This window comes from Stenotrophomonas sp. K-6, assembly GCF_056861555.1.
Genome location: NZ_JBSPUC010000004.1, coordinates 292,027 through 348,953, shown reverse-complemented (window position 1 = coordinate 348,953; position 56,927 = coordinate 292,027). Strand labels below are relative to the sequence as shown.

Here is a 56,927-nt window from a genome sequence, read left to right as displayed (position 1 = left end):
TCGGCCAGCAGGCCATCGTCACCGAGGTAGACCCCTTCCACGTGGCGGCTGGCCGGCAGCATCGAGATGACGATCTCTGCGTCGGTCAGTGTATCCAGCGCCGAGCTGGCGGCGGTGGCGCCGGCATCGACGGCGGCCTGCACAGCGGCGGGCACCAGATCGAACACGCGCACGGCGTGACCGGCCTTGGCCAGGTTGGCGGCCATCGGGCCACCCATGTTGCCCAACCCGATGAATGCAATACGGCTCATGCGTGGCTCCTTTCAGGGACGGTGGCACCGAGGTCGGCCAGCGGATGCGCGGCATCGGACCACGGCGAAACGAAGAAGGTGCGGGCCCACTCGGCCGTGGCGTCCGCCAGGGTGCGCGGCTGCCACTGGGGGTTGCGGTCCTTGTCGATCAGCAACGCGCGGATGCCTTCGGCGAAATCGCCATGGGCGGCCGCGTGCAGGGCTGCGATGTACTCGATGCGGTAGACCTCGGCCAGCGAGGCACCCTCGGCCAGGTACTGCAGCTCGAACGCGAGCCGCGCCGAGCCGGGTGCACCGGCAGCAAGCGTGGCCTGCGCGTTCTTCAACCAGGCGTCCTCGGTCTCCAGGGCAAGGATCGCCTCGACGATGGCGCCGACGTCGTCACCGGCGCACAGCGCATCCACGGTGGCGGCATTGCGCAGCAGCGGGCCGGTGGCCGCATCGCTGGCGTGCTGCTGCAGCAGCGCAGTCAACTGTTCGTGGTTGCGCTTGGCCTCGCGGCTCCAGTGCACGTCCGCCAGCGCGTTGAACACGGTCTCGCGCTGTGCCTCGGCGATGTGGATATCGGCCAGGCCAGCGTAGATCGCATCGCCGGCGTTGAGCGGCGCACCGGTCAGGGCCAGGAACAGGCCGCCGTGGCCGGGCACGCGCGGCAGCAGCCAGCTGCCGCCCACGTCCGGGAACAGGCCGACGGTGATCTCAGGGAACGCCAGCTTGGAGCGCTCGCTGACCACGCGGTGGCTGGCGCCGGACATCAGGCCGATGCCACCGCCCATGACGATGCCATGGCCCCAGCACAGGATCGGCTTGGGGTAGGTGTGGATCGCGTAGTCGACGCGGTACTCGACGTCGAAGAATTCAGCGGCGTAGGCGTTGTCACGGATGTCGGTCTTTCCGCTCTCGCGGTAGTCGACCATGCTGCGGTACAGGCTGTGCAGGTCGCCGCCGGCGCAGAAGGCTTTCTCGCCCGCGCCCTGCAGCACGACCAGCGCGATGCCGTCATCAACGGCCCAGGCCTCCAGCCGCTCGCGCAGCAGATGCGCCATCGGCAGCGAGAACCCGTTGAGGGTGCGCGCGGCGTTGAGCGTCGCGATGCCGATGCGCGTGCCGTTGCCGGCGGCGCGCTCTTCGAACAGCACCGGCGCCTCGTCATGGGCGGCGGCGGTGCTCATGCGTTTTTCCATTGCGCGGCGCGCTTTTCCAGGAAGGCGTTCACGCCTTCGGCCTGGTCAGCACTGTCAAACAGATCGACGAAGGCTTCGCGCTCAGCCACCAGCGCCGAGGCGTGGGTACCGGTGCGGGTGGCCTGCACCAGCGTCTTGCACGCGGCGATGCTGGTCGGGCTCTGCTTGCCGGCCTTGTGCGCCCATGCCACGGCCAGCGCCTTGGCTTCGCCCTTGGCGACCTTCTCTTCGACCAGGCCGATACGCAGTGCGGTGTCCGCATCGATGCGCTCGCCGAGCAGGATCATGCGCTTGGCCCAGCCTTCGCCAACCAGACGCGGCAGGTTCTGAGTGCCGCCGGCGCACGGCAGCAGGCCGACGGTGGCCTCCGGCAGCGCCACCTGGGCGTGTTCTTCAATGATGCGCAGGTCGCAGGCCAGCGCGCATTCCAGACCGCCGCCCATCGCGTAGCCGTTGATCGCCGCGATCGACACGCCGCGGAATCCGGACAGGGCTTCGAAGGCTTCGCCGAAGCGGCGTGCGGCTTCGCGGGCGGCAGCCTTGTCGCCGGAGGCGAACTGCTTCAGGTCGGCACCGGCGGAGAAGAACTTCTCGCCGTCACCGGTGATCACCAGCGCGTAGATATCGCGGTCCGCATTGAGCGCGCCGACCAGATCGCGCAGCGCGGACAGGCTGTGTACGGTCCAGGTGTGCGCCGGCGGGTTGTTGAGGGTGATGACCGCAACGTGGCCATCGGCCTCGACCTTCAGACCGACATGATCATGCTGGCGCCACTCCATCATCGCAGTTCCTCTTCAGTGTTGAGCAGGTGGCGGGCCACGATCACACGCATGATCTCGTTGGTGCCCTCCAGGATCTGGTGCACGCGCGAATCGCGCAGCAGCCGTTCGATCGGGTATTCACGGATATAGCCGTAGCCGCCGTGGATCTGCAGCGCGTCGTTGCAGATGTTGAAACCGGCATCGGTGGCGAAGCGCTTGGCCATCGCGCACCACACGTTGGCATCGCTGGCACCGGCATCAAGCTTGCGCGCGGCGGTGTGCACCATCTGCCGGGCGGCGACCAGCTGGGTGACCATGTCGGCCAGCTTGAACTGCAGCGCCTGGAACTCCGACAGCGCCTTGCCGAACTGGCGGCGCTCGCCCATGTAGCGGCGGGCGGCATCCAGAGCGCCTTGGGCCGCGCCGAGTGAGCACGCGGCGATGTTGATGCGGCCGCCGTCCAGGCCCTTCATGGCCAGCTTGAAACCGCTGCCTTCCTCGCCGAGCAGATGGCTGACCGGCACGTGCACGTTCTCAAACGTGATGCCGCGGGTGGGCTGACTGTTCCAGCCCATCTTCTCTTCCTTGCGGCCGTAGCTGATGCCCGGCAGGTCGGCCGGCACCGCGATCGCACTGATGCCACCTGCGCCTGGACCGCCCGTACGCGCCATCACCACCAGCAGTTCAGTGGCCCCGGCGCCGGAGATGAAGGCCTTGGAACCGTTGAGTACGTAATGGTCGCCGTCACGCACCGCGCTGGTTTTCAGCGAGGCCGCGTCCGAGCCGGCACCCGGCTCGGTCAGGCAGTACGAGGCCAGCTTGGTGCCGGACGAGAGGTCTGCACCCCACGCGGCACGCAGGCTCTGTTGGCCCCACTTGGCCACCATCCACGACGCCATGTTGTGGATGCTGACATAGGCCGCCGTGGACGGGTCCACATTGGCGAGCTCCTCGATGACGACGGCGGCGTCCAGACGGCTCAAGCCGCTGCCACCGACCTCGGGGTCCATGTACAACCCACAGAACCCGAGTTCCCCTGCCTTGGCGATCGCCTCGCGCGGAAAGATGCCCTCCGCATCCCATCGCGCGGCGTGCGGCGCCAGTTCGGCCTGGGCGAAGTCACGCGCTGCCTCTCTATAGGCCTGCTGCGCTTCGTCGAGTTCCGTCGTCATCGAGTGGCTCATGGTCGAACTCCGTTGTTGCTGTTGCTTACTTCAGGCTGATGGTGGTGTTGACGCCATGACCCAGCGTCTCGTCATCGAACCAGCGCGAGGTGATCGTCTTGGTCTGGGTGTAGAACATCACCACCTGCTTGCCGTACGGGCCCAGGTCGCCGAGCTTGGAGGCACGCGAGCCGGTGAACGAGAACAGCGGCACCGGCACCGGGATCGGCACGTTGATGCCGACCTGGCCGACGTCGATGTCTTCCTGGAACTTGCGGGCGGCCGCACCGGACTGGGTGAACAGCGCGGTGCCGTTGCCGTTCGGGTTGGCGTTGATCAGTTCGATGGCATCCTCCAGCGTGTCCGCTTCCAGGATCACCAGCACCGGCCCGAAGATTTCCTCGTCGTACACGCGCATGCCCGGCGTCACGCCGGCGAAGATGGTCGGGCCAACGAAGTTGCCCTTCTCGAAACCATCGACCTGCGGGTTGCGGCCGTCGAGCACCAGCTTGGCGCCCTGCTCCACGCCCGAGGCGATCAGGCCTTCGACACGCTCACGCGCGGCGCAGGAGATGACCGGGCCGACATCGGTACCGGCGACGCTGCCACCGCTGACCTTCAGCGTCTTGGCCTTGGCCACCAGGTCCGGCACCCACTCGCGTGCTTCGCCGACCAGCACCAGGGTGGAGGCGGCCATGCAGCGCTGACCGGCCGCACCGAAGGCGGCACCGACCATCGCGTTGAGGCTCTGTTCCTTGTTGGCGTCCGGCAGCACCACGGCGTGATTCTTGGCGCCCATCATGCACTGCACGCGCTTGCCGGCCAGCGAAGCGCGGTTGTACACGTGGGTGCCGACGCGGGTGGAACCGACGAAGGACACCGCCTTGATATCCGGGTGATCGCAGATCGCGTTGACCACGTCTTCGCCGCCGTGCACTACGTTGAGCACGCCTTTGGGGATACCCGCCTCCAGCGCCAGTTCGACCAGGCGCATGGTGACCATCGGGTCCTGCTCGGAAGGCTTGAGGATGAAGGTGTTGCCGGTTGCGATGGCCATCGGGAACATCCACAGCGGAATCATCGCCGGGAAGTTGAACGGGGTGATGCCCGCGCAGACGCCCAGCGGCTGCAGCAGGGTGTAGGTGTCCACGCCGTTGGCCACGTTGTTGGCCAGCTCACCGAGCTGCAGGTTGCCGATCGCGGCGGCGTGCTCGACCACTTCCAGGCCACGGAACACATCGCCCTCGGCATCCGGCACGGTCTTGCCCTGCTCGGCGCTGAGGATGTGGGCCAGCTCGCTCATGTTCTCGCGGATCAGCTGCTGGTACTTCAGGAAGATGCGCGCACGGGTGCCGATCGGGGTCTTGCGCCAGGTCTTGAACGCTTCCTTGGCCGAGGCGACGGCGGCGTCGACTTCGCTGGGGGTGGCGAACGGGACCTGGGCCAGGACGTCCTGGGTGGCCGGGTTGACCACGTTCTGCCAATGCGAGCTGGTCGATTCGATGAACTGGCCATCGATCAACATGCGGATACGGGGCGCTGCAACAGTCATGGACAATCCCGGCGGGTCGAAAGTTGTTGGCATTATTCACAGTGCCACCCTCGATTTCCGGCCTGTATACGCTTAATCTGGCCAATGCCCGCTACGATTCTTGTGAATTCTGTGAATAGCCAGCCCGTCCAACGCCAGATCGGCCTGCGCCTGCTCAAGCTGCGCGAGCAGCGCGGCTACAGCCAGCTGGCGCTGGCCAAGGCCTTGGGGCTGTCGGCCAGCTACCTGAACCAGATCGAGCGCAACAAGCGGCCGCTGACTCCGGCGGTGCAGGGCAAGCTGCGTGAGGTGCTGGGTGACGTCAGCGAGCTGTTCGAGGTCGATGACCCCGGCGCGCTGCAGGAATCGCTGGGCGAGACCCTGCGGGACCTGGGCCTGGCGGATGTGAGCAGCACCGAGCTGCGCGCGATGGCCGGCAACCTGCCGCAGATCAGCCGCGCCCTGCTCGACCTGCACCGCCGCCACCTGATGCTGCGCGAGCATGCCGCCGCGCTGGAGTTCCAGCTGGGCGATGTGCATGCCGGGCAGGCACTGCCCGCGGGCGACCAGGTGCGCGATTTCTTCAACCGCATGCACAACCACATCCCCGAGCTGGATGACCTGGCCGAGCAGCTGTTCGGCGAATGGGGGCTGGTGGCCGGGCATGTGGCGCCGCGCCTGCGCCAGCTGCTGGCCGACCGCCATGGCGTGCTGGTGGAAGTGGGGCCGCTGCAGCCCGGGCGCGAGAAGCGCGTCTACGACGGCGGCAGCCGCACCTTGTGGCTGCCCGACTACCTGGAGCCGGGCCAGCAGGCCTTCCAGATGGCGGCCGAGCTGGCCCTGCTCGGCTATGCGGCGCAGATCGATGCGGTGATCGCCCGTGCGGGCTTCGGCGAAGCGGAGCAGATCGCGCAGGCGCGGATAGGCATGTCCAACTACTTCGCCGGGGCGCTGGTGATGCCGTATGCGCAGTTCCTGCGCGCCGCCGAGCACAGTGCCTACGACATCGATGCCCTGGCCCATCGCTTCGGCGTGGGCTTCGAAGCGGTCTGCCATCGCTTGAGCACGCTGGCGCGGCGCAGTGCGCCGGGCCTGCCGTTCTTCTTCATCCGCGTGGACCGTGCGGGCAATGTCTCCAAGCGGCATTCGGCCACCGATTTCCACTTCTCGCAGGTGGGTGGCTCGTGCCCATTGTGGATCGTGTACGAAGCCTTCAACCAACCCGGGCGTGTATTGACCCAGACCGCGCGCATGCCGGACGGGCGTCGTCACTTCTGGTTGGCGCGGCAGGTGAGCAGTGGGCCGATCGGGCATGGCCAGCCACGCAAGACCTTCGCGGTGGCGCTGGGCTGCGATCTGCAGCATGCCGAGCGGTTGATCTACACGCGCGGGCTGGATATCCAGAGCCCGGGCAACTCGGTCTCGATCGGCCCGGGCTGCCGCGTATGCCCGCGCGAGGATTGCATGCAGCGCGCGTTCCCGCAGCTGCCGGGGCGCGGCTGATGCGGTCCGGTGGTGGTTGGATCGTGCCGGCCGATGGCCGGCTCTACCGGGTGGCGGAAACCCTCAATAGATCGGTGTGACCTTCATCTGCGGCAGCGGCCGCGGCGCGCCGTCGGTGAGGTCCGGCCCGAGGTCTTCCCAGGTCTGGCCCTGCTCGACCATGTGCCGCCACAGCTGCTGCGATTCGCGGCGTTTGTCTTCCGAACTCAGGCGGTACGACGGCGGAGGCGGTGTGCCGGTGGCGACGCTCTGATAGGCCCCTTCGTACGCTGTGACGCGCTGCGCAGGGTCATCGGTGCGCGCCACATCCAGCGTGTAGCGCTGGTAGGCCGAGGCCAGATTGCGCCAGCGGATCCAGTAGTGGTTGGCGAAAGAGAAATCGCAGAAGCGCTCCCCGGCGATGCTGCCCTTGTCGGCAATGCGGCTGAGCACAGCCTGTGGCATGTCCAGGTTCATGCCGCCTTCGTCGCCCTCCAGCGCGACATGCACGATGCGGTCGCGGTACCCCGGCGCACGCGCCTGGAGCACATCGCGCCAGTTCTGCATGGTCGATACGATCGAAAACAGGAAACCGGACATCTCCGCCGCGGCCATCGGCTGCGCGATGGACTGGTAGGTGCGCTGCCAGCCATGGCGGTTCTCGGTGGGCAGGAACACGGCCTGCTCCGCGCGCGCATGCGCGTCGCCCTCCGCCACCACGCTCACGGCGTCAGCAGGCTGCGCGTAGACGAGATTGATGCCGAACGTGGGCCAGCGCGGCAACGCGGCGTCGAACAGATGGATCGGGAAGTTGCTGCTGATCCCGCCATCGGAGAACCAGCACACACGGAAGGCGGTGATCACCGGGCCGCAGCTCTGGCCACCACTGGTGAGCCCTTCCATGCTGTCAGCCACGTTGGTGTTATCGCGCGGTGGCTCGGCATCCGCCACGGGCTCGCAGCGGCGCTCGCGACGGGCCGGCTCGTGCAGCGGCACCGCGCTGATCAGCAGCGGGAAGCTCAGGCTCATCCGGGTGGCGACGAGCACCGGCAGGTCCTCGCCATCGACCAGGCGGTAGTAGTCGCGCCCGTCCACCTGCTCCGGCGCGCCGGCCCGTGCAACCAGCCACTCGACCACGCTGGCGGGAAACAGCTGCGTGAACTCCTCGCGAAGGAACCAGAAATGCGCCGCGTTGAACGGCAGCGTGCGCGGCTCACTGTGCGACACGCAGGTGGTGATCATCTGCAGCGTGATGGCGTGCGCACCGCTGGGCTCGCCAGGATAGCGTTGAGCCGTGTGCAGATCGCCGAAGGTCAATGGCTGGTCATGCGGCTTGCCGGCCAAGGCCTGCAGTTGCGTGTGCAGCCAATCGGTCAACGCCGGCGCGGAGGCATTCGGCTGGGTGCTGCCGTTGCACAGGCCGAGCAGGTTGCGGCGGGCGACGCGGGCAACGCGCAGCGCCGAGGCCAGGACACCGGCGCCGTAGGCGCACAGCAGCGAGGGCAGCAACGTCGCCCAGATGCCGTCGGTGCCACCGGCCAGGTAGCCGATGCCCAGCAGGCCGGCCAGCGACAGCAGCACCTCCAGTGGCGCGATCGCAAATACCGCGGCGAGCAGACACGCGACCTTGCGCGGCAGGCCAGCCTTGCCGGTCAACATCACCAGCAGGCGGTACGCGGTACGCGCGCCATACGCCGGCTGGAACAGGCTGTGGATGAAGCCTTGCCGTGACAGTTGCGCCGACACGTCGGCCAGCCCCGGAAAGCCCACCGTCGCCGCTACCGGCTCCCCGGCCTGGCGGCGCCGATCGCCCAGCGCTGCCGCGGCGGCCACGGCAGCGGCAATGGCCCCGGCCGAGGTACCGCCGATACTCTTGAAGCGGTACTCACGGGCCAGCGACAGCACCGCGTTGGGATACACGATGCCGCTGGTGATGCCGCCCTTCATGACCAGATCGCAGTACTTGTCCGCCACGTTGCCGTCCTCTGTCCGCCCGTGCGTGGCCGATCCACGCACCCTCTCCAGCGGTGCCCGCCACAAGGCAGGCACCGGGGAGATCGATGGGAACAGTATCGCCTGCGCGCTTCTCAGGGCCTGAGAAGCGCGGCACGGAACGGCTTATTCAGCGTTGCCGGACTGCGGCACGCGTCGTACCTGGGAGAGGTCGTAGCCGAGCGCGGCGATGCGGGTCATGGCCGCTTGATAGTCCGCATCGGAGATCGTGGGCGTGCGCGCCATCAGCCACATGTAATCACGCTTGCTGCGGCCGACGATGGTCTGCTTGTAGTCCGGATCCAGATCCACGATCACGTACTCGGCCTGGATCGGCCAGATGAACTGCATGCCCCAGATGGCGCCGCCGGTGCCCTCCTTGACGGTACCGATCGGGTGCATGGTCTTGATCGGTGCCTGGAAGCTGCCCTTGCGATAGCGGAAGGTGGTCTGGATGCGGCCGTCCGGACGCAGTGCGTAGGACTCCACGGCATCGAACGCTTCACGTTCGGGCCGGCTGGGGATGTGGGCGATCACATACCAATCGCCCATGAAGCGCGGCACGTCCACGTGCGCCACGGGCGGGATCGGACGGGTGTTGCCGCTGCAGCCGCCGAGCATCATGCCGACAACCAGCAGGGGAACGAGAGCACGGATGGACATGACGGCTTCCTCCAGGAACGTGGGGTGATCACGGACGGTTGAACAGGTAGTGGGCCACCTGCCACTGCTGGCCCTGCTGGTAGCCGAACAACTCGGCGCAGGCCATCCAGAACATGCGCCAGCGCTGGTGCCACAACGCGGCCGAGGCGTCGCCATAGGTCTGCCGCAGCACCGCCATCACGGCCTCTTTCTCGCGGTCCTGGTTGGCCAGCCAGTGGTTGGCGGTGCGCTCGTAGTGCGTGCCATCGAGCAGCCAGCGCTGCTGCAGCTGCAGGTGCTGCTGGAAGAACAGCAGGGTATCTGCCGCCGGCATCAGGCCACCGGTGAAGAAGTGGCGACCCATCCAGTTGTCGTCTCCCTCGGTCTCGAACGGGTACATCAGCGTACGGTGCACGAAGATGTGCACGAACAGCTTGCCTTCCGGTCGCAGCCACGCGTGGATGCGCTGCAGCAGCTGCGGGTAGTTGCGCATGTGTTCGAACATCTCGATCGAGACGCAGCGGTCGAAGGTCTCGGCATCGAGCGTCAGATGATTCACATCACGGGTCAGCACGGTGACGTTGATCAGGCCACGTGCACGACACTGCCCCAGGATGTACTCGCGCTGGCTGTTGGAGTTGGAGACGGCGGTGATCTGCGCGTTCGGATAGCGCTCGGCCATCCACAGCGTCAGCGAACCCCAGCCACAGCCCAGCTCAAGAATATGCTGCCCATCGGCCAGCTGTGCGCGCTCGCCATACAGCGCGAGCATCGCCTCTTCGGCCTCGTCCAGGGTTTCAGTGCCGGTGGCGTAGTAGCAGCTGCTGTACTTCAGGCGCTTGCCGAGGCAGCGGTGGAAGAACTCGGCGGGCACTTCATAGTGCTGGCGATTGGCCGCATCCACGTGCAACGCCACCGCGCTGCTGGCCAGCCCGGCAATCCGCGCGGCAAAGCGCTGCGACTGGACCTGCTGGCCGCCGGCAAGCTCTTCGCGCAGGCGCTGCTCGCACTGGCGGCGGATGCCCAGCCGCAACAGCGCATCGGGCAGCACCCCGCGTTCGGCCAGGCCGGTCAGGCCCGGTGCGTAGTCCGGCAGCGGAAGACGGTCACTGGCGACATTCATGGTGAAGATTCCTTACGGGCAGACGACGAACGGGAGGGGAACCACGGAAACAGCATCGGCGTGGTGCGTTGGTATTCGCGGTAATCCTCACCGCGCGAGCGCAGCGCCTGCGCCTCGGTGAAGGGAATGCCGCTGACCCAGCGCAGGAACACGTACATCACCAGCGGGCCGGACCAGGCCAGCCACCACAGCGGCGACTGCACGGCCAGCAGCACGTAGGTGAACCAGTGCAGCCATTCGAAGAAATAGTTGGGATGCCGCGAGTAACGCCACAACCCATCGCGGCAGGTCTTGCCCTTGTTGGCCGGATCGGCACGGAAGCGCGCCAGCTGACGATCGGCCAGCGATTCGCCGCCCACGCTCAGCAACCACATCGCCACCGCGGCGATCAGCCAGCCCCAGCCCTGGGGTGCCGGGTTCACCGACACCGCCACGAACGGCAGTGCGAACAGCACGATCAGCAGGGCCTGGAACTGGAAGAAGCCGAAGATCTTTCCCTGGTGGCCGTTCCAGTGCTTGCGCAGATGCTGGTAGCGACCATCCTCGGGCTCGCTGCGCACGCGGTGCCACAGGTGCAGGGCCAGACGCGAGCCCCACAGGCCGCCCAGCACCGCCAGCGCGATCCTCGGCATCGCCGCGCCATCGCCGAGCAGTGCCAGCAACAGGGCAGACGCGCCCACACCTTTGGCCCACAGCACATCGACCACCCCGATGTTCTGGTGCCGGCGCTGCCACCACCAGCCCCAGGTCATCATCACGGCGGCGTACAGCCACACCACCCACAGCATCTTCATCGTGTGTCTCCTGGAGCAAGTGTGGCAAGGGGTACCGCGCGGGTCTGCCAATGACGGGCACACGCCGCAAGGACCGGCAGTGCGATCGCCCAGCCGAGGCCGAGCAGCAGCACGCCGTGCCACTGCGGTGCGGCGAACACCACCGACGACCAGCCGCGCGCGGCGGACAGATACGCCAGCGGCGCCAAGAGCAGGCCGACCAGAGCAGCAATGCGCAGATGCCGCTGCAACGTCGCGAACGACACCGTGAGCGTCATCGCGAAGGCGGCCCACAGCGCGAGGATCCAGACGGGGGCGATCCACGCGGCATCATTGCCAGCCGCGTACCGCACCCACCCAGAGGCGCCGGCCAGCCCGTCTACGACCAACCCGCAGGCGATCGCTACCAGCATCAATCTGATCTCCACTGACGGCTGCGCGGACCAGACCAGCTGACTCCCCACGTAAACCGCCGCTGCCACCAGCGCGGGCCAACGCAGCCCGTGACCGGCGCCGATCACGGCGCACAGCCAGACAAGCTGGTTGCCGATCACATTGGCCCAGAAACGCAGCACTTCAGCCCTCCCCGGCAATCAGCGCGGGCCGGAACCCCGGGCGCGCCATCAACAGGTGCGAAACGCCGATGGAGCGCTCCAGGAAGCCACCCTCGCAGTACGCCAGATAGAACTCCCACATGCGGATGAAGCCCGCATCGAAGCCCTGTGCACGCACCGCCGGCAGCTGGGCCAGGAAGCGCTGGCGCCACGCACGCAGCGTCAGTGCATAGGATGGGCCGAAATCATGCTGGCCGATCAGCTGCAGATCGCTGCTACGGGTCTTGGCGGCGACGATCGCATTGATCGAGGGAATGAAGCTGCCGGGGAACACGAAGCGTTTGATGTAGTCGACGCTGCGCCGCGCCTGCTCGTAACGCTGGTCTTCGATGGTGATGGCCTGCAGCAGCGCCAGGCCATCGTCCTTGAGCAGGCGGGTCAGCGTGGCGAAGTAGGTGTCCAGGTACTGCGCGCCGATCGCCTCGATCATCTCGATGGAGACCAGCTTGTCGAACTGGCCCTCCAGATCGCGGTAATCCTTGAGCAGCAGGGTCACCTTGTCCTGCAGCCCGGCCGCCTCGACCCGCTGCCTGGCCAGCGTGAACTGCTCCACCGAGATGGTGGTGGTGGTGACGTGGCAGCCGATATGGCGGGCCGCGTACAGCGCGAAGCCACCCCAGCCGGTACCGATCTCGACCACGCGATCAGACGCGGTGAGCTGCAGCTGCTCGCAGATGCGGGCCAGCTTGCGCTCGGACGCCGCTTCCAGCGTGTCGTCCGGGCTGGCATACAGCGCCGAGGAGTACATCAGGTCTGGCGACAGGAACAGCGAGAAGAACGGATTGCCGAGGTCATAGTGCGCGGCGATGTTGCGGCGGCTGCCTTCGCGGGTGTTGCGACGCAGCCGGTTCCAGCCTTTCAGCAGCCAGCCGCCGATGCGCGCCGGGCCGCCCTCCATGCCATCAAGCAGATCCCGGTTGCGCACCAGCAACTGCACCAGCGCGACCAGGTCATCGCAGCGCCAGTCACCGCGGATGTAGGCCTCGCCTGCACCCACGCTGCCCTGTGCGGCCACCGCGCGGTAGAAACCGGGGTCGTCCACCCAGACCGTCACCTGGGGTGTGGCGTCCGGATCGCCGATCACCACATCGCCCACGGCATCGCGCAGCCGCAGATGCCCACCGCGCAGCGGTGCCAGCTGCGCCAGCAGGCGCCCGCGCAGGAACCCTTCAAGGGCGGACGGTTGCGGCACGGCCACCGCGCGTGTCATGTCGTTCATGGGGATTTTCCAGCAAGAGAAGGATGGTCGTGGACGGGGTTGCGCTTGAGCCACAGGCGCAGCGCCTGCCAGTGGATCGCGGCCACCACCTTGAGGGTCATCAGCGGGTAACGCAGCAACACGCCGGCCAGGCCACGACCGGTGAGCGGATGGCGCTGCATCACCAGGTCGGCATCGAACTGGCACACGCCCTCGCGCCACACCTGCATGTGCACGTGCAGGTCATCGCCCGGCGCGGTGAAGCGCCAGCGGTACTCGCAGTCCATCTGCATGAAGGGAGAGACGTGGAACTGCTTGTCGAAGGACCAGCACAGCGCGCGGCCCTGGGCATCGGCCTGCGCCACCGGCAGTACGTAGGCGTGGCGCTCCTTCCAGGGCGTGTTGGTGATCTCCGCCACGATACTGTCCAACGTAGTGCCGTCGGCGGCGTAGCAGTAGTAGAAGCTCACCGGATTGAACACATGCCCGGCGTAGCGCGGGTGCGTGAGCAGGCGGATCGGACCGGCAGGCGCGCGGCCCAAGGCATCGGTGATGCGTGCACGCACGGCATCGGCCAGCGGCTGATCGGGCGCGCCGAGATAGTCGCTGCGGCGGAACTCGACCACATTGCGGCGACCCACCGACCACAGCCAGCGCCGCTCGAACAGGCGCGGCAGCTCGTCCAGATCCAGCAGCAGCTGCGCGATCGGGTAGCCAAACGCATGCGCGTGCGGCGCGTGCCGCCGATGGCGCATCCAGCCACGGTAGATCGCACTGGCGGTCATGCCGGCAGTGCCTCGGCCAGCGGCCAGTAAGACTCTGCATCCAGCGCCTGCAACGCATCGACCACGCGGCGGGCACTGCGGATGCCGTCTTCGTGGAAGCCCCACCCCCAATACGCGCCGGCGAACCAGGTGCGGCGATGACCCTGGATTTCGGCCCAACGCTGCTGGGCGCGCACCATCGCGTGATCGTGCACCGGGTGGGCGTACTGCAGGCGACGCAGCACGGTGGCCGGATCGATCGCCTCGCTGCGGTTGAGCGTGACCACCAAGGGCGTGGGCGTATCGATGCCCTGCAGCAGGTTCATGCAGTAGCTGACCGTGCACGCCGCCATTGGATCGCGCGGCACATGCGCGTTCCAGGCGGCCCAGGCCTTGCGGTCACGCGGCAGCAGGCTGGCGTCGGTATGCAGCACCACCTCGTTGGGCTGGTAACGGATCGCGCCCAGCACCGCGCGCTCGGTGAGATCGGCATCGGACAGCAGGGCCAGCGCCTGGTCGCTGTGGCAGGCCAGCACCAGCTGGTCGAAGCCTTCCAGCCCGGCAGCGCTGTGTACGCGCACGCCATGCTCGTGGCGCTCCACGCCGAACACCGGGCATTCCAGCCGCTCGCGGACCTGCCAGCGGCGGCGCAGCGCCTCGACATACCGCGCCGACCCGCCTTGCACCACCCGCCAGGGCGCGCGCCCGGTCATCTGCAGCATCTGGTGGTTGGCCATGAACTGCACGAGGTAGCGCGCCGGGAAGGCGGCCAGACTGGCCGTCGGCGACGACCACAGCGCCGAGGCCATCGGCAGCAGATGCTCGTCGATGAAGGTGCGGCCGTAACGGCCGCGTGCCAGGAACTCGCCCAGCGACGGGCCTTCATCGTCGCTTTCCAGCAGCGCCGGTGCCTCGCGGTAGAACCGGCGCAGGTCGCGCAGCATGCCCCAGAAGCGTGGCGAGACCAGATTGCGGCGCTGGCAGAACAGGGTGTCCAGCGAGGTCGCGTTGTACTCCAGCCCGCTGCGCTCGCTGTGCACCGAAAAGCTCATCGTGGTCGGCTGCGACGCCACCCCCAGCTCGTCGAACAGACCGGTCAGCAATGGGTAGTGGGCGGGGTTGAACACGATGAAGCCGGTGTCCACCGCCTGCGTGCGCCCATCGACCTCCACCTCATGCGTATGGGTGTGACCCCCGAGGTAGTCATTGGCCTCGAACAGCGTCACTTCGTGCTGCTGGCTCAGCCACCACGCACTGGAGAGGCCGGCGATACCCGATCCGATGACGGCGATCCGCATGTCAGTGCTCCGCCTTGGCCAGCACCCAGGCCGGCACGGGTTTGAGATCACGCACCAAGCCGAGCGCGGCCATCGCGCGCAGGCCATACCAGGTGACATCCACTTCCCACCAGTAGAACCCCTGGCGGGCAGTACCCGGGAAGAAGTGGTGGTTGTTGTGCCAGCCCTCGCCGAAGGTCAGCAGGGCGAGCCACAGGTTGTTGCGGCTGTCGTCACCGGTGTTGAAACGCTGGCGGCCGAAACGATGTGCCAGCGAATTGATCGTCACCGTGGCGTGGAACAGCACCACAGTAGAAATGAAGAAGCCCCACACCAGCATCTGTCCACCGGTGGTGCCCCACGACGGTGCGATACGCTCCAGCAGCGCACCCAGCCCGAACAATGCAGCGGCCAGCGCTACCGGCACCAAGGTGTCGAAGCGGTCCAGCCAGCGCAGTTCCGGGTACTTGGCCAGATCGGGAATGCGCGACCAGTCGGTGCGGAAGCCTTCCACCGTGAGGAACCAGCCCATGTGGCTCCACCAGAAACCATGCACCGAGGGCGAGTGCGGATCGGCGGCGGTATCGGTATGACGATGGTGATTGCGATGATGCGCAGCCCACCACAACGGGCCGCGCTGCACACTGGAGGCACCGATCAACGCGAAGATGAACTGCACGGCGCGCGACGTCTGGAAGGTGCGGTGGGAGAAGTAGCGGTGGTAGAAGGCGGTGATCGCGAACATGCGCACCGCGTACAGCGCGACCGCCACGCCTACCGCAACCCAGGACACGCCCACCCAGATCACCGCCAGGCAGGCCAGGTGCATCGCGGCGAACGGGATCGCCCGCACCCAGTCCACGCGCTGCGGCTGACCCGCCGGCGCCGCCGCATCCGTGCTGGTGTCGAACCAGCGCAGCAACGTCGCCCAGCGACGTGGCTGTACGGTGCGTCCTGCGTCCGGGGTGGGGCTGTCCGACATGTCTCGCTTCTCCTGAGGCGTTAACAGGAGATACGGCAGGGCGTGACGTTTGGATGCACGGATCCGGAAAAAAACCGCGCACGCGTGCGATTACAGGTTCGCGATGTCGCCCTTGGCGATGATCGGGCCGGTCGGAATGCCTTGCGGCGCACCGCTCGACGGTTCCAGTGTGATCGCCAGCACCGAGCCGTTCACAAGCGCATCACGCAGCGTGTCGGGTACGGCCACGGTATGCGCGCGGTCGATGGAGACCAGGCCCAGCGAACGCGGTGCGCCGCCGGCCGGAATCAACCACAGCTCGGGGGCACGGCCTTCCGCATCGGCGGCGGCAGGTACCGGAACCATCAGCACCTTGCCCTGGGCCTTGTCGACGGAGGCCAGCCACCCTGGCGTGCCGTCGTCGTGCAACAGCGGTGTGACCGGCTTGGTCGCCTGTTCCGGCTCGGCCGGCGTCGTCGGCGCGGTCGGCGTGACCGCCACCGGCGTCGGCGCAGGTGCGTTGGGCTCCAGATCGCGGCGACTGAACACCGCCACCAGGGCCAGCGCGGCGGCCAGCGCCGTCATGCCCTGCCAGAAACCGGTGCGCTGCCAGACCCGGGGCGAGGCGGTCATTGCTGCGGGCCAGCCCAGTGACGTGCGGATGCGGGGCCACAGATGCGCAGGCACCGCTTCACTACCGAACGATTCGAGCAGCGGCGCAAGGCGGTTCTCCCACTGCGTCACCAATCGCGCAAAACCGGGATCGCCGGCGATGCGGCGTTCAACCTCGGCACGCGTGCCTGCATCGAGCACGCCCAGTACGTACTCGCCGGCCAGGATGTCGGCGCTCGGCGGCTCCCCGTCGTCGTGCAGATCATGGAGGTCGCGAACGTTCATCGTTCCAGGCACACCCGCAGTTGGCCCAGCCCACGACGGATCCAGCTCTTCACCGAGCCCAGCGGCGAACCGATGCGGCGCGAGAGTTCTTCATAGCTGGCGCCATCCAGGAAGGCCAGCCGGATCAAGGATCGACGACGCGGTTCCAGCCTCTCCAGACAGTCCTGCAGGCGCGCGTGCTCGGAGGCCTGCTCGGCGGCGTGCGCAGGCTGCGGGGCGAAATCAGGAATCTCCTCCGCCACGGAGAGATCATCCAGCGCGCGCGGCGGCGCGGCCCGCAGGCGGTCGATCGAGCGGTTGCGGGCCATCATCGACAGCCAGGTCATGGCCGCCGCCTTGGCGCGGTCGAATTGTGCCGCCTTGTTCCAGACCGTGGTGAAGACGTCCTGCAGCACCTCTTCGGCATCGCCGCGGTCGCGCAGCACATGCAGGCAGATGGCGAACAAGCGCCCCGATGACAATTGGTAGACCGATTCGAACGCCTGGCGATCACCGCCGGCGACGCGGACGAGCAGCTCGTCCAGACGGTGTGATGCGGCAGCGGCGGCGTCCAGCTCGGGCATTGCAGGCTCAATGTCGATAACGGGCGTATCGGCATCCTCCCTGCTCCCGCCGCTGTCTGCAAGGGGGCGCTCAGGCACCGCATGTCTTCACCAGCGGCTGCGTGCGCGCGGCGGACAACTCGGCCGCAGGCGTGGCAACGGGAGCCGCCGGAAACTCGACCCGCACCTGCGGGTACTTGCCCTTCTCATCGCGCACGTTGCCGGTGCCGGTGAACTGCAGCAGCCGCTGGTCCGCGGTGGCGTAGACCAGGGTGACCGGGGGCACCGCGAAACCGAACCACGCATCGAGCTTCATCTGCAGCTGCTCGGCCGGTTGACCCTGCCACGTCACCGCGCCGGTGCGTTGCAGTTTCAGCGGCACCAGGCGCTGACGGCTGGGCAGCAGGAACTGGAACGCCACGCTCTGCCCGGCCTGCAACGCCGCCCAATGGCTGCGCACCGCCGCGTCGAAACCGGCATCCACCACCGCGCCCGGCGGAACCGCGATCGCGCGGCTGAACGTCGGTGCCTGCGCGCTGGCGCGGACCGATACCTGGCGGGTGGCAGCACCGCCGCGCACGCCTTCCTGATACCCATCGCGGCCATCGTCCAGGGTGAAATCCGGCGTCTGCGGGCTGCCCTGCGGGGTCATCCACTTGCGTGCGAAGGGGCGCCCATCGCCGCAGCGGTACAGCACCAACCGCGACTGTGCGCTTGCCGGCCCCTGCAGCCAATGGGTCTCGCGGTAGAGCAGGCGCCCATCGGCGGTGGCGTACGCGCGGCCTTCCTGGCGCTGCACGGTCTGATCGGCGGCACTTACGGGGGCGGCGATCACCGACAGCAGCAGGAGCAGGCAGGGCAGGGGCTGGCGCATGGGGGTCCAAACGGGCGGGCTTGCAGGGAGATACGCAGTTGGCAGTGGTTTGGATGCAGCGCGGAGGAGATCGGGCGCCATCGGCAATGACGACTGGAGGTTGGACTCGCATCGAACGAACGTATTGGCACTCCTGTTCCGGTAAAGGAACAGTAGGGGGACCCAATCATTTCGAGGATAACGTTTGACGATAGTATCGTCGCACGTTACTATCCTCACTGCAGGAAGCCTTGTGCCGATTCTGTCTTTCCGATGCATGGCGACGCGACGCTTTTTCTCGGGTGCGAAGGTCAAACGGCTGGAACACATCGGCACTGTCGCCATGCGGAAGCTGGCGATGTTGGATGCTGCGGCTTCTCTGGCTGACCTGCGCATTCCACCCGCAAATCGGCTTGAGGCACTGCGTGGAGATCGCGCAGGTCAGTGGAGCATCCGCATCAACGATCAGTTCCGTGTCTGCTTCACTTGGACGGATGCTGGCGCCTGCAATGTTGAAATCTGCGACTACCATTGAGAGGTCCCGCTATGCGCGCCATCCCCTACCCTCATCCGGGTGAAATCCTCCAGGAGGAATTCCTCGTGCCTTTCGGCTTGAGCCAGTACAAGCTCGCGAAGGGAATCGGTGTGGCGCAGACCCGCATTGGTGAGATCGTGGCCGGCCGTCGCAGCATCAGTGCTGACACCGCACTTCGCCTGTCCCGCTTCTTCGGCACGACCGACGTGTTCTGGCTGAATCTCCAAGTCGCCCACGATGTGGCCGCTGCGAAAGACGCGTTGACGGACGTACTTGCCGCCATCGAGCCGCATCACCGCGCGGCCTGACGGCACGTAACAGACACAGCCATTCACAGTATGGGCGTGGAGCTGATCCTCGCCACTTGACCATCGCCCGCCTTCGGCCTACCTTGTGCTCGCCGAAGGTATCCATCGCTTCATGCAGATGAAGGGATGGATTTAAACGGGAATCCGGTGAAGGCGCATCCGCGCCCATTCCGGAGCTGCCCCGCAGCGGTGAATGGAAACGACTCCTGCCAACAGCACTGGGCCTTCGCGCCTGGGAAGCGGCAGGTACTAGGTGGGCGCGTGCGCCCGTGTCCATCAGCCCGAATACCGGCCCCGGCCGGAGGACATGACCGTCCTCCGATTCGACCTGGAACGTCCGCGGGGAGGTTGCCGGGGCCTGCCGCCATGCCGCCTGCCTGGCGCTGCCCCCGTGCGTCCGCTTCACGGCATCCGGTTCGCCCGCGGGGGCGAAGGTCGCTGGCGGGGCGGAACGGGCTGCGAGGCCCCGGACGGCGCGCGGTTCCTTCGTTCCTCAATGCCCCTACGCAATGAGGACACGTTCCAATGACCACTGTTACCAACCTGGGTTTTCCACGCATCGGCGCCAAGCGCGAACTCAAGCGCGCGCTCGAAGCCTTCTGGTCCGGCGAAAGCACCGCCGCCTCGCTGCAGGACACGGCGGCCAAGCTGCGTGAACGCCACTGGCAGCTGCAGCGCGAGGCCGGCGTGGATGTGCCGCCGAGCAATGATTTCAGCCTGTACGACCAGGTGCTGGATGCGGCCTTTCTGTTCGATGCGATCCCGGCCCGTTACCGCGCGCTCGCCGATGCCGAGCCGCTGAGCGGCTACTTCGCGATGGCGCGTGGCCTGCAGCGCGATGGCATCGACCTGCACGCGCTGGAGATGACCAAGTGGTTCGACACCAACTACCACTACCTGGTGCCCGAACTGCACGCCGGTCAGACCTTCGCGGTACGCGGCGACAAGCCGCTGGCCGAGTACCGCCAGGCCAAGGCGCTAGGGATCGAGACCCGTCCGGTGCTGATCGGCCCGGTGACCTTCCTGCGGCTGTCCAAGACCACCGACGGCAGCAACGCGCTGGACCTGCTCGATGCGCTGCTGCCGGTGTACGTGCAGCTGCTGGGCGAACTCAAGGCGGCCGGCGCGGCGTGGGTGCAGCTGGATGAGCCGCTGCTGGTGCAGGACCTGGACGAGGCCACACGTGCTGCCTTCGAGCATGCGTATGCGGTGCTGGCCCAGGCCGCGCGCCCCAAGGTGCTGGTGGCGACGTACTTTGGCGCGCTGGAGGACAACCTCACCCTGGCCGCCTCGCTGCCGGTCGATGGTTTGCACGTGGATCTGGTCCGTGCGCCGGAACAGCTCGATGCGGTGATCAAGGCACTGCCCGCCGGTCGCGTGCTGTCGGCCGGTCTGGTCAACGGCCGCAACATCTGGCGCACCCATCTGGACAACGCCCTGGTGCTGGCGCGCTACGCGCACGGTCATGTCGGCAGCGATGCGCTGTGGCTGGCGCCGTCGTGTTCGCTGCTGCATAGCCCGGTCGATCTGGACCACGAAAAGAAGCTCGATGACGAACTTCGCAGCTGGCTGGCCTTCTCCAGGCAGAAGCTCGGCGAGCTGCGCGTGCTGGCTGATGCGATCGATGCGCCGGCGCGTGCCGAAGCACCGCTCGCCCATTCGCGTGCGTGCATCGAATCGCGCCGTCGTTCGCCACGCGTGCACAACCCGGCCGTCGCCGCGCGTCTTTCCTCGCTGACCCCAGCCGATGCACAGCGCCACAGCCGCTACCCGCAGCGCCACCTGGCCCAGGCCGCCGCGCTGAAGCTGCCGCGCTTCCCGACCACCACGATCGGTTCGTTCCCGCAGACGCTGGAGGTGCGTGAGGCGCGTGCCCGCAACAAGTCCGGCAAGCTCTCCGATGCGGACTACGATGCGTTCCTGGCCACCCAGACCGAGCACTGCGTGCGCGTGCAGGAACAGATCGGGCTGGATGTGCTGGTGCATGGCGAGTTCGAGCGCAACGACATGGTCGAGTACTTCGGCGAGCAGCTCGATGGCTTTGCCTTCACCAAGAATGGCTGGGTGCAGAGCTACGGTTCGCGCTGCGTGAAGCCGCCGGTGATCTTCGGCGATGTGACCCGTCCGCAGCCGATGACGGTGCGCTGGTCGCAGTACGCGCAGTCGCTCACCCAGCGGCCGATGAAGGGCATGCTGACCGGCCCGGTGACGGTGCTGCAGTGGTCGTTCGTGCGCGATGACCAGTCCCGGGCGGACACCTGCCGCCAGATCGCGCTGGCGCTGCGCGATGAAGTGACCGATCTGGAAGCGGCCGGGATCGGCGTGATCCAGATCGACGAGCCGGCAATCCGTGAAGGCCTACCGCTCCGCCGTGCCCAATGGCGCGAGTACCTGGACTGGGCGGTGGAAGCGTTCCGGATCAGCGCCAGCGGCGTGCGCGATGCGACCCAGATCCACACGCACATGTGCTATTCCGAGTTCAACGACATCATCCACTCGGTGGCTGCGATGGACGCGGACGTGATCTCGATCGAGACCTCGCGCTCGCGCATGGAGCTGCTGGATGCCTTCGTGCGCTTCCAGTATCCCAACGAGATCGGCCCGGGTGTGTACGACATCCACTCCCCGCGCGTGCCGGACAAGGCCGAGATGCTGGCGCTGCTGCGCAAAGCCGCCGAAGTGCTGCGCCCGGAGCAGATCTGGGTCAACCCGGATTGCGGCCTGAAGACCCGTGGCTGGCCGGAAACCCGTGCCGCGCTGGAAGCGCTGGTGGCCGCCGCGCGCGAACTGCGCGAGGAAACCGCGGACGCCAACGCCGCCTGATGCTCCGTTTGTAAACCGCCCCAAGGACCCCATCGCCGCCGTTGCCGGCGGTGGGGTCGACGAGAGACGCATGACCCCGACCCAGCTGCCCCCCATCGACCGCCCCACCCTGTCGCTTCCCGACGGCCACACCAAGCTGCTGCTGCATTCGTGCTGCGCACCGTGTTCGGGCGAGGTGATGGAGGCGATCACCGCCTCCGGCATCGACTACACGATCTTCTTCTACAACCCCAACATCCACCCGGTGAAGGAGTACGAACTGCGCAAGCAGGAGAACATCCGCTTCGCCGAGAAACATGGCGTGCCGTTCGTCGACGCCGACTACGACACCGACAACTGGTTCGCGCGTGCGCGTGGCATGGAGAACGAACCCGAGCGCGGCATCCGCTGCACGATGTGCTTCGACATGCGCTTCGTTCGCACTGCGCTGTACGCGCACGAGAACGGCTTTGCGGTGATCAGCAGCTCGCTGGGCATTTCGCGCTGGAAGGACATGAACCAGATCAACGATTGTGGCCACCGCGCCGCCGCACACTACCCGGGCATCCAGTATTGGGATTACAACTGGCGCAAGGGCGGCGGCGCCGCACGGATGGTGGAGATCAGCAAGCGCGAGCAGTTCTACCAGCAGGAATACTGCGGCTGCGTCTACTCGCTGCGCGACGCCAACCGCCACCGCCGCGAGACCGGCCGCGAGCGGATCAAGCTGGGCGTGCTGTACTACGGCGATGGCACCTCGAAGCAGGGCGACGCCGACTGACCGTTGCGGGGGCGTCGGCTAGACTGGGCGCCCCCACAGCCGTGAAGCCGCCATGAGCCGTTACCCCGCCGATGTCGCGTTGGTCGTGATCGACCTGCAGCCGGACTTCATGCCCGGTGGCGCACTGGCCTGCGTGGACGGCGATGCGATCGTGCCGGACATTGCGGCGCTGCTGGCCGAGCGCCGGTATGCCACCGTGGTGGCGACCCAGGACTGGCACCCGGCCGACCACGCCTCCTTTGCCAGCCAGCACCCGGGGCATCTCCCGTTCGAAGCGATCCTGCTCCACGCCCAGCCGCAGACCCTGTGGCCGGACCATTGCGTACAAGGCAGCGAGGGCGCCGTGCTGCATCCGGGCGTGGACTGGACCGTGGCCGACCTGATCCTGCGCAAGGGCACCCGCCGCGCGGTGGATTCGTACAGTGCCTTCCGTGAGAACCATGGCCCTGACGGCACCCGCCCTGCGACCGGCCTGGCCGGCTGGCTGCACGAACGCGGGATCCGCGAGGTGCACGTGTGCGGCCTGGCCCGCGACTACTGCGTGTTGTGGAGCGCGCAGGACGCGGTGAAATCCGGGTTCCGGGTCAAGTTCCATTGGGCGCTGACCCGGCCGGTGACCGAGGCCAATGATGGGATGGTGCGCGAGGCGCTGGCCAAGGCGAAGATCGCGCTGATCTGACGGGCGGGGCCGGGTGCCGGCCGGAACGACGTACCCACCAACGGTCGGTACCTACCTGTCAGCGGAAGACAACGGTGCGATGCCCGTTGCGCAGGATCCGATGCTCGACATGCCGGCGTACCGCGCGCGCCAGGACCTGGGATTCGGTATCGCTGCCCAACCGCACCAGATCGCGCGGCGTCATCGCGTGATCCACGCGCGCCACGTCCTGCTCGATGATCGGGCCCTCGTCCAGATCCGGGGTCACGTAATGTGCGGTGGCGCCGATGATCTTGACCCCGCGTGCGTGCGCCTGGTGGTACGGCTGCGCGCCCTTGAAGCTGGGCAGGAAGCTGTGGTGGATGTTGATCGCGCGCCCGGCCAGCGCCTCGCACAGGCGCGGCGACAGAATCTGCATGTAGCGCGCCAGCACCACCAGATCGATCTGCTCGCGTTCGACCAGGTCGATGATCTGCTGCTCCTGCACGGCACGGTTGTCCGCGTTGACCGGCAGGTGATGGAACGGCACGCCGTAGGACCCAGCCAGGGCGGCGAAGTCCTCGTGATTGGAGGCCACCGCCGCGATGTCCACCTGCAGCTGCCGACTGTGCGCGCGGAACAGCAGGTCGTTGAGGCAATGCCCCTGCTTGCTCACCAGCACCAGCAGGCGCGCGCGGCGGCGGGCGTCATGCAGCTGCCAGTCCATGCCGAACTCGGTGGCCAGCGTGGCCATGCGCGCTTCCACGTCGCCCAGCGACTGCTCGGCGGCACGGTCAAAATGCACGCGCAGGAAGAACCGGCCGCTCTCGTCGTCGCCGAACTGCTGGGCATCGAGGATGTTGCAGCCCAGCTCGAACAGCAGGCCGGACACACGGTAGACGATCCCGGTACGGTCCGGGCATGAGAGGGTGAGGATGGAATCAGGGCGCATCCTTTCAAGTGTAAAGGAGCGCCCGGATCCGCGGCACGGTTGCTCTCACCTGCAACCATTCGGCAAGGCCATCCGGGTTACCGCGGCGGATGCACCGTCCATGCCACCAGCCGCATCACCACCGGGCGCACCAGGAGCACGCAACAGAACGCCGTCGGCATCGCCAACTGGTAGGCGCCAAGCACGCGCGCGGGGTAGTCCGCGCCCACGCCGGCATTGGCGGCCGTGATCACCAGGCACATCAGCATGGCCATGATCGAGGCCATGAAGAAAGCGAACACGAATGGGGTAGCGCGGGCGCCGAGCTTCCAGCGGCGCATCGCCACAGCCTGAGGAGCGGTCATGCGTAGGGTTCCTTTGATCGGGCAACCGGCGGTTGCGGGACCGGCACGATAGCCAGCGCCCGGACGGCCCGGTAGACCGCGGCGGCTTGGCGCTTTATAAAGAAATTCTTTGCAATGACCATGGAAAATGTCCCTCAGCATGAACATTCTCCAGTCAATCCGCAGTTTCATCCGCACCGCCGATGCCGGCAGCCTGGCCGCAGCCGCACGCACGCTGGGCATCAGTCCCGCCGCGGTCGGGCAGAACATCGCCCGGCTCGAAGCCCACCTCGGCGTACGCCTGCTCAACCGCACCACCCGCCAGTTGGCGCTGACCGAGCGCGGCGCGGTCTATCTCGCCCAGGTGCGCCACATCGAGCGTGACCTGCAGCGGGCACAGGCCGCCGTGACCGATCTGGATGCCACGCCCGAAGGCCGGCTGCGCATTGCCAGCAGCGCGGCTTTCGGCCGTCATTTGCTGGCACCGCTGATGCCCCCATTGCAGGCACGTTATCCGCGGCTGGCAATCGAACTGCTGCTGGCCGACCGCAACGTCGACCACGCACACGAAGACGTGGATGTGAGCATCCGCATCGAACCGCAGCTGGAAGAAGGGTTGGTCGCACGGCCCATCGCGCAGGTGCCGTTCGTGGTCTGCGCGGCACCGTCGTATCTCGCGCGTGCCGGCATCCCGCTTACGCCAGAGGCGCTGCGCGAGCATCGCTGCCTGCTGTTCCGCTATCCGCTGGACGGGCGCTACCTGCGCTGGGGTTTCGTGCGCGACGGCATGCGCTTCGATGCCGAGGTGACCCCGGCACTGGCCAGTGATGACATCGATGCGCTGGCCGCGATGGCAGTGGCCGGCGGCGGCATCACCCGCCTGGCAGCGTTCGTGGCCGCGCCCTATCTCGCGCGCGGCGAGCTGCAGGCGCTGTTCGAACCCGGCGATGCGCAGAGCACCCAGGCCTCACCGGAACCGATGCGGTTGTTCCTGTGCGTCAGCGATCGCCGTGATCTGACGCCCAAGGTAAGGGCGCTGATGCAGCACATCATCGAGGGGCTGCCACCGGCGTGGCGGGTGGACGTCGGCTGAGCGCAGAGTCACCCGAATGCCGGCCAGCGGCCGGCACTACCGTCAACGTGTCAGCGTTCCGGCGCGATGAACACACCGCGGGCTTCGCGCGGTTCGCAGCGCAGGTACTGCGGTGCCGGGGCGACTGAATCGCCGAGTGCCGCAGCGGCATGCCACGGCCAGCGCGGATCGTAGAGGATGCCGCGGGCCAGCGCGATCGCATCGGCATGACCATGGCGCAGGATCGATTCGGCCTGCGAGGGCTCGGTGATCAGGCCCACGGCGATGACCGGCATGCGCAGCTTGTGCGCCTTGATCGCCTGCGCGAACGGCACCTGGTAGCCCGGCGACAGCGGAATCTGCTGGCGCGGATCATTGCCACCACTGGAGACATGCAGGAACTGGCAACCGCGCGCGTCCAGCACGTGCGCCAGGGTCGTGGTCTGTTCGATATCCCAGCCGCCGGCCACCCAGTCGCTGGCGGAGATACGCACACCCACCGCGATCCGATCGGAGACGGCCTCGCGCACCGCATCGAACACGCGCACCAGCAGGCGCATGCGGTTTTCCAGCGAACCACCGTAGTCGTCCTCGCGGCGGTTGCTCAGCGGCGACAGGAACTGGTGCAGCAGGTAGCCGTGCGCGGCATGCAGCTCGATCAGGTCCATGCCCACGCGTTCGGCGCGACGGGCCGCGGCCGCGAAGGCGTCCACGATCGCATCGATGCCGGCCAGATCCAGTTCGGTCGGCGTCGGATCGGTCTTGGCGAACGGCAGCGCAGACGGCGCGACCGTGGGCCACGCACGCGGATCGGACGGGTCCATCGCACCACCGCCTTCCCATGGCTTGTTCACCGAGGCCTTGCGGCCGGCGTGACCCAGCTGCACGCCCAGCGGCATCGGCGACCACTGCTTGACCGAGGCCACCACGGAAGCCAAGGCGGCTTCGGTGGCGTCATCCCACAGGCCCAGATCGGCCCAGCTGATGCGGCCTTCCGGCAGCACAGCGGTGGCTTCCAGGATCAGCAGACCGGCACCGGACTGCGACAACTGCCCCAGGTGGATGCGGTGCCAGTCATTGGCAAGGCCGTCGGTGCAGGAGTACTGGCACATCGGCGCGATCACGATGCGGTTGGGCAGGGTCAGTGGACCGAAGGAGAGGGAGGAGAAGAGCTGGCTCAAGGGGGGAACTCGGGATGAGGAAGATGTAACCGGGCGCCATTGCACTCCTGTGCGGCGGCGGAGGCAACCGTGCCAGTGGATCAGTGTTTCGTAGCGGCTCAGGCGGCGGCGGTTCCCGGCAGCAGGAAGGCCAGTGCCTCGGCGCAGGATTGGTCGACTTTCAGGCTCAGCAGCGCGTCGGCGCGGGTGAGGCCGCGGTTGAGCGCGGCGATCGGCAGCCCGGCCTGGGCCGCGGCCTGCACGAAGCGGAAGCCGGAATAGACCATCAGCGAGGAACCCACCACCAGCACCGCATCAGCCCGCTGCAGATGATCGTGGACGGTGGCGACCCGCTCGCGCGGCACGCTTTCACCGAAGAACACCACGTCCGGCTTGAGCACCCCGCCGCAGGCCGGGCAGGCCGGCACCTGGAAGGCGGAGAAATCCATCTCCAGATCGGCATCGCCGTCGGGCGCCTGGCCGGCCTCCAGATGCTCCCAGCCGGGATTGAGCGCCAGCAGCCGGTGCTGGAACGCCTCGCGCGGGGTACGTGCCTCACAGCCCATGCAGCGCACCTGGTCCAGCCGCCCGTGCAGATCGATCACTGCCTCGCTACCCGCCCGCTGATGCAGACGGTCGACATTCTGGGTGAGCAGCAGCTCGACCTTACCCCGGGCTTCCAGTGCGGCGAGCGCGGCATGCGTGCCGTTCGGCTGGGCCCAGCCGAACCGGGGCCAGCCCAGCAGACTGCGCGCCCAATAGCGCTGGCGGGTGGCCAGTTCGCCCATGAAGGCCTGATAGGTGACAGGCGGGCTGCGCTTCCACTGGCCATCGGCATCGCGGTAATCCGGGATGCCCGAATCGGTGCTGCAACCCGCGCCGGTCAGCACGAACAGGCGCTGGGCGCGATCGATGAACTCGGCAAGAGGCGTGCTCATGATCAGCAGATGGGGGCGCAGGCGCGAAGAGGCAATCGCGGGCCGCTTACGGGCCCGGGATGTCACCCGGCAGCGCCGGGACGCTGGTCGGATGGCCGTCGGCATCCAGCGCGATCATCACGAAGTGCCCGCGCGTGCAGAGCTTGCGCTCACCGGTGTGGAGGTCTTCGGCAATCAGTTCGACCTCCACCTTCATCGAGCTGCGGCCCACTTCAACGATGCGGCCGACGGTTTCAACCATCTGGCCGATGCGGATCGGCAGCTTGAAATCGACCTGGTCCGAGCGCGCAGTGACCACGGTGCGCCGTGAATAGCGGGCCGCAGCCAGGAACGCCGCCTTGTCCATCCAGGCCAGTGCCTGGCCACCGAACAGGGTGCCCAGGTGATTGGTGTGGTTGGGGAACACGATCTCGGCCATGCGGACTTCGATGGGCGGGACGGTTTCGGGGATGGGGGTCATGGCGGGGGCCGGGAATGTGTGTGGGGTGGCGCGGATGATACGACAGGGGGTGGTTGGGCGCGTAGAGCGCTCTTGGCGCATTTATCTCTATCGGTTCGAGGAGGTCGGGGGTCCCTTTGCTGGACGCGCCGTAAATCCCGCTCCGCGGCCCGGCCCAGCCGCCGGCGGCTGTGCGTTCGAACGCATGCGAGGCAGTGCCTCGCAAGCAATGCGCTCTCACCCATGTAGGCTCGTAAGCGGCATCCATGCCGCTTAACGGTCCTGCAAAGGGACCCCCGACCTCCTCTGGATAGTTTGCTTATGCGCGGTGGGGAGAGCGGCTTTGGCGAGTGCTTACGCGACGTGATGTGGGAGAGGAAGAGCAGCCGAGCATGGCTCGGCTCTATACGACGTGTTGATACCAAGGTCTTCATTGATAGTCAGCGCACGTTGGTAGCAACCGCCTTTCCAACCGCAATGGAAGATCCATCGGAAGTGACCCGGGCAGGCGAATGCAGGACCGTTGGGCCGCATGGATGCGGCCCACGAGCCTACACGGACGTATTTACGGCGGGTCCAGCATTCGCCTGCCCGGGTCACTTCAACTCGCAGCATCCGGACGCCAACGCTCTTGCTTCAACGCTTCAACGCTTAAGCGAGTAAAGCGGGAAACGAAAAAGCCCCGGAACATGTCCGGGGCTTTTCGACATCACGACGTAAGCGTCAGATCAGAACGACATGTCGAACGACACTTCGCCCTTCACGCCCACCTGGTAGGCCGACGAACGACGCTCGAAGAAGTTGGTCAACTCCTGCACATCCTGCAGCTCCATGAAGCTCAGCGGATTGCGCACGTTGTACTTCTTCTCCATGCCCAGGCGATGGAAATGATTGTCAGCGCAATGCTGCAGATACTGACGCATGTCACGCGTCGAAATGCCTGCCACACCACCGGACAGCACGTCCTCGGCGAACTGCACTTCACACTCGATCGCCTCGGCCAGCATGTCGTACACCTGCTGCTTCATCGCATCGTCGAACAGGTCCGGCTCTTCCTCGCGGATCACGTCCACGCACTCGAACGCGAACTCCATGTGCGCGCTCTCGTCGCGGAACACCCAGTTGGTGCCCGAGGCCAGACCGTTGAGCAGACCGCGCGAACGGAAGTAGTAGACGTAGGCGAAGGCGGCGAAGAAGAACAGGCCCTCGATGCACGCCGCGAAGCAGATCTGGTTGAGCAGGAACTGGCGACGCTCGTCACGGGTCTCGATGCGCTTCAGGTTCTGGATCGAATCGATCCACTTGAAGCAGAAGTCCGCCTTCTTCTTGATCGAATCGATGTTCTCCACCGCGTCGAACGCCTTGGCGCGCTCGTCCGGATCCGGCAGGTAGTTGTCGAGCAGGGTCAGGTAGAACTGCACGTGCAACGCTTCTTCGTACAGCTGGCGCGACAGGTACATGCGCGCTTCCGGCGCGTTCAGATGCTGATACAGGTTCAGCACCAGATTGTTGGACACGATCGAATCGCCGGTGGCGAAGAACGCGACCAGGCGGTGGATCAGGTGGCGCTCGCCCGGCGACATCTTGCCGTGCAGGTCGCTGATGTCGATCTGGAAGTTGATTTCCTCGACCGTCCAGGTGTTCTTGATCGCGTTGCGATACATGTCATAGAACTGCGGGTAGCGCATCGGGCGCAACGTCAGTTCGAAACCGGGATCGAGCAGCATCTGGGTTGGCTTGTCGGCCATGGCCTATATCATCCTTCTTCTAAGGCTGGGCCACCAGATTTGGTGGCCCAGCCGGTACAGCGTTAACGGGCTTTGTTCGCCTGGGAAACGACGCTACCCGCAAGCGCCTTTGTCTCAGCAGAGTACTTATCGCTTCCCAGCACCTTGGAAGCGATTCCTTCCATATGGGCTCCAGTCTGACTGCCAGTGTTCCTCTGGGCCATAGCTGACCCAGCCAACTGCCGGGCGATGTGAGACGACCCCTTATCAAGAAGAGTCTTAGAAGCGAGGGACGCGATGGAACCAGAGGTTCCCTTAGTGTTTTTACTCATATTCACTCCCGTGAACGTTTAAGGTTGCATGAGCTCAAACTTTGATCGGCCCCTAACTAAGTCCCAAGCGAATCGGTATAGTTAGCGAACTTCTTCCACGAAGTAGCTGATCAAAGACGTCCCGCCCAAGCGGTGATGGACGTTTTGTGAAGCATCAAAAGGGCCCCGAGCTACAACTCGGGGCCCTTTTTTTTACTGGCACGCCTCGCAGCTTTCCGGGTTTTCCAGCGAGCAGGCGACGGCTTCGACCGGCGTGTAGCTGCTGACGGTCGTCTTGGCGATCTTGGTGGCCGGACGCGAACGCAGGTAGTAGGTGGTCTTGATGCCCTGCTTCCAGGCGTACATGTACATGGAGGACATCGCGCCGATGTTCGGGCTTTCCATGAACAGGTTGAGCGAGGCGGACTGGTCGATGAACGCGCCGCGGTCGGCGGCCATGTCGATCAGCGAACGCATCGGCAGTTCCCAGGCGGTGCGGTACACGTGGCGCAGCGTTTCCGGAATCTGGGTGATGCCCTGGATCGAGCCTTCCGCCAGCTTGATCGCGTCGCGCATTTCCGGGGTCCAGTGGCCGAGCTTCTTCAGCTCGTTCACCAGGTAACGGTTGACCTGCAGGAAGTCGCCGGACAGCGTTTCGCGCTTGAACAGGTTGGACACCTGCGGCTCGACGCACTCGTAGCAACCGGCGATCGAGGCGATGGTCGCGGTCGGGGCGATGGCGATCAGCAGCGAGTTGCGCAGGCCGTGCTCCTTGATGCGCTCACGCAGGGCATCCCAACGCGCGGTGTCTTCGGGCACCACGTTCCAGGCGTCGAACTGCAGCTCGCCGCTGGCCGCACGGGTATCGGCGAAGGACGGGTGCTTGCCGCGTTCCTGGGCCAGCTCGCACGAGGTTTCCAGCGCGTGGAAGTAGATCGTCTCGGCGATCTTCTTCGACAGTGCGCGGGCTTCGGCACTGTCAAAGGCCAGGCGCTTGCGGAAGAACACGTCCTGCAGGCCCATGCAGCCCAGGCCAACCGGACGCCAGCGCAGGTTGCCGCGGCGGGCGGTCTCGATCGGGTAGAAGTTCAGGTCGATCACGCGGTCCAGCTGACGCACGGCCAGGCGCACGGTGTCGGCCAGCTTGTCGAAATCGAACTCGCCGTGCCCGTCGAAATGATTGCCCAGGTTGATCGAGCCCAGGTTGCACACCGCGGTCTCTTCGGCCGAGGTGATTTCCAGGATTTCGGTGCACAGGTTGGACAGGTGGATCACGTTGCCCGGACGCAGGGTCTGGTTGCTGGCGCGGTTGCACTTGTCCTTGAACGTCATCCAGCCGTTGCCGGTCTCGGCCAGGGTACGCATCATCCGCGAGTACAGCTTGCGCGCGGAGATCGTGCGCTGGGCCTTGCCCTGGGCTTCGGCCTGCAGGTAGGCCTGCTCGAAGGCTTCACCGAACAGATCGGTGAACTCAGGCACCACGCTCGGATCGAACAGCGACCATTCCTGGTCGGCCTCCACGCGCTGCATGAACAGGTCCGGCACCCAGTTGGCAAGGTTCAGGTTGTGCGCACGGCGCGATTCGTCACCGGTGTTGTCACGCAGTTCGAGGAAGTCCTCGACGTCGGCGTGCCAGGTTTCCAGGTACACACAGGCCGCGCCCTTGCGCTTGCCGCCCTGGTTCACCGCCGCCACGGACGAATCCATGGTCTTCAGCCACGGCACGATGCCGTTGGAATGGCCGTTGGTCGACTTGATCAGCGAACCACGCGAACGCACGCGGCTGTAGCTGACGCCGATGCCGCCGCTGAACTTGGAGAGCTGGGCGATATCACCGTACTTGGCGTAGATCGACTCCAGCGAATCCTGCGGCGAATCCAGCAGGAAGCACGAGGACAGCTGCTCATGCGTGGTGCCGGAGTTGAACAGCGTCGGGCTGGACGGCAGGTAATCCAGGTTGCCCATGCGCTTGTAGAGCGCGAGGGTTTCCGGCACGTCTTCGCTCAGGGCGCTGGCGATGCGCAGGAAGAACTGCTGCGGGGTCTCGATCACCTTGCGGGTGTGCGGATGACGCAGCAGGTACCGGTCGTACAGGGTACGCAGACCGAAGTAATCGAAATGCAGGTCCAGCGACGGATCGATCGCGTCGTTGAGCTTGCGGGCGTTGATCTGCACGAAATCGAGCAGGCGCGCGTTGATCAGGCCCACTTCGTGGCCGCGGCCGACCGACTGCGAGAACGCATGGATTTCCTGGCCGGACACTTCCTTGGCGATGAAGTTGGCCAGCAGGCGCGCGGCGAGGCGGCCGTACTCGGGTTCTTCACCGATCAGCAGCGCCGAGGTGCGGATGGACAGTTCGTCCAGCTCCTGGGTGGTCGCGCCGTTGTACAGGCCGGAGATGGTGCGGGTCGCCACGCGCATCGGATCCACCGCATGCAGACCTTCGCAGCAGCGCTGTACCGCGCGCACGATCTTGTTCAGGTCCACCAGTTCGGTAGTGCCATTGCGCTTGGTCACGCTCATGGCGGTCGCCGTGGGCGGCGAGGTCAGCAGGAATTCGCTTTCCTTATCGATGTCGGTGCTGGTTTCGATGCTCACGGCGTTTTCCTCTGGGCGTGATTGGAAGTGGTACAGCGTCGCCTGCCTTGCAGGCCGAACCGGCGCACGGATCTACAGGGTGGACCTGCGGCGTCGCAGGAGCCGCGACAGCGCAGGCAGGCCTGCGGGCGGATTCCCCTGCGTCACCGGTCCTCTCCCCCCGGAGAGTCGTGCGACCGGCACCACACGCTGTACGTGCGTGCGGTTGTCAGTAGGTCTTCAGGCCATCGGCGTGAAGGCGATACACCCGTCGACTTGTGGTCGGCGGGACCGACGGCCACAAGATAGTGGGGGTACCAGGTGTCGTCAACGCCAAATGTAGTGAATTTCCCTAATCCCTTGTGGCGCAAGGACCGGGCCGGAAAGGCGTCCGACGAACGGTCTGGACCTGTCGAAAGCAAGTGCGCAGTCAAGGCCAAAACGCCGATCCGGGATGCGACGCAGGGGCGCGAAAAACGGAACAGCGGGCCTCACACAGCCCTAACGAATGGCCGCCGGTCAGGGTGACTTCCGACCCGCGCCGGGGTGGCTGCGGGGTGCCACGCTCCGATACGCCTCCTTTATATGAACGCGACCATGCGCCTGCCCCTGATCGGCTGTCTGATGTTGGGCCTGACCGTGGCCGGTACCGCCGCGGCGGGCGAGAGCAAAGGCCCGCAGCTCTCCTCGCGCCAGTGCGGGGTGAGCACGCCTTACAACGTGCTGGTGGACAGCGGCGGGATCTGGCTGCGCAACCGCGCTCAGGTGCCGGCGGAGATCTTCTTCCACGATGGCGAGCTGAACATTGATCGCCAGCCGATCCCGGTCAGCGACGCCGACGCACAGCGCCTGCGACAGCTGGAATGGGGCACCCGCCAGTTGGTGCCTGCCGTGGCCGGGGTGGCCGGCGAGGCCACGGACATCGCCTTCGACGCCCTGGGGGCCACGGTGGAGATCATGACAGGCAGCCGCCGCAAGGCGCGCGAGGTGGACGGGCTGCGCAGGGATGCCCATGCGTACGTCGGCCGTACCCTCGGCCGCGGTATCTGGGAGCAGGATCTGTTCGGGGAACAGTTCGAAGCGCGCATCGAGCAGGCGGCCGAGTCGATGTCGGCCTCGCTCGCCCGCGGCGTGATGTGGACGATGCTGACCGGCGGCGCCGGCCGGATCGAGGCCCGCGCCGAAAAGATGGAGGCCGACCTGGAGCGCCGCATGGAGGCACGTGGGCAGGCGCTGGAGGCACAGGCCCAGTCGCTGTGCACCCAGGTGCTGGCGCTGGATGCGATCCAGCAATCACTGGAGATGCGCTACCAGGGCAAGCCGCTGGCGATGATGGTGATGGACCGCGAGGAGGACGCGGCCGCGCCGATCGCGCATGAACAGCCGCGCGGGGACGCGTTGGTGCTGCCCCCGTTGTAGGAAAGCATCCACGCATGGCGTGGATCTACATTGCGGCCTATTTACGCCCGGCGTGGAGTTACGCGCGGTGCGGGGTGCCCAGGTACTCGGCGCTCTGCATTTCGATCAGGCGCGAGGCGGTACGTTCGAACGCGCCCTGCAGCCGGACGCCCGAATACAGCCCGACCGGTGAATCGGTCGCGGTGCAGACCAGGTTGACGTGGCGGTCGTACAGCTCGTCGATCAGGTTGACGAAGCGGCGCGCGGCATCTTCGTTGAGTGTGTCGAAGTGCGGGATGTCGCCGAGCAGCACGGTGTTGAATTCGTGCGCGATCTCGATGTAATCCGAGGGGCCACGCGGGCCTTCGCACAGCGCCTTGAAATCGAACCAGACGATGCTCTTGCCGCGGCCACGCACCGGGATCTTGCGCGCTTCGATCTCGATGTTGCCCGCCTTGGCCGGCTGCCCACCGCTGAGTTCGGCCCAGCGGCCGGCCAGCCAGGCATCGCTGCCGGCATCGATCGGGGACTGGTACACCGGCGAGCGGGTCAGCGCGCGCATGCGGTAATCCTCGGTGCCTTCGGCGTACAGCTCCACACAGTAGGTCTGCAGCAGCCCGATCGCGGGCAGGAAGCTGTCGCGCTGCAGGCCGTTGAGGTACAGGTTTTCCACCGCGGTGTTGGAGGTGGTCACCAGGGTCACGCCCTCGGCGAACATGCGCTCGAGCAGGCGCGCCAGCAGCATCGCATCGCCGATATCGGTGACGAAGAACTCGTCCAGCACCAGCACGCGCAGCTTGCTGCGCCACTCCTGGGCGATCTTCGCCAGCGGATCACTCTGTCCCTGATGCTCGCGCAGACGCTCGTGGATGCCGCGCATGAAGCGGTGGAAATGCGTGCGGTACTTCTGTTCGATCGGCAGCCCGTCATAGAACAGATCGACCAGGAAGGTCTTGCCGCGCCCCACCCCGCCCCAGAAGTACAAGCCCTTCACCGGATCGGGCTTCTTCCAGAATGCGGAGAGGCGATCCAGCCAGCCGTCCTGCGCGCTGTCGACCAGCGCCAGGTGGATGCGGTCCAGTTCGGCCAGGGCGGCGTGCTGGGCGGGGTCGTTCTGCCATTCGCCCCGGGCCACGCCATCGGCGTAGCGCTGCGACGGGGTCATCACGGTGTCGCTCATGCTGCGTCGGGGGCGGGGTTGGGCAGCCACTGCTTGACGCCATGGATGAGCGCACCGCGCAGGTCGACGATCTTGCGGTGGAAGAAGTGGCTGGTATCGGGCATGCGCACCAGTTCGTGCGGTGCATCCATACCGTCCAGCCAGTCATAGACCGCTTGGGGATCGACGATCTCGTCTTCCTCGCCCTGGATCACCAGCCACTGGGCCGGGGGCTGCATGCCCTCGAAGTCCCAGCGCCCTGCGGGCGGCGCGATCGAGATCAGCGTGGTCGGCTGCAGGTCGCCCGCGGCGCGCAACGAGACGTACGCACCGAAGCTGAAACCGGCCAGCCACAGGTCCTGGCCCGGCCGCTGTGTACGGACCCAGGCGGCGACGGCCTTGAGGTCGTCCTGCTCGCCCACGCCGTTGTCGAACGTGCCGGCCGAGTCGCCGACGCTGCGGAAGTTGAAGCGCACGGTCGCGATGCCCAGGTCGCGCAGCGAGCGCGCGGCCATGGTCACCACCTTGTTGTGCATGCTGCCGCCCTCGGTGGACAGGGGGTGGCAGACGATCGCCACCACCGGCTGCACCGCGACATCGGCCTCGGGCAGATCAACCACGACATCCAGCGGACCGACCGGTCCGTCCAGCGTCAGCGCACCGCTTTCTTGGGGAAATGGGGGATTGTGCATGGCGTCATAATACCGTCCCTCCGCGTGCTTCACCGCCGCCCCGCCGGATCCGTACATGCACTTTCTGGTTTTCAGCGTTCTCTGCAGCGTGCTGGTGTCGGTCCTGCTGAAGCTGGCGCCGCGCCAGCGGCTGGACATGCCGCAGGTGGTGACCTGGAATTACCTGGTCGCCAGCGTGCTCAGCGCGGTGCTGCTGCAGCCCTCGCTGGCGTCACTGCAGACCGCGCATGCGCCGTGGGCCGCCCTGCTCTGCCTGGCCGTGGCGCTGCCGGCGATCTTCCTGATGATGGCTCACGCGGTGACCCGCGCCGGGATCGTGCGCAGCGACGTGGCCCAGCGGTTGTCGCTGCTGCTTTCGCTGCTGGCTGCGTTCCTGGTGTTCGGCGAGACCGCCAACGGCTGGAAGCTGGCCGGCCTGGGGTTGGGCCTGCTGGCAATCCTGGGGATCAGCGTACGCCCGCGCGTCGGGGCGGCCGAACCCACTGGCGGGCGGGCCTGGCCGTGGCTGCTGGCGGTGTGGGTGGGCTACGCGCTGGTCGACATCCTGCTCAAGAAGGTGGCGTTGTCGGGTACGCCTTCGATGGCGGCACTTCTGGTCAGTTTCAGCCTGGCCTTCGTGCTGATGCTCATCCTGCAGCTATGGCGCCACCTGCGCGGCATAGCCCGCCTGCAGTGGCGCAACGGGGTCGGCGGCGCCCTGCTCGGCCTGCTCAACTTCGGCAACATCCTGTTCTACGTGCGCGCCCACCAGCACCTGCCGGACAGCCCGGCGGTGGTGTTCGCCGGCATGAACATCGGCGTGGTGGTGCTGGGTGCGCTGGTGGGCATCGTCGGTTTCGGCGAGCGCACCAGTGTGTGGAACCGGGTGGGCCTGGGGTTGGCCGTGGTGGCGATCGGGTTGATCGCGTGGGGAACGTGGTAACCGATGGATGCGGTGCCGGCCAGCGGCCGGCACTACCAGGGCAACGCGCCGGTGACCGGGATCAGCGATCAAACCCCAGCAACAGCGGATCATGGTCCGAGCTGCGCCACGGGCCCGCTTCGTTGCGGTCGCGGTAGCCGACATCGTCGGCCTCGTCGGCATTGATGTGCCACTCTGCCGCCGCGCGCAGGCGCTTGGCCATGCCCGGGCTCAACAGCGCATGGTCCAACCGGCCGGTCATGCCGTTGTAGACATAGCTGTACGGGTGTTCGACCTTCGCCACCGCGAACGCATCCCGCCAGCCGGCGGCGTGCAGGGTACGGATCGGGTCTTCCATCGCGTACGCGTTGAAGTCGCCCAGCAGCACCGCATCGCGGGTACCCGCACCGGTGGGGTCGGTCGCCAGCCACTGGTCCAGCAGCGTGGCCGAGGCGACCCGGGTGGCATTCCAGCAGGCCTGGCCGTCCTTCTGATCGGCATCGGCGCCGGTCGCGTCCGAGCAGCCCTTGGATTTGAAGTGATTGGCCACGACCACGAACGGCGCGCCCTTGCCCGCGCGGAAGGCCTGCGCCAGCGGCACGCGGCTGCGCTCGCCGAAGGGCTCCTTCTCCAGCACGGCGGGGGCGCCGACCGGGGTCACGCGCGTGGCGCGGTAGATGATGCCGACCCGGATCGGGTTGTCACCCGGACCCTGCTTCGCGTCGATGAAACGCCAGTCGGCACCCTGGCCCCGGTCGGCATTGAGCGCATCGACCAGCTGGGCGATCGCCGACTGCGGGCCGTAGCCGTCGTTCTCCAGCTCCATCAGCGCGGCGACATCGGCACCGAGGGCGTTGATGGTGGCGACCAGCTTGGTCTTCTGCGCCTGATGTTCGGCCAGCGTCCGGGCGCCACGCAGGGTCGGGTAACCGCCGCCCTGGCCGTCGCCATTGAAGAAGTTCTCCAGGTTGAAGGCCGCGACATGCAGGGCACCGGCCACCACCGGTACTGCCGGGCGCTCCAGCGCGGGCAGGTTCACGGGGCGGGTCACCTGCAGGCGGGCGTTGCCTGTGGGATCGATGCGGACGATGCCTTCCACGTTGCGCAGGACCATGCCGGTGCGCAGGTTCGCCGCCGCCGGCAGGTAGGCCACCGGGCCGGGATCCCGGGCATCGCTGCCATCGTCGAGCACCAGCCGGCGACGCAGGTTGTCGGCCACCACCTGGGCATGCCCGGCGGTGCCGGGTGCGGCCACTTCGCTCGGCTGCCACAGGCGACCACCGAAGGCCACGGTCAACTCACCGAAGCGCGACAGGCCATCGGTGCCGGCCAGGGTCAGCGGCGCAGCGATGCGGACCTGCTGACCGTCCAGCGTGCGCCAGTCGGTCGGCGGCGCGGTCAGAGTGACCGTGGCCGACGTGGTCGGCGCCGGACGCACCTGCGGCGAGGTGGCGGGCTGCGGCTGGGCGGCATGGACCGCGCCGGACAGGGCCAGCGCGAGAGCGAACACGAGGGGGGGACGGCGCATCGGAAGCAGGACTCCAGGGAAGTGCGACAAGGCTAACCATATAAAGTGAAACGCCGCCCTTCGGCGGCGTCGGTGACCTGATCCGGCAAAGCCGTTATTTCAGGTTGGCCAGCATCCAATCGACCGTGGCATGGATCTGCTCCTCGGTCAGCGCCGGATTACCGCCCTTGGGCGGCATGATGCCACCGTCCGGGCCGGTATAGCCCTCCACCGCATGCTTGTAGAGCGTGTCCTTGCCCTGGGCGATGCGCGCATCCCAATGCCCGTGATCCAGCGTCGGCGCCTTGCCGACGCCATTGGTATGGCAGGCCGTGCAGAGGTTGTCGTAGATCACCTTGCCGTCAGTGGTGCCACCGTAGGCGACCTGCGAGGCGGCTTTGACCAGCGCGGCGGCCTGGGCCGCGGCCTGGGCGGCGGCACCGGTGGTGCCGGCGTACACCGCACCGGCCGGCGCGATGCGCTGTTCCGTGCGTTTGGCCGCCATCGGCGAGACTTCAGGGGGGATGCTGGTATGAAGGTAGGCCGCGAAGATGATGAGGCCGAGTGTGATGGCCATCAGCAGCGCGATGACCATGGAGAAGCGTTTCAGGAACTCGAGGTCGTAATTCCGCACTCTCTATACCCCTGGCTGGTAGTCGTTGGACCACGGCTTGTCGGCCGAGTATGACCAGCGTCGGCGGCGCTACGCAAGCGACCGCCGGGTGTCGCAATGCAGCATCGGCACGGCTCAGGCACCGGCGGCACGCAGGCAGAAAACACAGATCGACTCGACCAGCGCATCTTCATCGCCGTGCGCGTCGCGGCTCAGCGCGGTTGGGCCGACCAGCGCCTCGGTGAACGCGCCCACGATGCAGGCTGCGGCGACATGGGTGTCCTGCTGCGGGAAGGTGCCTGCCTCCACGCCATCGGCGACGATGCGCCGGAACACATCGCCGAACAGGCGGCGGCAGCGGATGCGCTCGGCTTCCACTTCCGGATCCACCGGCTCGGCGATGAACGCATAGGCCAGCCCGGGGCCGGCCAGTGCGCGCCGCACGAAGGCGGTGATCGCCCGGCGCAGGCGCTCCGGCGCGGGCAACGGCTCGGCCGCGATCGCCTCGAAGATGCGCAGTTCGTGGTCCACCGCGGCGGTCAGCACCTCCACGAACAGCTCGGCCTTGGAGGGGAAGTGCCGGTAGATCAGGCCGGTGGACACGCCGGCTTCGGCGGCCACCGCCGTCACCGGGGCGTTGCGGTAGCCGCCGGCCGCCACCAGCGCACGGGTCGCCAGCAGGATGCGTTCGCGGGCGCCGGCAAGGCGTTCTTCCATCAGGGCGGAGCGTTTATAGGCCATTTGTTGATTCTATGTTCAATTTTTGAATTTATGTTCACTTCTTTGTCGAACCCGGCTACGCTGGGGGTACATCGCCCGCGGGACGGCCCTGTCAGCCCGTCCATCCCTCCCGGCGCGTCCCATCCCTTGTTGTTGCGGAGTCGCCCATGCACGTCCCGACCATGAACTTCGATCTCGGCGAAGAGATCGACCTGCTGCGCCAGAGCGTGGCCCATTTTGCCTCTGCTGAAATCGCGCCGCTGGCGGCCCAGGCCGACGAAGAGAATCTGTTCCCCAATGCGCTGTGGCGCAAGCTCGGCGAGCAGGGCCTGCTCGGCCTGACGGTGGAAGAGGAATACGGCGGCAGCGGCATGGGCTACCTCGCGCATGTGGTGGCGATGGAAGAGATCTCACGTGCCTCCGGTGCCATCGCGCTGTCCTACGGCGCGCACTCGAACCTGTGCGTGAACCAGCTGCGCAAGAACGGCAACGAAGAGCAGAAAAAGCGCTACCTGCCCGGCCTGTGCAGCGGCGAGCTGGTCGGCGCGCTGGCGATGAGCGAACCGGGCGCCGGCTCGGACGTGGTCTCGATGAAGCTGCGCGCGGACAAGCGCGGTGATCACTACGTGCTCAACGGCAACAAGATGTGGATCACCAACGGCCCGGATGCCGATGTGCTGGTGGTCTATGCCAAGACCGATCCGGATGGCGGCGCCAAGGGCATCACCGCGTTCCTGATCGAAAAGGGCATGAAGGGCTTTTCCACGGCGCAGAAGCTGGACAAGCTGGGCATGCGCGGCTCCAACACCTGCGAGCTGGTCTTCCAGGATTGCGAAGTACCCGAAGCCAACGTGCTTGGCGTGGTCGGCGGTGGCGTCAAGGTGCTGATGTCCGGTCTGGACTATGAGCGCGTGGTGCTCTCCGGTGGCCCGCTCGGCCTGATGGCGGCGGCCATGGACGTGGTGATGCCGTACGTGCACGAGCGCAAGCAGTTCGGCGAGGCGATCGGCACCTTCCAGCTGATCCAGGCCAAGCTGGCCGACATGTACGTGGGCCTCAACGCCTGCCGCGCCTATGTCTACGCGGTGGCACGCGCCTGCGACCAGGGCCGCACCACGCGCCAGGATGCAGCCGGCGCGATCCTGTATTCGGCCGAGAAGGCCACCTGGCTGACCGGCCAGGCGATCCAGATCCTGGGCGGCAACGGCTACATCAACGAGTACCCGACCGGACGGTTGTGGCGCGATGCCAAGCTGTATGAAATCGGCGCCGGCACCTCGGAGATCCGCCGCATGCTGATCGGCCGCGAACTGTTCCAGCGCACCAAGTAAGGGCCCTGCCATGACCGTATTGAGCACCCAGCTGCAACCGGGCAGCGACACCTTCGAGGCCAACCGCGCCGCGCTGCAGGCGGTGGTCGACGACCTGCGCGCCACCCTGGCGCAGACCGCGCTGGGCGGCAGCGAAGCGGCACGCGCCAAACACACCGCACGCGGCAAGCTGCTGGTGCGTGACCGCATCGATGCCCTGCTTGATCCGGGCAGCGCGTTCCTGGAAATCGCCCCGCTGGCCGCGCACGGCATGTACGGCGATCCGATCCCCAGCGCCGGCGTGGTGGCCGGCATCGGCCGGGTCTCGGGCGTGGAGTGCGTGATCGTGGCCAACGATGCCACGGTAAAGGGTGGTACCTACTACCCGATGACGGTCAAGAAGCACCTGCGCGCGCAGGAGGTGGCCGAACAGAACCGCCTGCCCTGCATCTACCTGGTGGATTCAGGCGGTGCGTTCCTGCCGCTGCAGGACGAGGTGTTCCCGGACCGCGACCATTTCGGCCGGATCTTCTACAACCAGGCCAACCTGTCCGCGCAGGGCATCCCGCAGATCGCCTGCGTGATGGGCAGCTGTACCGCCGGTGGCGCCTACGTGCCGGCGATGAGCGATGAAACGGTGATCGTGCGCGAGCAGGGCACCATCTTCCTCGGCGGCCCGCCGCTGGTGAAAGCGGCCACCGGTGAAGTGGTCACCGCCGAAGAACTGGGCGGTGCCGATGTGCACACGCGCATCTCCGGCGTGGCCGACCACATGGCCGACAACGACCTGCAGGCGCTGGCCCGCGTCCGCGCGATCATCGCCCAGCTCAACTGGCGCAAGCCCGAGCCGGCGCTGGCGGTGCAGGCCCCGGTGGAACCGCGGCATCCGGCCCACGAGCTGTATGGCGTGATTCCGGCCGACACGCGCAAGCCCTATGACGTGCGCGAAGTGATCCTGCGCCTGGTCGATGACTCGCGCTTCGATGAGTTCAAGCCGCGTTACGGCAACACGCTGGTCACCGGCTTCGCGCATCTGCACGGCTACCCGGTGGGCATCATCGCCAACAACGGCATCCTGTTCTCCGAGTCCGCGCTGAAGGGCGCGCACTTCATCGAACTGTGCACGCAGCGCGGCATTCCGCTGGTGTTCCTGCAGAACATCACCGGCTTCATGGTCGGCCGCAAGTACGAGCACGGCGGCATCGCCAAGGACGGGGCCAAGCTGGTCATGGCCGTGGCCTGCGCCAAGGTGCCCAAATTCACCGTGGTGATCGGCGGCTCGTTCGGTGCCGGCAACTACGGCATGTGCGGCCGCGCCTACTCGCCCAACTTCCTGTGGATGTGGCCGAACGCGCGCATCGGCGTGATGGGCGGCGAGCAGGCCGCCAGCGTGCTGGCCACGGTCAAGCGCGACGGCATCGAAGCCAAGGGCGGGCAGTGGTCGGCCGCCGAAGAGGAAGGCTTCAAGTCGCCGATCCGCGAACAGTTCGAATCGCAGGGCCACCCGTACTACGCCAGCGCCCGGCTCTGGGATGACGGCGTGATCGACCCGGCCGACACCCGTCGTGTGCTGGGCCTGGCGCTGTCGGCCAGCCTCAACGCCCCGGCGAAGAAGACCGACTTCGGCGTGTTCCGCATGTAATGCACGGGCGGTGCCGCCTGGCACCGCCGCCCCTGGCCCGCGCAACGAGACCACCATGTTCACCAAGATCCTGATCGCCAACCGTGGCGAAATCGCCTGCCGCGTCATCGCTACCTGCCAGCGCCTGGGCATCGCCACCGTGGCGGTGTACTCCGACGCCGACCGCAACGCGCGCCACGTGCGCCTGGCCGACGAGGCCATTGCGATCGGCCCGGCGCCAGCGCGTGAGAGCTACCTGCGCGGCGATGCCATCCTGGAGGCCGCCCGCCGCACCGGCGCGCAGGCGATCCATCCCGGCTACGGCTTCCTCTCGGAGAACGCCGGCTTCGCGCAGGCCTGCGCCGAGGCGGGCATTGTGTTCATCGGCCCCTCCGCTGCGGCGATCCGCGCGATGGGCGACAAGAGCGCGGCCAAGGCGCTGATGCAGCAGGCCGGCGTGCCGCTGACCCCGGGCTACCACGGCGACGAGCAGATCCCCGAGTTCCTGCGCAAGCAGGCCGACAGCATCGGTTACCCGGTGCTGATCAAGGCCAGCGCCGGTGGCGGTGGCAAGGGCATGCGCCGCGTGGACGACAGCGCGACCTTCACCGAGGCGCTGGCCAGCTGCCAGCGTGAAGCGAAGTCCGCGTTCGGCAACGCCCACGTGCTGGTCGAAAAATATGTCGAGCGTCCGCGCCACATCGAGATCCAGGTGTTCGGCGACAGCCACGGCAACGTGGTGTACCTGTTCGAGCGCGACTGCTCGGTGCAGCGCCGCCACCAGAAGGTGCTGGAAGAAGCGCCCGCGCCCGGCATGACGCCCGAGCGCCGCGCCGCGATGGGCAAGGCCGCCGTCGATGCCGCGCGCGCGGTCAACTACGTCGGCGCGGGCACGGTGGAGTTCATCGCCGGACCGGATGGCGATTTCTACTTCATGGAAATGAACACCCGCCTGCAGGTGGAGCACCCGGTGACCGAGTGCATCACCGGCACCGACCTGGTGGAATGGCAGCTGCGCGCGGCCAGCGGTGAACCGCTGCCGCTGCAGCAGGATCAGCTGCAGATCCGCGGGCATGCACTGGAAGCCCGCCTGTACGCCGAAGACGCCGACCGCGGTTTCCTGCCGTCCACCGGCACCCTGCGCCACCTGCGACTGCCGGCCAACACCGCACACGTGCGAGTGGATGCCGGTGTCGAGCAGGGCGATGCGATCACCCCGTTCTACGACCCGATGATCGCCAAGCTGATCGTCTGGGACGTCGACCGCGACGCCGCACTGCGCCGCATGCAGCAGGCGCTGGCCGAATGCGAAGTGGTCGGCGTGACCACCAATGCCGCCTTCCTGCGCCGCTTGGTGATGACCGATTCGTTCACCCAGGCCAAGCTGGACACCGCGCTGATCGAGCGCGAGCAGGCCGCGCTGGCCCCCAACGACGGCGACAGCGATGCGGCACTCTGGGCGCTGGCCGCGATCGCCGGCGTGGCCACCAGCGAAGCCGCCAGCCGTGATGCGCGCGACCCGCACTCGCTGTGGCAGGCCCAGGATGGCTGGCGCCTCGGCGCGCCGGCCGCACGCGCCTTGACACTGGAGCACCGCGGTGCACAGCGCAGCGTGGCCGTACAGGGCGCGGGCGCGGGCGAACAGTGGACCGTGCGCATGGAGGGCAAAACGCTGCAGGGCAGCGGCCGCCTGACCGGCGATGCACTTCGCGTGCAGATCGGCGAGCAGCTGCACCGCGCTACCGTCATCCGCGACGGCAACGAGCTGTACCTGTTCGGCAGCGAAGGCGTGCAGCGCTTCACCCTGCATGATCCGGTCAGTGAAGCGGACCAGTCCGTTGCCGATGCCGGCAGCCTGGTCGCGCCGATGCCGGGCCGTATCGTGGCCACACTGGTGTCACCGGGCACGGCGGTCAAACGCGGCGCGCCGCTGCTGGTGCTGGAGGCGATGAAGATGGAGCACACGCTGCAGGCGCCGGCCGATGGCACCGTGCAGGGTTACCGGGTCAAGGTCGGGGATCAGGTGGGTGATGGGGCGGTGCTGGTGGATTTCGAGGCGGGGTGATCGCGTATGCGAAGGGCCACGTCAGGGAACCCGCTCCCATACTCGCTCAACGGGATCGAACTCTGTCGTGGCCATCTGAGCGCTGCGGTGACCGAATCCGCATACGGCCAACACGCCTTGCTCCATTCCATCCAAGTCCAGCGCGGCTTCAATATCTTTCTCGTTGATTGCGGCGGTGACAAACGCGCCTAACCCCTGTTCCGTTGCACAGGTCAACAGCAACTGTGACAGATGCCCTACGTCCAGGATCACGGCCCGGTAAGCCTTGGCGTGATTTCTGTATTTCCAGTGTGATCGCGCGAAGCGTGCCACCAGAATCACCTGAACGTGCGCATCGGAGAACCACGGTTGCCCCGCACAGATCTTTTTAGCCAAGCCAATATGGCTGGCAGATTGGTCTTCAAGACGGGTCAATGCGTGGTCAAGGGGGTGATAGTGATACAGGCCCGGCGTGATGCCATCCACGTGCTGAATGAGTAGATACGCCTCGGTGGGATGAAGCCCTCCAGCTGAGGGCGCGTTCTTTTTCAGGAAAGTGCTGTCTGCATCGAGGACATAGGTTCCCGTCGCTCCAAAGCATCGCTGCAACATGCGCACAAGCGTGTCCTTTGACAAGGAACGCTCTCGGTCAAAGTTACGGCACGTGCTGCGCGATTGCAGCAGGATGTCGGTCTCATCCAGATCGAGGTTTGGAAGGTCGATCCGGCTACCGCGGGGTGGCACCGTCGCAGGCGGTGGCGGGCCCAGCCGGTCACGGAGACCGGCTGCAGTCTGCAGCCCGGCGACGCCCAACGCCACTCCACTGTCACGTCCTTGCCACCGGGACTGCCAATGCATCATGGCAGCAGGTCCCCACCAATCCAGGCTCCGTAAGCGCTCGTCCGCCAGTGCCTCTGGAGTGGTGGACCCCTCTTGCAGAACAAGTCCGTGCTGTAGCAGTGCTTCCAGTTCCACGTCGATGCCTCCGCAGCGCTGAGCCTGCCACGCGTCCGGATCAACTGCCTCAAGCCGTTGCATCATGGCAATGGAGACTTCCACGGGGGCATTCAGGTGCGGGGCCAAGGCACGCCAGGCGGAGCGCACCTGAAGACCGCTGCCGCCATCGATCACTGCCTGCAATGAAAACTCGCGGCATTGCCAGGGCTCAAGGTAAAGATGTCGGCAGCGTCGGATACGAGGGAGGGGCACGTTCTGCTTCCGGGGAGAAGTGGGCTGTTACATTGTCGGCTGCAGTCCCCAGGAATGAAGCGTCGATCAGCATCAGGTCAATGCTAAAGAGGATGTACAGGTGGCCGATATTGCAGTTGCCGTTGAAGTGGCACTCACTCAACCCACTCTTCACCCAATGTGACCGACATGACCGCTGACAAGAAGCCGCTTTCCCCAGAAGACGCGGTTCGCCTTCTGGATCTTTTGTGCACCGATGATGATTTTCGCAGCCAGTTTGCCGTGGATCCAGCGTCCGCGATGACCAAGGTCAGCGACGAAGCCGCCGCTTCGTGTCACACGTGCGAGCCGGCAGGGAAACTGGCCAGCAAGGAAGAGTTTGCGCAGGCGCGCACCGAGCTACTCAAGTACCTGGCCTCGCACGCCTCATTTTATGTGCCGCATTGCTTTGTCGCAGGCAAGGTCGACGAACAAATGAAACGTAAACCCCGCCCCTGACGGTCGCTACTGCTGGCGCGCACTATGCGCGTCAGTAGCATTGAGTGCCATCAGGGAATAAGTACCGGCGTTCTCCGCATACACCAGCCCACGATGCCTGGAAAGCCATACGCGTTCGCGCTCGGCTGATGCCTGATCACCCTTGTCCAGGTAGGCCATGTGCAACGCCACATGTACCTGGAACAACTCTGCACCATCCACCAGTGCACTCAGTCGTTTGATGCTGGTATCGATGCGGCCCGATCTTCGATCGATTTCCGCGCTGGCAAGTTCGGCCATCTGCCGGGCTCGCGGATCACCAAGTTCACTCGCCATTCTGGTGAACACCGGCGACCAACGTTCGGCAACCGTACTCTCCCCCGCGCGCTGGGCCAGGTATACGCCCGCAGAGCCCATGTACAGCCATTCAGCCCGGTCACTACCAACGGCCGCCATTGCCTGCTGGTGCATGTTGGAAAGGGCTTGCCCAAACTCGTCGCCGCGCGGAGCGGAGCCCGAAACAGTTCTGAGCGCCAATTCCTGAAGCGAAAGTGCATTACAGACGTGCCCCTCAATGTCGCACGACTTACGCGCCCTGCGCGCATTGCCCAGCGCCTCATCCGCCTGACCTTGATCGGCGGCAATAGCTGTTCTCTGAAACCATGCCGGCAATGAGTCGTTGGGGATCGCATCCAAGACCCTGGATGCTCCGACAAAATCATCTCGAGCAGCAAGCACCGAAGCGAATTCGCGATTGGGTTGCCCTCGCCCCGCGCTCTCCACCTGCCGATACGTCTGAAGCGCCTGATCCAGCTCTTCCTGCGCCAACTGCGTTCTGGCCAACATTTGCAGGGCGACGTTGTACATTGGATTCTGTGTCACAGCAGCAAGGCGGGCCACCGCCTCGGCGTCTCCGTAACGGCCGAGGGAGAAGAGGGCATTTGCACGGTTGGCGTGTGCGGCATGGTAGTCAGGGTACAGGTCACCAAGCAGCTTCCATTTATGCGCAGCAACAGCAACGCCTGCATCGTTGAGTTCAGATGCCCAGGCGTCCAGATAAAGCGCATCGCGCGGCGCCATCTTTGCCTTCAATGCCAGTGTACGTTTCAGCAACTGTCGCGCGCGGATCGTTTCGCCACGAGCGAAATAAACGCGCATTTGGCCAATGTACGCAAAGGCGAACTCGGGATCGAATCGTGCGGACTGCTCAAAGAATGCCAGCGCGTCCGGATATCGATACTCTCCGTATGCCTTGAGACCAGCGGCGTACGCATGCAACGCATCCAGATTGCTGGTGGCTACCTCGGGCAGAGGAGCGGACGTCCGGCTGACGTCCTTCATTGCCTCGCCCAAGCGCGTGCGTAAGGACGCAACCACACTGTCAGTGGAAGCGAGCGCCGAGTCCACACCTCGCCCGTCCGCGTACTCGGAGTAGACCGTCGCCCCTGTTCGGGGATCTACGATTTCCACTGCAACCCGCAGACTTCCGTTGACCTCCATGACAGACGGCATGATGACCGCGCGCGCGCCCTCTCGAATCGCAACTTCGTTGGCCGTGCGCCTGTCCATGGGCATGTCGGGTTTGCGCTGCATCCGGTGAAGCGTGTCGCGCACCTTCAGATCGCCAAGTACGTTTACGTACCGTGATTGCTCCAAGCTGATACGAAATGCCTGTTGCAGCGAATCATCAAGCAGAGCGTTGTCGGTCATGTTGCTGACATCACCCAGTACTACCCAATCCCGCTCAGCAAATGCTATTGCGGGCTCCGGACGGAACATTGCCCAAGCGCCAATAGCCAGCATGACCAGGACGGCCGTTTCTGCGGCCAATGCCGCTGGCTGCCGCCATAAGGGAATGTCGCGCCGCGCCTTAGCGTTGCTACGAGGCATGCGAAGAGGAGCAAAGCCTACTTCGCCAACCTCAAAGACCTCCTGGCTGGTCGGTACGCCTTTGAAGCGCCACCGCCCGTGCGACTTCCACAGCAGGTTTTTACCGCGCTCACCCAGTTCAGCAGCCGCCCGGTGGGTGAGCGATTCGGCCACCGCCGACAGCAGAATCTGCCCGGGTCGCGCCAACGTCATCAATCGAGCCGCCATGGGCTTGGCCAACCCTTCCACTTCCACCGACTTCGCCCCCACCTTGACCGCTTCCGCACTGTTTTCCCATGTGAGGATCTCGCCCACATGGAGGCCGGCGCGTGCGCGAAGCATGATGGAGCGCGCCTCCCCCAAACGCTGCAGTCCGCGCTGGTAGTCCAACGCGAAGCCGAGCGCATCTATGGCCCGCTCGAACAACAGGAACAGCCCATCCGATCGATCGATCTGCTGCCCATTCCACTGCTGCTGCAACACCAACACCAGCCGGTCATGCTCCTGGAACAACTCCGCCGCCGCCGCATCGCCAATCCGCTCCACCAGGATCAACGAGTCGCACAGATCGGTGAACAACAACGCCCGCATCTGGGGGGCTTGGGTCGACGTTCCGTTGTCGCCGTTCATGCCGATCTCCCGATCAGGGTGTGGCGGTCGCCGAGCGCGACCAGTGCAATCGGTTGCCGCCCAGGCGCTTGGCCTGGTACAGCGCGTTGTCGGCGCGAGCGTACCACTCGCTCCAGTCGGTACGGGGGTCGATCAGGCACACGCCGATGCTGACCGGGCACAGGTGCGGCACGCCCTGCGCACGCCCCATCAGGCCGTGCACGGCGCTGAGGATGAACTCGGCCGCGTGCTGGAGGCTGTCCGGGTTGACGTGGCGCAGCAGCAGGCAGAACTCGTCACCCCCGAGCCGGCAGGCAATGTCCAGCTCGGTGGTGACCGAGCGCAGGATGTTGGCCACGCTCTGCAGCACGCGGTCGCCGGCCTGATGGCCGTGCACGTCATTGACCTGCTTGAAGTGGTCGCAGTCGATCAGCAGCAGGCCCTGCGGCGCGCTGTCTTCCTGCGCGCGGCATTCCTGCAGGTACAGGGCCAGGCCGCGCCGGTTGTGCAGGCCGGTCAGCTCGTCGGTGCGCACCAGCTCACGGGTGTGGGTGAGCTGGTGGGTGGTGACGTAGAGGTTGTCCAGCGCGGTTTCGAGATCGTGGTTGCGGCGGCGCAACTGGCGGATCAGCACCTGCTCGTTGCCCACCACGCGCATGATCGTGCGGCGCAGGAAATAGGCGAGCAGGCTGGGATCGCGGTCGACCAGGCGCTGGAAATCATCGTGGTCCAGTTCCAGCACGACGCTGTCTTCGACGGCGCGTGCACCGGCACTGCGCTGGTGGTCGCCGATCAGCAGACCCAGCTCGCCGAAGAATTCATTGGGGCCCAGCGACTTGACCACCAGGTCTTCGCCGAAATCCAGTTCGATGCAGCCGCTGACGATGACGTACATCGTGCTGCCGGCATGGCCGCGGTGGAACAGGTGCGTGCCTTCGTCAAGCTTGCGCTGGCGGCCGAACTCGGAAAACAATGCCGACTCGCCGCTGCTCAGGATGGCGTGCACGATCTCAGCCATCGCCTTTCGGTCGATGTCTGTTTCTCGTTCGCACATGATCGCCGCCGCACCCTTGCCGGTCATTTCCGAACACCCGCTTTCCAGCGCCCCCTGGTGAGCGATGGAGGATAGCACTCCTCAAAACTGTGCGCCCTATCCCATTTCCGACTATTACGCCCCAAAATCGTGAAACGGTGCACGTTCTGCCGCCTTCGACCCCGTGAAGACCGGGCTGCGGCACCCGAAAAGGGCGGCCAGTCCCCCGACTGACCGCCCTGCTGGCCCTCCCTGGCCCCCTGCCCGGACGGGGTCAGGCTGCCCGTTCGGCGTTGAACTGCTCTTCCTCGGTGGACCCGCTCAGGGCGGTGGTCGATGACTGGCCCTGCTGGATCGCCTGGGTCACCGCGTCGAAGTAGCCGGTGCCGACTTCGCGCTGGTGCTTGACCGCGGTGAAGCCCCGGTCGGCCGCAGCAAACTCGGCCTCCTGCAGCTCCACGAAGGCGCTCATCTGGCGGCGGGCATAGCCGTGGGCCAGGTTGAACATCGAGTAGTTCAACGCGTGGAAGCCGGCCAGGGTGATGAACTGGAACTTGTAGCCGTAGGTGGCGATCTCCTTCTGGAAGGTCGCGATGGTGGCGTCGTCCAGGTTCTTCTTCCAGTTGAAGCTGGGCGAGCAGTTGTAGGCCAGCAGCTTGCCGGGGAACTTCGCATGGATCGCCTCGGCGAACTTGCGGGCGAACTCCAGGTCCGGCTTGCCGGTCTCGCACCAGATCAGGTCGGCGTAAGGCGCATAGGCCAGGCCGCGGCTGATCGCCTGGTCCAGGCCGTTGCGGGTTTTGTAGAAGCCTTCCACGGTGCGTTCGCCGGTGGTGAACGGCTGGTCGTTGCCATCCACATCGCTGGTCAGCAGGTCGGCCGCCTCGGCATCCGTACGCGCCACCAGCAGGGTCGGCACGCCCATCACGTCGGCGGCCAGGCGCGCGGCGTTGAGCTTCTCGATCGCCTCGCGGGTCGGCACCAGCACCTTGCCACCCATGTGCCCGCACTTCTTGACCGAGGCCAGCTGGTCCTCGAAGTGCACACCGGCCGCGCCAGCCTCGATCATCGCCTTCATCAGTTCGAAGGCGTTGAGCACGCCGCCGAAACCGGCTTCGGCATCGGCCACGATCGGCTGCAGGAAGTCGATCTCATCCTTGCCTTCGGCATGGTGCAGCTGGTCGGCGCGCAGCAGGGTGTTGTTGATGCGCTTGACCACCGCCGGCACCGAGTCGGCCGGGTACAGCGACTGGTCCGGGTACATCTGGCCGGCCAGGTTGGCATCGGCGGCGACCTGCCAGCCGGACAGGTAGATCGCATTCAGGCCGGCCTTGACCTGCTGCATGGCCTGGTTGCCGGTCAGCGCACCCAGCGCGTTGACGAAGTCCTTTTCCTGCAGGTACGTCCACAGCTTCTCCGCGCCCAGCCGCGCCAGCGAGTGCTCGACGTGCACGGTGCCACGCAGGCGCACCACATCGGCGGCGGTGTAGTTGCGGGTGATCCCGGCCCAGCGCGGGTCGGTGTTCCAAGCGTGCTGGATCTGTTCGGCGGTCTGCAGGGTGCTCATGTCGAATCTCCAAAGGGAACGGATGCGGTAACAGCAGGTGGATGGATGACGGTCAGTCGAGACGGTCGTAGGCGGGCAGGGTCAGGAAGTCGGTGAGCTCCTCGCGGCGGCTGAGCGCGGCCAGCAGCGCGATGGACTCGGGGATGCGGGCGCTGCCCGGCAGCGCGGCGGTATCGCCCAGCCGCGCGGGCAGCTGGGCCAGGGTGGCGTCGAGCAGGGCCAGGTCGATGGCGGTGCCGTCGTCCAGGTGCTGGCCGGGGGTATGCAGCCACTGCCATAGCTGGCTGCGGCTGATCTCGGCGGTGGCCGCGTCCTCCATCAGGTGGTGGATCGGCACGCAACCGTTGCCGTCCAGCCAGGCGGCCAGATAGCGCACGCAGACCTCGACGTTGCCCTCGAAACCGGCGCGGGTGATGGTGCCGGTGGGCGCGGCGATCAGGTCATCGCGGCCGACCTGCACATCGTTGCGCAGCACGCGGTGCTGGTTCGGCCCGGGCATGTGTTCGTCGAAGATCGCCTGCGCGACCGGGATCAGCGCGGGGTGGGCGACCCAGGTCCCGTCATGGCCGGCAGTGACTTCGCGCAGCTTGTCCGCCCGCACCCGCGCCATCGCCTGCTCGTTGGCGGCCGCGTCATGGTTGATCGGAATCTGCGCGGCCATGCCACCCATCGCATGCGCGCCACGGCGGTGGCAGGTACGGATCAGCAGCTCCGAATACGCTTTCAGGAACGGCTGCGTCATGGTCACCTGGCCGCGCTCGGGCAGCACCTTGTCGGCGTGCCGGCGGAAGGTCTTGATGTAGGAAAAAATGTAATCCCAGCGGCCACAGTTCAGGCCGACGATGCGGTCGCGCAGCGCGTGCAGGATCTCGTCCATCTCGAACACCGCCGGCAGCGTTTCGATCAGCACGGTGACCTTGATCTGCCCATGCGGCAGGCCGAGCATGCCCTCGATGTGCGACAGCGCGGTCTCCCACAGCGCCGCCTCTTCCATGCTCTGCAGCTTGGGCAGGTAGAAGTACGGCCCACGCTGCCTGCACATCAGCGTGCGGGCATTGTGGAAGGCGAACACCGCCGCATCGAACAGGCCACCGGCGATCGGCTGGCCATCGATGCGCACGTGCTTCTCATCCAGGTGCCAGCCACGCGGGCGGACGATCAGCACGGCCTGCTCGTTGAACGGGCGCAGCGCGTACTGCTTACCCGGCTTCCCATCGACCGACGGGGCGGTGTGGGTCAGATCGCCACGCACCGCGCCGATCAGCGCCTGCTGGCCGGCCAGCAGGTTGCGCCAGGCCGGGGCGGTGGAATCCTCGAAGTCGGCCATGAACACCTTGGCACCGGAGTTCAGCGCGTTGATGACCATCTTCGGGTCGGTCGGGCCGGTGATCTCCACCCGGCGGTCCTGCAGCGCCTCCGGCAGCGGGGCGACGTGCCAGTCGCTGGCGCGGATCTCGGCGGTGTCGGCACGGAAGTCCGGCAGGCCGCCGCCATCGAAGAACGCCTGGCGCGTCACCCGTGCCTGCAGCCGGCGCTGACGCTCCGGCTCCACCGCACGGTGCAGCGACACCAGCAGCGCCAGCACCCCCGCCGGCAGCAGCGCGGACTGGCCGGCCAGCTGAGTGGTCAGGGCAATGCCGGGGGTGGCCGGTGCATCGGCGGGGGTTGGCTGGGCGGTAGCGTAAGCGACGGCGGACATGGCGGACTCCTGCGGTGCGGTTGAGGCCCACCGTGCGCCGCCGCGCCAATATTTGACAAAGCAGTTATTGCAATGCCTTACATAAGGTGTGCTTATACTCATGACGCCATGACCACACCGCGCACGCCAAGTCCCCGGTTTTCCTACAAATCCGACCGGCTCAAGCCGCTGCGGGCGTTCTGCCAGACCGTCCGCCTCGGCTCAGTCTCACGGGCAGCTGAGGCGCTGTTCGTCAGCCAGCCGGCCATCAGCCAGCAGTTGCAGGCGCTGGAGCGCGAGTTGGGCGTCAACCTGTTCGAGCGCAGCGGCCGCCGGCTGGTACCCAGCCGCGAAGGCCAGTTGCTGTACGACATGGCGCTGCCGCTGGTGGAGAACCTGGACGGGCTGGAGGCCAGCTTCCGCGACAAGGTGAAGGGGCTGGATGCCGGCGAGCTCAACATCGCGGCCAACAGCTCGACCATCCTGTACCTGCTGCCGCGCATCGTGGAGCGCTTCCGCCAGCGCCACCCGGATGTCCGCCTGACCCTGCACAACGCGATCAGCGCCGACGGCACCGATCTGCTGCGCAGTGATGCGGCCGACCTGGCGGTGGGTTCGATGACCGACGTGCCGGCCGACCTCAGCTACGCCCCGGCCTACCGCTTCGAGCAGGTGCTGATCGCCCCGCCCGAGCATCCGCTGGCGCACGGCGAACTGAGCCTGGAGGCGATCTCGCAGTACCCGCTGGTGCTGCCGCCGAAACGACAGATCACCTACCGGCTGGTGGACCAGGTGTTCCAGCGGCATCGGCTGCCCTACACCGTGGCGCTGGAGGTGGGCGGCTGGGAAGTGATCAAGCAGTACGTCGCGATGGGCATGGGCATATCGATCGTGCCGGCGCTCTGTCTCCACGATGCCGACCGCGAAAAGCTGGTGACACGCTCGATGAGTGCCTGGTTCCCGGAGCGCAGTTACGGGGTGATCGTGCGGCGCGGGCGGTTTCTGTCACCGCAGGCACGGGCGTTCATCGAGCTGATCCAGCCGGACCTGTTCAGTCCGCGCAGCTATGATGAAAGTGGTCATTCCGAGCGCTGACGCACGCCCCATGTCCATCGAACTCCGCCACCTGCGCTACTTCCTGGCCGTCGCCGAGACGCTGCACTTCGGCCGGGCCGCCGAGCGGCTGGGGATGTCGCAGCCGCCGCTCAGCCAGCAGATCCGTCAGCTGGAAACGCTGCTCGGCGCGCGATTGTTCCTGCGCGCGAACCGTCGCGTGGAACTGACCGATGCCGGGCGCGTGCTGCAGGAGCAGGCGCGTGACGTGCTGACCCGGGTGGATACCGCGATTGATCTGACCCAGCGCGCGCAACGCGGGGAAACCGGCGAACTGCGCATCGGGCTGACCCGGGCTACGCCGCTGTCCACGCAGATTCCGCGTGCGATCTTCGCCTACCGCCAGCAGTTTCCGCAGGTGCAGTTGAAGCTGCGCGAGATGAACACCCTGCAGCAGATCGATGCGCTGATGGCCGGCGAACTGGATGTCGGGTTGATCCGCAAACGTGCCCTGCCCGCACCGCTGATGTCACGCAAACTGTTCAGTGATCCACTCGCGCTGGTCGTGCACGACCAGCATCCGCTGGTGCGTGAGCTGCCGGCCGATGCGGCGGTGGCGCTGCGGCTGTTCGCGCATGAGCCGTTCGTCGGTTTCCTGCGCGAGGTCGGCGCGGGCATCCACGATCATGTCATCGCACTGTGTCGCAGCGCGGGGTTCACCCCGCGCATCGTGCAGGAAGCCGGGGAAGCCTCGACCCTGATCAGCCTGGCCGCATCGGGGCTGGGGGTGACGGTGCTGCCTGCCTCCTGCTGCCATATCCAGGTGGACGGTGCGCGCTTCGTCGCACTCAGTGATCGTGCCGCCAGTTCGGAAGTGCACGTGGCCTGCCGACGCGGCCCGGCGTCGCCATTGATCAGTCACTTCACCCGGCTGCTGCAGGGCGTCAGCGGCTGAGCGCGAGCGCGGCGGCGGCCGGTTGCACGCGCTGGCCCAGACGCCAAGCGATCACGCCCCCGGCGAGGGTCAGCACGCCGACGAAACCGCACACCCCCAGCCAGTCCCAGCGGGTATAGAACACGCCGCCAAGTACGCCGGCCACGCTGGAGCCCAGGTAGTAGGCGAACAGGTACAGCGCAGACGCTTCGGCGCGCATCGCGCCGGCACGGCTGCCGACCCAGCTGCTGGCCACCGAGTGGCCACCGAAGAAGCCGAAGGTCACCAGCGCGATGCCGGCCGCCATGCAGCCCAACCACGGCATCGCCAGCAGCACGATGCCCAGCGCGATCAGTGCATAGCAGATCGCCAGCACGCGGCTGCGGCCATGGCGGTTGGCCTGCTGCCCCATCCAGGCCGAGCTGAAGGTGCCGACCAGATACACGCTGAAGATCAGGCCGACGACGGTCTGGCTGAGGCCATACGGCGGCGCCAGCAAATGGAAGCCGAGATAGTTGTAGAGGGTGACGAACACGCCCATCAGCACGAAGGCAGTGGCGAACAACCACGGCAACCCGGGATCGCCGAACAGGCTGCGCCAGCGCGAAGGCAGTTCGCGCAGGCCGCCACGGCGGCTCTGGAAGTGGCGTGATGGCGGCAGCTGGATCCACAACAGCACGGTACTGAGCAGTGCGATCAGCGAGACCACGCCGATACCCCAGCGCCAGCCCCAATGGTCGGCCACGATGCCCGCGATGAGACGGCCGCTCATGCCGCCGATCGCGTTGCCACCGATATACAGGCCCATCGCCAGGCCCAGCGCGCGGCTGTCCATCTCCTCGGCGAGGTAGGTCATGCCGACCGCCGGGACGCCACTGAGCGCGATGCCAAGCAGCGTGCGCAGCACCAGCAGCGTGGTCCAGTCATCCACCATCGCGGTGGCGACAGACAACACGCTGGACGCCAGCAACGCCGCGACCATCACGCTGCGGCGGCCGATGCGGTCGGAGATCAATCCCGCGATCAGCATCGAGACCGCCAGCAGACCGGTGCTCAGCGACAGGGTCAGCGCACTGTTGGCCGCGGAGACGCCGAAGTGGCGACTGAATTCCGGCAGCAGCGGCTGCACCGTGTAGAGCAGCCCGAAGGTGGAGAAGCCGGCCAGGAACAGCGCGGCCGCCGTGCGCCGGAAGGCCGGGGTGCCCTGCTGGATCTGATCGCCGGCCACCGCTGCTGCGGTGGTGGCTAGGGGGCTGCGGTCGGGGACCGCTGCGGTGTCGCCATTCATGCCGGTAAGGCCCGCGTGGACGGGCCGGAGCGAGGAGTCAGCGCTCAGGATAGGCAGCGCCGGCAGGTCGATCCATCACCTGATAGGTCTGAATCGAGACGCTGGAGATATCGATTCAGTTCGCGACGGGCATTACAGCGTCTGCCAGGTCAGGCCTTCACCGCGCCGGTAGTAGACGTGCGAGGCCTTGCCGTACAGGGCGCTGGCCTGCACCAGCCCGAAGAAACGTCCGTCGGCACTGTTGCCGCGGTGGTCGCCGAGCATCAGCACCTGCCCGGCGGGCACGGTCAGGCCGGTGATGTCCGGGCCACCGCCCTGGCCCAGATCCAGCTGCGCCAGATGCTGACCGAAGTCTTCGATCTCACCCACCCCGGCCTGGGCCAGCGGATGGCCGTTGATGCTCAGGTGGCCATCGTGCAGCTCGACCCGATCCCCACCGACCGCCGCGATGCGCTTGATCAGCCGGGTGCCGTCCTGCGGTGAATCGAACACGGCCACGTCACCGCGCTGCGGCTGACCGGTGTGCAGCAGCTCCATCGAGGTGAACGGCAGGCGCACCCCGTAGGCGCGCATGTCCACCACCACCCGGTCGCCCGGCATCAGCGTGTGCTGCATCGAGCCGCTGGGCACCTGGTAGTGGTTGGCCAAGGTGTCGCGCGCCGCGGCGAGCAGGCCGAGCATCACCAGCAGCGGCAG

Annotated in this window: 51 protein-coding genes and 1 riboswitch (2 of these 52 only partly in view); of the genes, 15 read left to right on the top strand and 36 right to left on the bottom strand. The window is 66.5% G+C overall.

Features of this window, described 5'->3' with window-relative positions; genetic code table 11:
* The 5 genes in view from mmsB to AC13F7_RS14485 are tightly spaced (at most 25 nt apart) and all read right to left on the bottom strand, a layout consistent with a single transcriptional unit that may run on beyond the window.
* Positions 1-251 carry the 5' portion of a 3-hydroxyisobutyrate dehydrogenase gene (gene mmsB, locus AC13F7_RS14505; RefSeq protein WP_483001666.1) on the bottom strand. It extends 640 nt beyond the left edge of the window, so only the first 251 of its 891 coding nucleotides appear in the window; it begins with the start codon at positions 249-251; the stop codon falls past the left edge of the window.
* A complete protein-coding gene (locus AC13F7_RS14500) occupies positions 248-1,423 on the bottom strand; it encodes an enoyl-CoA hydratase/isomerase family protein (protein WP_483001664.1) in 1,176 nt (391 codons plus the stop codon). Before AC13F7_RS14500 ends, mmsB begins: the two co-directional genes overlap by 4 nt.
* The gene (locus tag AC13F7_RS14495) at positions 1,420-2,217 is read right to left on the bottom strand and encodes an enoyl-CoA hydratase (protein WP_483001662.1); all 798 of its coding nucleotides are present in this window, start codon (positions 2,215-2,217) and stop codon (positions 1,420-1,422) included. Before AC13F7_RS14495 ends, AC13F7_RS14500 begins: the two co-directional genes overlap by 4 nt.
* A complete protein-coding gene (locus tag AC13F7_RS14490) occupies positions 2,214-3,380 on the bottom strand; it encodes an acyl-CoA dehydrogenase family protein (RefSeq protein WP_483001660.1) in 1,167 nt (388 codons plus the stop codon). The genes AC13F7_RS14495 and AC13F7_RS14490 overlap by 4 nt, the downstream gene beginning before the upstream one ends.
* Positions 3,381-3,405: 25 nt before the next feature.
* Complete coding sequence (locus tag AC13F7_RS14485; RefSeq protein WP_481469291.1) at positions 3,406-4,911, bottom strand: CoA-acylating methylmalonate-semialdehyde dehydrogenase; 1,506 nt, start codon at positions 4,909-4,911, stop codon at positions 3,406-3,408.
* 111 nt (positions 4,912-5,022) lie between these two features.
* On the opposite strand from AC13F7_RS14485, the gene AC13F7_RS14480 reads away from it, so the two are divergent.
* On the top strand, positions 5,023-6,393 hold the full coding sequence (locus tag AC13F7_RS14480) for a helix-turn-helix domain-containing protein (RefSeq protein ID WP_483001657.1): 1,371 nt from the start codon (positions 5,023-5,025) through the stop codon (positions 6,391-6,393).
* 63 nt (positions 6,394-6,456) lie between these two features.
* On the opposite strand, the gene AC13F7_RS14475 is transcribed toward AC13F7_RS14480, so the two are convergent.
* From AC13F7_RS14475 to AC13F7_RS14420, 12 genes are all read right to left on the bottom strand, one after another.
* Complete coding sequence (locus AC13F7_RS14475) at positions 6,457-8,346, bottom strand: RpoH suppressor (RefSeq protein ID WP_483001654.1); 1,890 nt, start codon at positions 8,344-8,346, stop codon at positions 6,457-6,459.
* A 144-nt stretch (positions 8,347-8,490) separates the two neighbouring features.
* Entirely contained in the window at positions 8,491-9,027 is a 537-nt protein-coding gene (locus AC13F7_RS14470; RefSeq protein WP_481469287.1) for a lipocalin family protein, read from the bottom strand.
* 28 nt (positions 9,028-9,055) lie between these two features.
* Positions 9,056-10,129 (bottom strand): cyclopropane-fatty-acyl-phospholipid synthase family protein, encoded by a 1,074-nt coding sequence (locus tag AC13F7_RS14465; RefSeq protein WP_346481099.1) that lies wholly within the window; start codon positions 10,127-10,129, stop codon positions 9,056-9,058.
* Complete coding sequence (locus AC13F7_RS14460; RefSeq protein WP_483001651.1) at positions 10,126-10,923, bottom strand: DUF1295 domain-containing protein; 798 nt, start codon at positions 10,921-10,923, stop codon at positions 10,126-10,128. Before AC13F7_RS14460 ends, AC13F7_RS14465 begins: the two co-directional genes overlap by 4 nt.
* Positions 10,920-11,477, bottom strand: coding sequence for a DUF2878 domain-containing protein (locus tag AC13F7_RS14455; protein ID WP_483001649.1), 558 nt, complete (start codon positions 11,475-11,477; stop codon positions 10,920-10,922). The genes AC13F7_RS14460 and AC13F7_RS14455 overlap by 4 nt, the downstream gene beginning before the upstream one ends.
* A 1-nt stretch (position 11,478) precedes the next feature.
* Positions 11,479-12,735, bottom strand: a complete 1,257-nt coding sequence (locus AC13F7_RS14450; RefSeq protein WP_483001647.1) for a class I SAM-dependent methyltransferase — start codon at positions 12,733-12,735, stop codon at positions 11,479-11,481.
* Positions 12,732-13,499, bottom strand: coding sequence for a DUF1365 domain-containing protein (locus AC13F7_RS14445; protein ID WP_483001645.1), 768 nt, complete (start codon positions 13,497-13,499; stop codon positions 12,732-12,734). The genes AC13F7_RS14450 and AC13F7_RS14445 overlap by 4 nt, the downstream gene beginning before the upstream one ends.
* On the bottom strand, positions 13,496-14,776 hold the full coding sequence (locus AC13F7_RS14440; RefSeq protein ID WP_483001643.1) for an NAD(P)/FAD-dependent oxidoreductase: 1,281 nt from the start codon (positions 14,774-14,776) through the stop codon (positions 13,496-13,498). Before AC13F7_RS14440 ends, AC13F7_RS14445 begins: the two co-directional genes overlap by 4 nt.
* Position 14,777: 1 nt before the next feature.
* The gene (locus AC13F7_RS14435; RefSeq protein WP_481469277.1) at positions 14,778-15,737 is read right to left on the bottom strand and encodes an acyl-CoA desaturase; all 960 of its coding nucleotides are present in this window, start codon (positions 15,735-15,737) and stop codon (positions 14,778-14,780) included.
* Positions 15,738-15,827: 90 nt separating this feature from the next.
* Entirely contained in the window at positions 15,828-16,613 is a 786-nt protein-coding gene (locus AC13F7_RS14430) for an anti-sigma factor (protein WP_483001640.1), read from the bottom strand.
* Positions 16,610-17,176: a sigma-70 family RNA polymerase sigma factor gene (locus AC13F7_RS14425; protein WP_483001638.1), complete on the bottom strand. Its 567-nt coding sequence runs from the start codon at positions 17,174-17,176 to the stop codon at positions 16,610-16,612. Before AC13F7_RS14425 ends, AC13F7_RS14430 begins: the two co-directional genes overlap by 4 nt.
* A 70-nt stretch (positions 17,177-17,246) precedes the next feature.
* Positions 17,247-18,029, bottom strand: coding sequence for a hypothetical protein (locus AC13F7_RS14420; protein WP_483001636.1), 783 nt, complete (start codon positions 18,027-18,029; stop codon positions 17,247-17,249).
* A 232-nt stretch (positions 18,030-18,261) separates the two neighbouring features.
* On the opposite strand from AC13F7_RS14420, the gene AC13F7_RS14415 reads away from it, so the two are divergent.
* From AC13F7_RS14415 to AC13F7_RS14395, 5 genes are all read left to right on the top strand, one after another.
* Complete coding sequence (locus AC13F7_RS14415; RefSeq protein ID WP_483001634.1) at positions 18,262-18,543, top strand: type II toxin-antitoxin system RelE/ParE family toxin; 282 nt, start codon at positions 18,262-18,264, stop codon at positions 18,541-18,543.
* Between the two features lie 11 nt (positions 18,544-18,554).
* Positions 18,555-18,851 (top strand): HigA family addiction module antitoxin, encoded by a 297-nt coding sequence (locus AC13F7_RS14410; protein ID WP_259260529.1) that lies wholly within the window; start codon positions 18,555-18,557, stop codon positions 18,849-18,851.
* A gap of 78 nt (positions 18,852-18,929) precedes the next feature.
* A riboswitch (cobalamin riboswitch) is annotated at positions 18,930-19,162 on the top strand.
* Positions 19,163-19,376: 214 nt separating this feature from the next.
* Positions 19,377-21,674 (top strand): 5-methyltetrahydropteroyltriglutamate--homocysteine S-methyltransferase, encoded by a 2,298-nt coding sequence (metE, locus tag AC13F7_RS14405; protein WP_483001629.1) that lies wholly within the window; start codon positions 19,377-19,379, stop codon positions 21,672-21,674.
* Positions 21,675-21,744: 70 nt separating this feature from the next.
* The gene (locus AC13F7_RS14400; RefSeq protein ID WP_483001627.1) at positions 21,745-22,434 is read left to right on the top strand and encodes an epoxyqueuosine reductase QueH; all 690 of its coding nucleotides are present in this window, start codon (positions 21,745-21,747) and stop codon (positions 22,432-22,434) included.
* Between the two features lie 52 nt (positions 22,435-22,486).
* Positions 22,487-23,113, top strand: a complete 627-nt coding sequence (locus AC13F7_RS14395) for a nicotinamidase (protein ID WP_483001625.1) — start codon at positions 22,487-22,489, stop codon at positions 23,111-23,113.
* A 58-nt stretch (positions 23,114-23,171) separates the two neighbouring features.
* On the opposite strand, the gene purU is transcribed toward AC13F7_RS14395, so the two are convergent.
* Positions 23,172-24,023 carry a formyltetrahydrofolate deformylase gene (gene purU, locus AC13F7_RS14390; protein ID WP_481469264.1) on the bottom strand — a complete coding sequence of 284 codons (852 nt, stop codon included), beginning with the start codon at positions 24,021-24,023 and terminating at the stop codon, positions 23,172-23,174.
* A 77-nt stretch (positions 24,024-24,100) separates the two neighbouring features.
* The gene (locus AC13F7_RS14385; RefSeq protein WP_483001622.1) at positions 24,101-24,367 is read right to left on the bottom strand and encodes a DUF2798 domain-containing protein; all 267 of its coding nucleotides are present in this window, start codon (positions 24,365-24,367) and stop codon (positions 24,101-24,103) included.
* A 139-nt stretch (positions 24,368-24,506) separates the two neighbouring features.
* Here AC13F7_RS14385 and AC13F7_RS14380 point away from each other — a divergent pair, with 139 nt between their 5' ends.
* Positions 24,507-25,439 (top strand): LysR family transcriptional regulator, encoded by a 933-nt coding sequence (locus tag AC13F7_RS14380; RefSeq protein ID WP_483001618.1) that lies wholly within the window; start codon positions 24,507-24,509, stop codon positions 25,437-25,439.
* A 50-nt stretch (positions 25,440-25,489) separates the two neighbouring features.
* On the opposite strand, the gene AC13F7_RS14375 is transcribed toward AC13F7_RS14380, so the two are convergent.
* The 5 genes from AC13F7_RS14375 to AC13F7_RS14355 form a co-directional block, all read right to left on the bottom strand.
* Positions 25,490-26,599, bottom strand: coding sequence for an NADH:flavin oxidoreductase/NADH oxidase (locus AC13F7_RS14375; protein WP_483001616.1), 1,110 nt, complete (start codon positions 26,597-26,599; stop codon positions 25,490-25,492).
* Between the two features lie 98 nt (positions 26,600-26,697).
* Complete coding sequence (locus AC13F7_RS14370; protein WP_483001613.1) at positions 26,698-27,516, bottom strand: NAD-dependent protein deacetylase; 819 nt, start codon at positions 27,514-27,516, stop codon at positions 26,698-26,700.
* 46 nt (positions 27,517-27,562) lie between these two features.
* A complete protein-coding gene (locus AC13F7_RS14365) occupies positions 27,563-27,976 on the bottom strand; it encodes an acyl-CoA thioesterase (RefSeq protein WP_481469258.1) in 414 nt (137 codons plus the stop codon).
* Between the two features lie 707 nt (positions 27,977-28,683).
* Positions 28,684-29,703, bottom strand: a complete 1,020-nt coding sequence (locus AC13F7_RS14360) for a ribonucleotide-diphosphate reductase subunit beta (RefSeq protein ID WP_088434780.1) — start codon at positions 29,701-29,703, stop codon at positions 28,684-28,686.
* A gap of 503 nt (positions 29,704-30,206) precedes the next feature.
* On the bottom strand, positions 30,207-32,591 hold the full coding sequence (locus AC13F7_RS14355) for a ribonucleoside-diphosphate reductase subunit alpha (protein WP_481467890.1): 2,385 nt from the start codon (positions 32,589-32,591) through the stop codon (positions 30,207-30,209).
* Positions 32,592-33,167: 576 nt separating this feature from the next.
* Between AC13F7_RS14355 and AC13F7_RS14350 the strand changes: the two genes are divergently transcribed.
* The gene (locus AC13F7_RS14350; protein WP_483001601.1) at positions 33,168-33,989 is read left to right on the top strand and encodes a DUF2884 family protein; all 822 of its coding nucleotides are present in this window, start codon (positions 33,168-33,170) and stop codon (positions 33,987-33,989) included.
* Between the two features lie 58 nt (positions 33,990-34,047).
* Here the strand turns inward: AC13F7_RS14350 and zapE are convergent, their stop codons facing one another.
* On the bottom strand, positions 34,048-35,148 hold the full coding sequence (zapE, locus tag AC13F7_RS14345) for a cell division protein ZapE (protein WP_483001599.1): 1,101 nt from the start codon (positions 35,146-35,148) through the stop codon (positions 34,048-34,050).
* Entirely contained in the window at positions 35,145-35,819 is a 675-nt protein-coding gene (locus tag AC13F7_RS14340; RefSeq protein ID WP_483001598.1) for an alpha/beta hydrolase, read from the bottom strand. The genes zapE and AC13F7_RS14340 overlap by 4 nt, the downstream gene beginning before the upstream one ends.
* 55 nt (positions 35,820-35,874) lie before the next feature.
* Between AC13F7_RS14340 and AC13F7_RS14335 the strand changes: the two genes are divergently transcribed.
* Positions 35,875-36,741: an EamA family transporter gene (locus AC13F7_RS14335; RefSeq protein WP_483001595.1), complete on the top strand. Its 867-nt coding sequence runs from the start codon at positions 35,875-35,877 to the stop codon at positions 36,739-36,741.
* Between the two features lie 61 nt (positions 36,742-36,802).
* Here AC13F7_RS14335 and AC13F7_RS14330 read toward each other — a convergent pair whose 3' ends face one another.
* The 3 genes from AC13F7_RS14330 to AC13F7_RS14320 all read right to left on the bottom strand — a co-directional run bounded on the left by AC13F7_RS14330 (position 36,803) and on the right by AC13F7_RS14320 (position 39,581).
* The gene (locus AC13F7_RS14330; RefSeq protein WP_483001592.1) at positions 36,803-38,248 is read right to left on the bottom strand and encodes an ExeM/NucH family extracellular endonuclease; all 1,446 of its coding nucleotides are present in this window, start codon (positions 38,246-38,248) and stop codon (positions 36,803-36,805) included.
* A 94-nt stretch (positions 38,249-38,342) separates the two neighbouring features.
* Positions 38,343-38,861, bottom strand: coding sequence for a c-type cytochrome (locus AC13F7_RS14325; protein WP_483001588.1), 519 nt, complete (start codon positions 38,859-38,861; stop codon positions 38,343-38,345).
* 114 nt (positions 38,862-38,975) lie between these two features.
* Entirely contained in the window at positions 38,976-39,581 is a 606-nt protein-coding gene (locus tag AC13F7_RS14320) for a TetR/AcrR family transcriptional regulator (RefSeq protein WP_123731088.1), read from the bottom strand.
* Between the two features lie 146 nt (positions 39,582-39,727).
* Here AC13F7_RS14320 and AC13F7_RS14315 point away from each other — a divergent pair, with 146 nt between their 5' ends.
* Genes AC13F7_RS14315 through AC13F7_RS14305 form a run of 3 tightly spaced genes read left to right on the top strand, consistent with a single transcriptional unit; the run spans position 39,728 to position 44,556 of the window.
* Positions 39,728-40,891: an isovaleryl-CoA dehydrogenase gene (locus AC13F7_RS14315; protein WP_102788830.1), complete on the top strand. Its 1,164-nt coding sequence runs from the start codon at positions 39,728-39,730 to the stop codon at positions 40,889-40,891.
* 10 nt (positions 40,892-40,901) lie between these two features.
* Entirely contained in the window at positions 40,902-42,512 is a 1,611-nt protein-coding gene (locus AC13F7_RS14310; RefSeq protein WP_483001578.1) for a carboxyl transferase domain-containing protein, read from the top strand.
* Between the two features lie 55 nt (positions 42,513-42,567).
* Positions 42,568-44,556 (top strand): acetyl/propionyl/methylcrotonyl-CoA carboxylase subunit alpha, encoded by a 1,989-nt coding sequence (locus AC13F7_RS14305; protein ID WP_483001576.1) that lies wholly within the window; start codon positions 42,568-42,570, stop codon positions 44,554-44,556.
* Between the two features lie 21 nt (positions 44,557-44,577).
* Here the strand turns inward: AC13F7_RS14305 and AC13F7_RS14300 are convergent, their stop codons facing one another.
* Positions 44,578-45,744, bottom strand: a complete 1,167-nt coding sequence (locus tag AC13F7_RS14300) for a putative peptide maturation dehydrogenase (protein WP_483001573.1) — start codon at positions 45,742-45,744, stop codon at positions 44,578-44,580.
* Between the two features lie 168 nt (positions 45,745-45,912).
* On the opposite strand from AC13F7_RS14300, the gene AC13F7_RS14295 reads away from it, so the two are divergent.
* Entirely contained in the window at positions 45,913-46,221 is a 309-nt protein-coding gene (locus AC13F7_RS14295) for an NHLP-related RiPP peptide (protein ID WP_481467865.1), read from the top strand.
* Between the two features lie 6 nt (positions 46,222-46,227).
* Here AC13F7_RS14295 and AC13F7_RS14290 read toward each other — a convergent pair whose 3' ends face one another.
* The 4 genes from AC13F7_RS14290 to aceB all read right to left on the bottom strand — a co-directional run bounded on the left by AC13F7_RS14290 (position 46,228) and on the right by aceB (position 52,977).
* Positions 46,228-48,699: a putative peptide modification system cyclase gene (locus AC13F7_RS14290; RefSeq protein ID WP_483001568.1), complete on the bottom strand. Its 2,472-nt coding sequence runs from the start codon at positions 48,697-48,699 to the stop codon at positions 46,228-46,230.
* 13 nt (positions 48,700-48,712) lie between these two features.
* Entirely contained in the window at positions 48,713-49,759 is a 1,047-nt protein-coding gene (locus tag AC13F7_RS14285; RefSeq protein ID WP_346468030.1) for a GGDEF domain-containing protein, read from the bottom strand.
* A 226-nt stretch (positions 49,760-49,985) separates the two neighbouring features.
* Positions 49,986-51,278 carry an isocitrate lyase gene (gene aceA / locus AC13F7_RS14280; RefSeq protein ID WP_483001565.1) on the bottom strand — a complete coding sequence of 431 codons (1,293 nt, stop codon included), beginning with the start codon at positions 51,276-51,278 and terminating at the stop codon, positions 49,986-49,988.
* Between the two features lie 52 nt (positions 51,279-51,330).
* Positions 51,331-52,977, bottom strand: coding sequence for a malate synthase A (gene aceB / locus AC13F7_RS14275; RefSeq protein ID WP_483001561.1), 1,647 nt, complete (start codon positions 52,975-52,977; stop codon positions 51,331-51,333).
* Positions 52,978-53,085: 108 nt separating this feature from the next.
* On the opposite strand from aceB, the gene AC13F7_RS14270 reads away from it, so the two are divergent.
* Positions 53,086-54,051: a LysR family transcriptional regulator gene (locus tag AC13F7_RS14270; protein ID WP_179460522.1), complete on the top strand. Its 966-nt coding sequence runs from the start codon at positions 53,086-53,088 to the stop codon at positions 54,049-54,051.
* Between the two features lie 10 nt (positions 54,052-54,061).
* Positions 54,062-54,964 (top strand): LysR substrate-binding domain-containing protein, encoded by a 903-nt coding sequence (locus AC13F7_RS14265; RefSeq protein ID WP_483001557.1) that lies wholly within the window; start codon positions 54,062-54,064, stop codon positions 54,962-54,964.
* Here AC13F7_RS14265 and AC13F7_RS14260 read toward each other — a convergent pair.
* Entirely contained in the window at positions 54,954-56,231 is a 1,278-nt protein-coding gene (locus tag AC13F7_RS14260; protein WP_483001553.1) for an MFS transporter, read from the bottom strand. The genes AC13F7_RS14265 and AC13F7_RS14260 overlap by 11 nt on opposite strands.
* A 132-nt stretch (positions 56,232-56,363) precedes the next feature.
* Positions 56,364-56,927, bottom strand: the 3' portion of a protein-coding gene (lepB, locus tag AC13F7_RS14255) for a signal peptidase I (RefSeq protein ID WP_481467855.1). Its footprint extends 69 nt past the window's final position; 564 of the gene's 633 nt are visible here — the last part of the coding sequence; its start codon lies off the right edge, out of view; its stop codon occupies positions 56,364-56,366.

Bases quoted from the DNA above. Each gene is read 5' to 3' on its own strand.
- metE (WP_483001629.1), top strand. From the start codon at position 19,377: ATGACCACTGTTACCAACCTGGGTTTTCCACGCATCGGCGCCAAGCGC.
- AC13F7_RS14350 (WP_483001601.1), top strand. From the start codon at position 33,168: ATGCGCCTGCCCCTGATCGGCTGTCTGATGTTGGGCCTGACCGTGGCC.
- AC13F7_RS14290 (WP_483001568.1), bottom strand. From the start codon at position 48,699: ATGAACGGCGACAACGGAACGTCGACCCAAGCCCCCCAGATGCGGGCG.
- AC13F7_RS14315 (WP_102788830.1), top strand. From the start codon at position 39,728: ATGCACGTCCCGACCATGAACTTCGATCTCGGCGAAGAGATCGACCTG.
- AC13F7_RS14410 (WP_259260529.1), top strand. From the start codon at position 18,555: ATGCGCGCCATCCCCTACCCTCATCCGGGTGAAATCCTCCAGGAGGAA.
- AC13F7_RS14465 (WP_346481099.1), bottom strand. From the start codon at position 10,129: ATGAATGTCGCCAGTGACCGTCTTCCGCTGCCGGACTACGCACCGGGC.
- AC13F7_RS14470 (WP_481469287.1), bottom strand. From the start codon at position 9,027: ATGTCCATCCGTGCTCTCGTTCCCCTGCTGGTTGTCGGCATGATGCTC.
- AC13F7_RS14435 (WP_481469277.1), bottom strand. From the start codon at position 15,737: ATGTCGGACAGCCCCACCCCGGACGCAGGACGCACCGTACAGCCACGT.
- aceB (WP_483001561.1), bottom strand. From the start codon at position 52,977: ATGTCCGCCGTCGCTTACGCTACCGCCCAGCCAACCCCCGCCGATGCA.
- AC13F7_RS14460 (WP_483001651.1), bottom strand. From the start codon at position 10,923: ATGAAGATGCTGTGGGTGGTGTGGCTGTACGCCGCCGTGATGATGACC.
- AC13F7_RS14265 (WP_483001557.1), top strand. From the start codon at position 54,062: ATGTCCATCGAACTCCGCCACCTGCGCTACTTCCTGGCCGTCGCCGAG.
- AC13F7_RS14365 (WP_481469258.1), bottom strand. From the start codon at position 27,976: ATGACCCCCATCCCCGAAACCGTCCCGCCCATCGAAGTCCGCATGGCC.
- AC13F7_RS14295 (WP_481467865.1), top strand. From the start codon at position 45,913: ATGACCGCTGACAAGAAGCCGCTTTCCCCAGAAGACGCGGTTCGCCTT.
- AC13F7_RS14500 (WP_483001664.1), bottom strand. From the start codon at position 1,423: ATGAGCACCGCCGCCGCCCATGACGAGGCGCCGGTGCTGTTCGAAGAG.
- AC13F7_RS14400 (WP_483001627.1), top strand. From the start codon at position 21,745: ATGACCCCGACCCAGCTGCCCCCCATCGACCGCCCCACCCTGTCGCTT.
- AC13F7_RS14320 (WP_123731088.1), bottom strand. From the start codon at position 39,581: ATGGCCTATAAACGCTCCGCCCTGATGGAAGAACGCCTTGCCGGCGCC.
- AC13F7_RS14450 (WP_483001647.1), bottom strand. From the start codon at position 12,735: ATGAACGACATGACACGCGCGGTGGCCGTGCCGCAACCGTCCGCCCTT.
- AC13F7_RS14430 (WP_483001640.1), bottom strand. From the start codon at position 16,613: ATGAACGTTCGCGACCTCCATGATCTGCACGACGACGGGGAGCCGCCG.
- AC13F7_RS14495 (WP_483001662.1), bottom strand. From the start codon at position 2,217: ATGATGGAGTGGCGCCAGCATGATCATGTCGGTCTGAAGGTCGAGGCC.
- purU (WP_481469264.1), bottom strand. From the start codon at position 24,023: ATGCGCCCTGATTCCATCCTCACCCTCTCATGCCCGGACCGTACCGGG.
- aceA (WP_483001565.1), bottom strand. From the start codon at position 51,278: ATGAGCACCCTGCAGACCGCCGAACAGATCCAGCACGCTTGGAACACC.
- AC13F7_RS14285 (WP_346468030.1), bottom strand. From the start codon at position 49,759: ATGACCGGCAAGGGTGCGGCGGCGATCATGTGCGAACGAGAAACAGAC.
- AC13F7_RS14330 (WP_483001592.1), bottom strand. From the start codon at position 38,248: ATGCGCCGTCCCCCCCTCGTGTTCGCTCTCGCGCTGGCCCTGTCCGGC.
- AC13F7_RS14360 (WP_088434780.1), bottom strand. From the start codon at position 29,703: ATGGCCGACAAGCCAACCCAGATGCTGCTCGATCCCGGTTTCGAACTG.
- AC13F7_RS14490 (WP_483001660.1), bottom strand. From the start codon at position 3,380: ATGAGCCACTCGATGACGACGGAACTCGACGAAGCGCAGCAGGCCTAT.
- AC13F7_RS14260 (WP_483001553.1), bottom strand. From the start codon at position 56,231: ATGAATGGCGACACCGCAGCGGTCCCCGACCGCAGCCCCCTAGCCACC.
- AC13F7_RS14340 (WP_483001598.1), bottom strand. From the start codon at position 35,819: ATGCACAATCCCCCATTTCCCCAAGAAAGCGGTGCGCTGACGCTGGAC.
- AC13F7_RS14420 (WP_483001636.1), bottom strand. From the start codon at position 18,029: ATGCGCCAGCCCCTGCCCTGCCTGCTCCTGCTGCTGTCGGTGATCGCC.
- AC13F7_RS14445 (WP_483001645.1), bottom strand. From the start codon at position 13,499: ATGACCGCCAGTGCGATCTACCGTGGCTGGATGCGCCATCGGCGGCAC.
- AC13F7_RS14425 (WP_483001638.1), bottom strand. From the start codon at position 17,176: ATGCCCGAGCTGGACGCCGCCGCTGCCGCATCACACCGTCTGGACGAG.
- AC13F7_RS14395 (WP_483001625.1), top strand. From the start codon at position 22,487: ATGAGCCGTTACCCCGCCGATGTCGCGTTGGTCGTGATCGACCTGCAG.
- AC13F7_RS14305 (WP_483001576.1), top strand. From the start codon at position 42,568: ATGTTCACCAAGATCCTGATCGCCAACCGTGGCGAAATCGCCTGCCGC.
- zapE (WP_483001599.1), bottom strand. From the start codon at position 35,148: ATGAGCGACACCGTGATGACCCCGTCGCAGCGCTACGCCGATGGCGTG.
- AC13F7_RS14335 (WP_483001595.1), top strand. From the start codon at position 35,875: ATGCACTTTCTGGTTTTCAGCGTTCTCTGCAGCGTGCTGGTGTCGGTC.
- AC13F7_RS14380 (WP_483001618.1), top strand. From the start codon at position 24,507: ATGAACATTCTCCAGTCAATCCGCAGTTTCATCCGCACCGCCGATGCC.
- AC13F7_RS14385 (WP_483001622.1), bottom strand. From the start codon at position 24,367: ATGACCGCTCCTCAGGCTGTGGCGATGCGCCGCTGGAAGCTCGGCGCC.
- AC13F7_RS14485 (WP_481469291.1), bottom strand. From the start codon at position 4,911: ATGACTGTTGCAGCGCCCCGTATCCGCATGTTGATCGATGGCCAGTTC.
- AC13F7_RS14310 (WP_483001578.1), top strand. From the start codon at position 40,902: ATGACCGTATTGAGCACCCAGCTGCAACCGGGCAGCGACACCTTCGAG.
- AC13F7_RS14370 (WP_483001613.1), bottom strand. From the start codon at position 27,516: ATGAGCACGCCTCTTGCCGAGTTCATCGATCGCGCCCAGCGCCTGTTC.
- AC13F7_RS14440 (WP_483001643.1), bottom strand. From the start codon at position 14,776: ATGCGGATCGCCGTCATCGGATCGGGTATCGCCGGCCTCTCCAGTGCG.
- AC13F7_RS14270 (WP_179460522.1), top strand. From the start codon at position 53,086: ATGACCACACCGCGCACGCCAAGTCCCCGGTTTTCCTACAAATCCGAC.